We start from the raw sequence: 57,671 nt of genomic DNA on the forward strand, positions 1-57,671 counted from the left end.
GTTATTATCAGCAGAATTAATTGAATTAGAAGAAAAAACTTGTATTTTATCAATTATTAATGATATTACTGAGCAAGAATTAGCTCAACAAGATCGGCAGGAAGCTGAAGAAGCTTTAAGAAAAAGTGAAAAAAAATATCGCAATTTAGTTGAAACTTCTCAAGATATTATTTGGTCAGCTAATTTAAAGGGTTGTTATACCTTTGTGAATCCAGCCGTTAAAACGATTCTGGAATACGAACCCGAAGAAGTTATGGGTCGTCTTTTTTCCCATTTTGTTCCTCTGGCTCAAGTTTCTTATGTTCAAAAAGTCTTTCAACCGGTTTTAGCTGGTCAAGCGTTGATGCGACACCACTTAATTAATGTTTCTAAATCAGGAAAATGGGTACATTTGTTAGTGAATGCGTTTCCGGTTTATAACGCTCAAGGAGAGGTGATTGGGATAACGGGAACCGCATCGGATATTACAGAACAAAAAACAACGGAACGCGCTTTACAAATGATTGTGGAAGGAACTGCTTCCAAAACAGGTCAAGAGTTTTTTCGTTCCTGCGTTTACTATTTAGCAGAAGTTTTACAAGTTCGTTATGTGGGGGTTTTTAAACTTTTAAAGACTGCTCCCCCTCAACTTGTCAATTTAGCTTTTTGGGATGGGGAAAAATGGAGCGATCGCTTGCTTTATAACTTAATAGGAACCCCCTGTGAGCAGGTGATTAAAATGGCTCAGTCCTGTCATTTTAGCGAAAATGTACAGATTTTATTTCCTGATGATCGAGAATTGGCGGAATTACAAGCCCAAAGTTATTGGGGGATTCCTTTATTTGATTCTAATCATGATATTATTGGAATATTAATTGTTATAGATATTCAAAATAAACAACTGAATGTTAGTCAAGAATCTATTCTGAAAATTTTTGCTGATCGAGCCGGGGCGGAACTGGAACGACAATTAGCAGAAGAATTATTGGAATATCGATCCCGAATGGATCATCTCCTCAGCCATATTTCTCGGCTGTTTATTAATGAAACCCTAGAAAATACAATTCGTTCTACCCTACAAGAAGTTGCTCAATTTCTCCAGTGTGATTGGACATTTATTTTTAATTGTAATTCTCCCCATGCTCCCTGGAATATTACGGCTCAATGGTGGCTGAATGAACCCCAAAAAACCTATTCTAATCGGGTTTTATCGGTGCAAACGTTACCCTGGATTCATCAACAATTACAATCCAAACGAACCGAAATTTTAGCGATCGCCAATTTGGATGAATGTCCTGATTTATCCCCTCAAGATCTCAAAACCCTGCGTTGCATCGGTTGTCAATCCCTGATTTTTATTCCCTTAATTAAATCGGGAAAAACCAAAGGATTTATGGGAATTATTAATTTCCATTCCATAGAAAAGTGGACAATAGAAACCCAAAATTGGCTGAAACTGATTGGAGAATTAATTGCAATTCGTCAAACCACTCAAGAAACCCAACAAGCCTTAGAAAAAAGTAAAACTCGCTATCAAAATTTAGCCGACAATATACCTGGGGCGATTTATCAATTTATGCTGCATCCCGATGGTTCTATGAGTTTACCCTATATTAGTTCTGGGTGTTGGGATTTATATGGGATATCTCCGTCCCAAGCGATGATAGATGTACATCAATTATTTGCCAAAGTTCATCCTGAAGATTTACAAGGAGTCCTTAATTCCATCTGTGATTCTGCTGAATATTTAAGCCCTTGGACTTATACCTGGCGAATTATCCCGGCTCCCGGTCAGATGAAATGGTTACAGGGAAATGCCCGTCCTGAACCTCAAGGCGATGGTAGCATTTTATGGGATGGTTTAATTATTGATATTACTCAAAATAAACAAGCCGAAACCGTACTACGAGAAACAGCCCAACGTCAACAGACCCTAGCCCGAATGATTGGTCGAATGCGCCAAACGTTGGATGCAGATACGATTTTCAGCACCACCACTCAAGAATTACGGTATGAATTAAACAGTGATCGAGTCGGAATTTATCAATTTAATACTGATGGTCGGGGTCAATTTGTAGCAGAATCTTTTGCATCCGGTTGTCAATCTCTACTTTATCAATCGATTCATGATCCCGATTTTGATCCAACAATTTTGGAAACTGAAAATTGCGTTTTATTGAGTTTAAACCAAGAAGATCGGGTTCAAGATACTTATCTTCGAGATATTCAAGAGGGAGTGCATCGGGATGGTCTGAGCTATTTGTGTATTGATGATATTTATCAAGCTGGATTTCCCGATTGTTATTTGCAATTGTTAGAACGAATGCAGGTCAAATCCTATTTAATTGTTCCGATTTTCTGCCAAACTGTATCAACAGCGACTTCCTCCTTGGTTTCCTCTCGGCTAAAATTGTGGGGACTGTTGGCGGTGTATCAACATTTTAATTCCCGTCAATGGCAAGAATCGGAAATTAATTTAGTCGTACAAATTGGTGCCCAATTAGGAGTGGCGTTACAACAAGTGGCGTTATTGACTCATACCCAACAACAGTCGGAAGAACTGTGTCAAGCCAAAGAGGCGGCGGATGCAGCCAACCGAGCTAAAAGTGAATTTTTAGCGAATATGAGTCATGAATTACGCACGCCTCTGAATGCAATTTTAGGCTTTACTCAACTGATGAACCGAGATTCTAGCCTGAGTTATGAGCAACAAGAACAGATCAAGATTATTCATCGAAGTGGAAAACATTTATTAGCCTTAATTAACGATATTCTGGAAATGTCGAAGTTAGAAGCTGACCGAATTAGTCTGAATGCCACCCAGTTTAATTTATTTCAGGGGTTAGATTATGTCCAAGATTTACTGAGTACCAAAATTAAAGCGAAAGGCTTAAAATTTGAGGTGCAACGAGATCCAAATCTTCCCCAATGGATTATTGCCGATGAAAATAAATTGAGGCAAATTCTTTTAAATTGTTTAGGACATTTGATGACTTGGACAGAAGCGGGAACGTTATGCTTGCGCGTTAAAGCCCTATTGCCCAATTCGGAGATTCTCATGTCCCCTTCCCCATCGAATTCTCCGCCAGAAGCCATCAAACTTGAATTTGAAATTGAAACCACCGTGTTGAATCAAAATTCCCTAGAAATTAAAGATTTATTTAAACCTTTTACCTCCGTTCAAAGGAGTCTAGCCTTTCCAGAAGCAGAACATTTGAGCTTACCCATGAGTCAACAATTTTTACATCTGATGGAAGGAACAATGGTGATGGAACGTTCCTCCAATCAAGGCGTAAAATTAACCTTAGTGATTCCTGTGCAACTTGGAGAAGTTCAATCTCAAGATCCGGTTTCTGCTTCGGGGAAAATTATCGGTTTATCCCCCAATCAACCCAACTATCGTTTGTTGGTCGTGGAAGATCAAATTGCTTGGCGTTGTCATCTAACTCAGTTTCTTGAACAAATGGGGTTTCAAGTCCGCGAAGCAGAAAATGGTCAGGAAGGTTTAATCCTTCAGCGTGTTTGGAAACCCCACTTAATTGTGATGAAGATGTGGATGCCGATTATGAGTGGTTATGAAGCCATTCAAAGAATTCGCCCGGAAGAATGTCCCCTTGACGATTCACCTGAGTTCAGAAACTCTGAAACCGAATTTGAGGAAGGACTTCCCCATCAAACGATTATTCTAGCCATGATCCCATCAGGATCGGAGGAGGATAAACAGTTGGCTTTATCGGTGGGTTTTGATGATTTTTTGTGTATTCCGTTTCAAGAGGATGAACTTTTGGACAAAATAAGTGAATATTTAAAGGTGGAATATCAATATGCGCCCGAATTTTTGTCTCAACGGCTAGGATCACTTTCCCTATCCCCCCCTACTCTTTCTTCACCTTTGGTTATTTCCCCTGCATTAGAGATTATGCCGCCAGAATGGGTCGAACAACTCTATTATGCGGCGGCTCAATGTAGTGATCGTTTGTTACTTCAGCTAATTGGTCAAATTCCACCTGAACATGAAGCAATGGCTCAACATTTGAGTGATTTAGTGGATAACTTTCACTTTGATCAAGTCATGGAATGGGCGAAACAGCCTGAAGATTCAGTGCGGAAAAAACAATGATTCAGAAACAACCTGATATTTATAGCGGCAATATTCTTATCATTGATGATAATCCTGAAAACTTACGATTATTATCAAAGATGCTGATTCGGCGTGGGTATGACGTGCGCCAAGCTTTGAATGGCATCATCGCATTAAGAGCGATTGAAATTCAAGCGCCTGATTTAGTTTTATTAGATATTATGATGCCTCAAATGGATGGGTATGAGGTTTGTAAGTCGATTAAAGCGAATCCTAAAACTACTGAAATTCCGGTGATCTTTTTAAGTGCTTTAGATGAAGTTCAAAATAAACTCAAAGGGTTTGCTGTTGGGGCGGCAGATTATATTACCAAACCCTTTCAATTTGATGAAGTTTTAGTGCGAGTCCAAAATCAACTGTCGTTACAATTTGCTCGAAAAAAAATTGTAGAATTAAATACAGAATTAGAAAACCGGGTTAAGGAACGCACCCAACAACTGGAAGCGGTTCATGCTCAACTGCTCAAAAAAGCCTTGTATGATGAGTTGACGACCTTACCCAATCGAGTTTTATTTATTCAACGTTTAGAAGTCGCTCTGAATCAGTTACAAGCTGATCCGAATTGTCAATTTGCCGTTTTATTTTTAGATTGCGATCGCTTTAAAGTGATTAATGATTCTTTAGGGCATTCCGTTGGGGATCAATTATTAATTGCCATTGCCCAACGATTAGAATCAGCCTTTCCCGATGCGGATATTTTAGCTCGATTTGGGGGAGATGAATTTGCCATTTTATTAACCCATTTAACTGACCCTGAAACCGCGATTAAAATGGCAGAAACCATTATTGATATTTTAGCTCAACCGTTTTCTATTTTATCCTATCCTATTTATATTAATGCCAGTATTGGAGTTGCCTATAGTCAACCGGACTATACCCGACCAGAACAAATTTTACGCGATGTGGATACGGCCATGTATCGTGCAAAATACCGGGGAACTTCGTGTTATCAAGTCTTTGATCCTTCTATGTACCAAAATGCCTTATCTTTTTTACAGCTTGATACCGATTTACGCACGGCGATTAAAGAACAACAATTAGCCGTTAAGTATCAACCGATTATTGCCTTAAAAACAGGTAAAATTGTTGGATTTGAAGCCTTAGTTTGTTGGCATCATCCTCAACAAGGTTTAATTCCTCCGGCTAAGTTTCTTCCAGTGGCAGAAGAAACTGGTTTAATTATAGAAATTGGCAATTGGATTTTAAGACAAGCGACAGAACAAATCCATGATTTGCAACAACAATTTCAGGAAATTCCGTTAACTATTAGTATTAATCTCACCCCGCGACAATTTACCCAAAGTAATTTAATTAGTCAACTGGATGAAATTCTTCAAGAAACTCGTCTGAATTCTCGATCTTTAAAATTAGAAATTAAAGAAAGTGCCATTATGGATAATTTGAAAACAGCACAGATTATTTTAAATCAGTTACGACAACGAGAAATTCAACTAAGTTTAGATGATTTTGGAACCGGATATTCTTCCTTGAGTTACCTCCATTCTTTTCCTGTAGATACCTTAAAAATTGATCGATCCTTTATTCAAGGATTAGATGAAATCCCGCAAAAATTAGGCTTAGTTCCGGTGATTATTAATATTGCTCAAAAGATGGGAATGAATGTGATTGCGGAAGGTATCGAAACAGCCGAGCAATTAGCACAATTAAGACAGTTAAATTGTGATTTTGGTCAAGGGTATTTTTTCTCAGAAGCGTTAACACCTGAACAAGCGGTTAATTTACTGCAATCTTCCCCGAAATGGTAGTTAATCAGTTATCAAGTATCCGCATCATCAGTTATCAGTGGGTATGGTAAAATTAGAATTATTTTAACCCACAGGATAAGGACAGCAATCAATGTCTGTGATCGCCGTTATTGACTACGATATGGGGAATTTGCACTCCGTTTGCAAAGGCTTGGAAAAAGCGGGTGCAAACCCCCACGTCACTGACTCAGCAACAGAAATTAAAAACGCAGATGCAGTTGTCTTACCCGGAGTGGGTTCCTTTGACCCCGCCATGCAACATTTGCGATCGCGTCAGTTAGTAGAACCGATTCAAGATGTGATTGCTTCGGGTATTCCGTTTTTAGGGATTTGTTTAGGCTTACAAATTCTATTTGAATCTTCAGAAGAAGGTCAAGAACCAGGCTTGGGAATATTTTCTGGAACAGTGCGACGCTTCCAGTCAGAACCGGGATTAACCATTCCCCACATGGGTTGGAATCAACTGTGTTTAACTCAACCGAATTTACCGTTGTGGAAAACCATTGGTTCTGAACCTTGGGTTTATTTTGTACATTCTTATTATGTTGATCCCGCAAATCAAAATTTAACCGCCGCCACCATTCAACATGGGAGTCAAATCGTTACGGCGGCTATTGCTCAAAATAACGTGATGGCGGTACAATTTCACCCGGAAAAATCCTCGACTGCGGGACTTAAAATTTTAGATAATTTTGTTGAATTAGTTCAAGGTAAAACTCAACCTTTAGTGGGGAGTTCTACAACCCTTAAAATTTAAGTTTAAGGTTCTGGATCATCATACCTTTGCTGATAACGGTTCATCGGATCATAGCGTTCAATAGCGGAAGTTTTGGAGGAAGGAGGTGCTTTTTTCGGGGAACGACGGGACTGGAAACGGCGACTAATTTCTTGAAAAATATCTCGACGGACATAAGGATAGTCACTCACCCAAAGATTTTGGCTGGGAATATAGATATCAGAAACTTCATTAATTTCGCTTAAATCATCTAAATAAGACATGACAACCATTTGGGCAACTTGACCCCGACGCAACCGTTTGTGATTGCGATTTAAAGGCGCTTGAATTAAGGTTGTAAACCCGGATTCATCCCCGACTTCAACATTAATTCGGCGTTCTAAGTTTTCAATAATAATCAATTCTCCCCGTTTATTGACCGATTCCTGTTGTTCCGTCACGGCTTCACTAATATAAAAATCGAGAATTTCTCCCTGTAAAAATCCAGCATAGGGATATTTTCGATATTTAGCATTCCGCCAACTCGCTTCCCAAACAGGCATCCATAACCAAAATAAACAGGAGATAATTCCCGCAATGAACACTAAGATTTTCAGCGCATCACCTTCGACGGTATATTCCAGAAAAATCCAAACGGCTAAACAAACCGCAGAAACTAATAATCGTTTCAGAAAATCTCTGGGTTTTCCCCAACAATATTTATACTGTTCACCCGTCGCAGCGGCTGGAATTAAGTCTTCAAAAGTTTGACGAGTTATGGGAACAAGCATTTTTCAGTGATGAGTAATTGGTGGTTAATTATTGGGGTATTCAATACACCCCTACCCATTAATTAAATATTATAGAGCAGCCTCAGAACAGGAATTGACTCCTAGGGATGCTCAAATTCTTTCTATTCCCTATTCCCTATTCCCTATTCCCTATTCCCTATTCCCTGTTCCCTGTTCCCTGTTCCCTACTATAAAATTTTTTCTAGCCCATAAACAAAGGTTTTGAGTTCTACAACTTTGCGAATGGCTAAAAGAACTCCGGGCATATAACAAGAGCGATCGCTCGTATCATGACGCAAGGTATAAATTTGACCTGCCGCCCCAAAAATCACTTCTTGATGAGCAATTAACCCCGGTAAACGCACACTATGAATCCGAATTCCTTCTCCGGCTTCGGCTCCTCTGGCTCCGGTTAATTTTTCCGTTTCTTTAACTAAGGGAGCGTTATAGGTTTTTCCTAATTCTGCTAATAATTGCGCCGTTTGTACTGCTGTTCCACTGGGCGCATCGGCTTTTTGGTTATGATGTAATTCAATAATTTCAACGTGATCAAAATAGCGAGACGCTGAGATTGCTGCCTGTTGTAACAATACCATTCCAATAGAGAAATTGGGAATGAGTAAACAACCGGTACTGGCTTTATCGGCAAATTCCGCTAATTCCTGAATTTGGGTTGGACTTAACCCCGTTGTTCCCACAACCGGACGCACTCCATAGGCGATCGCAGCGCGAATATTGTCATACACTGAATCAGGATGGGTAAAATCAACCATGACCCCCAGTTGTTTTTCCTGGGCTGCCATGGCTAAGAGTCCTTCGCGATCATTCATAATCGGAACTTCCAAGGGATCAATCCCCGCTAAAGTTCCAGCATCTTGTTCAAGATAAGCAGGGTTATGATCAATCGCTCCCAACAAGGTCATATCAGGGGAAGCAGCCACCGCTTTAATCACCTCGCGGCCCATTTTTCCACCAGCACCATTAACAATTACAGGAATCGGAAGTGAATTAGTCATACCAGCACGGATTAGCCTTAAATACAACGACAAAATTGAGAAGTTGTTCCAAAGGAAATTAGAATAAGGGAATAAGGGTGTGAACTGTAAAAGATAAGCTTTGTTTAGAATACACCGAACCCAGAATTTCCAGTGATAGAAAAGATTTCCTGTAAATTATACCCAAAAGGGGAATTTACTTAAAATGGTTTCCTATTGTATTTTACCTTGAATTCATGTTTTCTCGAAAGCTCAGTTTTCTCGAATCTTGGGTTAAGATGTGCCATCAGGTGTCTGGGATGCTTAGGGACAAAGGCAATATCTTACCAACCTCAGTGCGGTTATCCCCCGCTTTATTAACCAGTTTAATTGTCACCTTGTTTGTGGTCGGATGTCAAAAATTAGGAGGGTTAGAATCCTTTGAATTAAGGATGTTTGATGCCTTCGTTTGTTTACGGCCGATTCCCGATTCCGACCCTAATTTATTAATCGTTGCAATTACGGAAGAGGATATTCAATCTCAAAAACAATGGCCACTGACAGATCGGATTTTAGCACAGGTTTTCGCCAAACTTCAGCAACATCAACCTAACGTTATTGGGTTAGATTTATATCGGGATTTACCGCAGGAACCAGGGGGTAAAGAGTTATTAAAGCAGTTAAAAGCGGATAATATAATTGTGATTACGAAAATCGGAAATCCCAAAAATCCGAGTGTTCCACCTCCCCCAGGAATTGAGCGAGAACGAATTGGATTTAATGATTTAGTTTTAGATTCTGATGGGGTGGTTCGTCGGCAGTTATTATTTGCCAGTGGTCAAGATAAGCAAACGGTTTTTGCTTTTTCTTTACAGATGGCTTTAACTTACTTAAAAAATCAGGGAATTGAACCTAAAAATAATAGCCGTTATCCTGAATATATGGAACTAGGAAAAACGACATTTTTTTCTTTGAAATCAGGAGATGGTGGTTATGGAAATATTGATGATCGAGGCTATCAAATCCTGCTCAATTATCGGGCTCCAGAAGTTGCCCGTATTGTGAGTATCAGTGAAGTTTTATCAAATCAAGTTAACCCGGATTGGATTAAAAATAAAGTCATTTTAATTGGAACAACAGCCCCTAGTATTCCCGATGCTTTTTTAACGCCTTATAGTATTAAAGCTGCGGAGAATTTTAAAATGCCTGGGGTATTAATTCATGGTCAAATGGTGAGCCAGATTATTAATGCTGCCTTGAATAATCCCTCTCAAAAAGCCCATTTAATTCTCGGTTCTCAAATTCTCGTTTTCCGTTCTAATTTATTTGTATTCTTACCTCAATATTTAGAAATAGTATGGATTGGAATTTGGGCAATGGTGGGAGGAATATCAATGTGGCGGATTCGTCATCCTCTCAATCAAGGATTAGCTTTAATGGGAGGAATTTTGAGTTTATTGGTAACCAGCTACGGACTGTTTTTATTAAATGCTTGGGTTCCTATTATTGCTCCTATTTTTTCCTTATTTTTAGCGGGAACTGGAATTATTGCCTATAAGCAAATTCACAATTCTTTGCATGATTCTTTAACGCAACTCCCCAACCGTACTTTATTTTTAGACCGAGTGGGATGGGCGATTTCAAAAACAAAACATTCTCAATCTCAATGTGCCGTTCTATTTTTAAATATTGATCGATTCAAGAGAATTAACGATAGTTTAGGATATGAAGCGGGAAATCAACTCTTAATTGAAATGGTGCAAAGGATGAAAACTTGTTTAAGAAATCAAGATATGATTGCTCGTTTAGGAGGAGATGAATTTGCCATTTTAATTGAACAGTTAAAACCCTATCAAAATGCAGTGTTTGTAGCCGAACGTATTCACAACGCCTTACTCTCTCCATTTCAATTAAATCATCATGATATCTTTATGAGTTTAAGTATTGGCATTGCCTTAAGTGAAACGGCTGAAAATAGGGCAGATTATTTATTAAGAAATGCCCATACCGCCATGTATCGTGCTAGAAGTTTAGGCAAAGGTATGATTCAAGTTTTTGAACAGACCATGCACGTTAATGGAATTGAACAGTTAAAATTAGAAACCAGTTTAAGATTAGCCTTAGAACGTCAAGAATTTGTTTTATATTATCAACCCGTTGTTTCATTAAATTTAGGGCAAATCGTTGGGTTTGAAGCTTTAATTCGTTGGCAACATCCCGAAGAAGGATTAATCACCCCAGAAGGGTTTATAGCGGTTGCAAAAGAGACAGGATTAATTGTCCCAATGGGGAAATGGGCAATTCAAGAAGCCTGTCATCAATTAAAACTATGGCAAGATCAATTTCATGGTCAACCTGAATTAATTGTCGGAGTCAATTTATCGGCTAGACAGTTTGTTCAACAAGATTTAATCGAACAAATTCAAGAGATTATTGAAATCTCAGAAATTAATCCCACTGGATTAAGATTAGAAATTACAGAAAGTGTGATTATGGATGATGTAGATGCTACCATTAATCTATTAAAAAAATTAAAATCTTTAGGATTAAAATTGAGTATTGATGATTTTGGAACCGGGTTTTCTTCCTTAAGTTATTTACCTCGATTTCCCATTGATACGATTAAAATTGATCGCTCTTTTGTCGGACAAATGGAAACGGATGATGGCGGAGAAAATTTAGCGATTGTTCGCACGATTATTCGGTTAGCTCATGCGTTAAATAAAGATGTGGTAGCTGAAGGAGTAGAAACCGCTTCTCAACTGGCACAATTACGTTCCCTCGGTTGTGAATATGCTCAAGGGTATTTCTTTCTTAAACCTGTTCCTGCCGATATTGTTACAGCTTTTGTAGAGTCTCATCCTCAATGGGATAGCAACCACCAAGACAGTTAGGACGCTAGACACGATCGCTCTATAACAGTTACCAAAATATGATCACATACTTTTTTGTGTTCTGATAATTTGGGTTTCTAATAACATTTTTATGCCTTGCATAAAAACCTGAAAACTTTTAGATTTATTATCGGTTAGAGATAGATAACGAGCGATTTTTTTCGAGTGAGTAGCTGGATAATATTCTGGGACTAAATTTTTGAGTTCCTGTTTAGCAGAGTTAAGTTGATCAGGGTTACGGTATTTTCTGTTATTTTGATGTTTACTCAAAGTATTACGTTTAAGATTATAGGCTTTTTCTACCGCCTCCAAATTGCCTAAAAACCATGATTCTAGTTCATGACAAATAATCCTAATTATTAGGTTATTTTGTCCAGCCGTTTGACAAATTTGTAATAATTCAGCCTTAAGTTTTTGGCAATCATGAGAATCTTGGTCATGAACGATAATAAATTGAGTATGGGGGCTAATGTTATTGAAAGCTCTAATTTTAATAGGAATAGATTTAGCTAAGTCTTGTTTACCTTGATGAGCAATACAAATAAAGGAAATTTGCTCAGGAATGATTTTTGGTAAGATTTCTTCTAAAACATTTTTCATCGAAGGTTCTTCTAATAAAAAAATTAAGTCATAACTCATGAAGGTGCAACTCCTTTAAACCAGCCTTGATTCCATAAATAGCCAGGTAAATCTCCTTCTGCCACTAATTTTCTGAGGATTTCGTCGTCTGAGGCTTTAGACATTTTAGTGATCCCTTTTTCTTTGATTAGCCAAAATATACTGTCTAAAGGAACCGCATTTAAAAAGTCAGGGGAATGGGTAGAAACAAAAACTTGTCCTCCTCTATTCGCATAACTCGCAAATTCTTCAGCAAGTTCGGTTAAAAGAGTTGGATATAATTGGTTTTCTGGTTCTTCAACGCAAAGTAAAGGGTGAGGTTTAGGATCAAAAAGTAAAATTAAATAGGCAAACATTTTCATTGTGCCATCAGATACATAACGATCAATAAATGGATCTTTAAATGCTTCATCTTGAAATTTTAAAATTAATCGCCCGTCTTCTGTATCTTTGGCTTCTACTGTAGAAATACCGGGGACTCTTTCTTTTATTCTAGTTAATATGGTTTGGAAAATCTCAGGATGTTCTCGATATAAATATTGTGCAACGATTGCTATATTATCCCCAGTAGGAGAAAGATGTTCAGCATAAAGTGCGTCTTTACTGCCCCATGATCTGCTAATATGAAAGTCGGAAACGTGCCAATTTTCGATCAGGGAACGAAAAGCACTAGCGGCTTGAAAACGTTGAAATTGCCCTAATCCTTTAATGGCTAAAATATCATTGGATTGTAGTTGTTGTTCTTCTCTTTGTAATTCTTCATCAGGTTGACTAAAATTTTCTTCATTGGTGATCGCATAACCTTTACCTTTAGTAAAATCAAGGAAGTGATAGGGAGAGCCATATTCACCGCGTTTATAACGCAATATTTCTCTTTTGATGATAGGTTTTCGATCTTCTTGTCCAATAATCAATAGATAAGTAACAAGTCGTTTTTTCCCTGAAAGCTCCATCTGAAATTGTAACTCTATTTCTATATCTTCTTTTTCTTTGCCTCTGGTAACAACTTCTCTATAACCCCCTCGAATTTGCAGAGCTTGACGAATGTTATTTTTTAAAGCATCTCGCAAAAAACTAAAAATATCAAACAAAGTTGATTTCCCGGTACCATTAGCACCGATTAACACACAAAAAGGGGGAATATTCTCTACTTCCAAATTCTCAAAAACTCGATAGTTTTTGATTTTGATACTGGTAATTTGCATAATTATATTTTACAAGTAACTTGACTCATAGTGATCTATTATATATTATTCCCCATTCCTGATCTTTACCAAATCGTTATCTGAGCGCTCTCATCCCGCCACATCGGATTCCTTGTTTGAATGTCAAAGGGTAAGCTTGCTATATTTATACGAATTATCAAAAAGTAGTTGCCTTTTTATCAAGCTCTATAAAAAGGCAATTACTAACTTTTTCTCAATCGTTGTTTTCTACAATTCTACATCGATATCCTGGGCGGGTAAGGTGGAGGGAAATTGTAAATCGCTAATATGAATCAATTGCTCAACTTCTGCAAATTTTGTAAAAGCTTGGCGATCGCTTTTTAGCAAAGAAACAATAATTCCTACGGCAAATGATAACGGAATGGTGATTAAACCGGGGTTTTTAAGCGGAAAAATGGCTTCTGTATGTTTGAGTAAATCGATTTGAATGGTGGGAGACAAATAAATCAAAAACAAAGAAGTCAGTGTTCCGGTAATCATACTCGCAACAGCACCATTTGTGGTAAATCGTCGCCATAAAATTGACATCAATAAAGCCGGGAAATTACCACTAGCTGCGATCGCAAAAGCTAAACCCACCATATAGGCAACATTTTGTCCTTTAAAAACGATTCCCAAAATAATTGCTAAAGCCCCTAAAAACATTGTGGCGCCACGAGCAACTTTTAATTGTTCTGTTTCATCCGCAGAACCGCCCCGCACCACATTCACCCATAAATCATGGGATAAAGCTGCCGCACCAGAAAGGGTTAATCCCGCCACAACCGCTAAAATGGTTGCAAAAGAAACCGCCGCAATAAACCCTAATAAAACGTTTCCTCCTAAAACTTCTGCTAACATCGGGGCTGCCATATTTCCCCCTTTATCAATGCTTTGAATTTGCTCTCGACCTAATAAGGTCATCGCCCCAAAGCCAAGGATAAACGTCAGCAGATAAAAGAAGCCAATAAACCAAGTCGCATACATGACAGATTTGCGGGCGGCTCTGGCGTCGGGTACAGTATAAAAACGCATTAAAATATGCGGTAATCCTGCTGTCCCAAACATTAAAGACATCCCTAAAGAAATGGCATCTAAAGGATTAGCAACTTGTTTCCCCGGAGCTAATACTTCCGGCCCATATTTTTGGGAAGCGGCGGCAAATAAATTAAGGGGATTAAAGCCAAATTTGGATAAGACCAAAATCGTTAATAATACCGCACCCCCTAATAACAAAAAAGCCTTGATAATTTGTACCCAGGTGGTTGCCATCATGCCCCCAAAAATGACATAGGCTAACATCACACCACCGACAATCATCACGGCTAATTCATATTCCATGCCGAACAGTAATTTAATTAAATTACCTGCCCCCACCATTTGGGCAATTAAGTAAAAACTAACCACTGCTAAAGTACCAATTGCTGATGCAATTCTCACCGGAGTTTGACGCATCCGATAGGCAACTACATCTGCAAAAGTATAGGTTCCTAAATTTCGCAGGGGTTCGGCAATTAAAAACATGACAATCGGCCACCCCACTAAAAAGCCGATGGAGTAAATTAAGCCATCAAAACCATTAAGGGCGACTAAACCTGCTATTCCTAAAAAACTCGCCGCACTCATAAAATCGCCAGCGAGAGCTAAACCATTTTGAAATCCACTAATTTGTCCGCCGGCAGTGTAAAACTGTGCTGCACTTTTGGTATGAGTAGAAGCCCAATAAGTAATCCCTAAAGAAGCAACAACAAACAGCAGGAAAAATGTAATAGCGACGGGGTTAAATTGTCCGAGAGTCGTTGACATGACTTAATCCTTAACAATGTCTTCAATTTTGCGATCGTAATAGTTATTCGTCCAACGCACATACAGGTAAATTAATACCCAGGCTGAAATAATCACTAAAGCACCTAACAAAATGCCCCAACTTAAACCGGGTATAATTAAAGAACCCATTAAGGACTTATTAAAGGCCACTAGCAAGATAAATCCAAAGTAAATGAACATCATGGCTAATGTTAATGCCAAAGAAACTCGCCATCGTTCTTCAGCGAGTTGAGTTAATATTTTGTCTCTATCGTCCATTTTTATGTCCCTGAACATGAGGGGAATTATATCGGAAGATGTACCTATTTTTGAATCAGGGATGAGAAAGAATTTGCTTTTCTTAATGAAGTTTTGTAAAATCCACTTTACATTTATTGATATTTGGATGGAAACCCGATTAATTTATGAAGATTAAACGAGCACTTGACTCAGTTTTAAATCCGTTAGGGGTTCTATCTAATCAATAAATTCTAAATACTGACGTTGAATGTTATCCAGAATGGTAAACTCAACTCCTAAACCTCTTAATTGTAAACTTTTACTATTCTAATCCTAATTACCCTCATGAATATTTCCAACAACTCTCGCCAGTATGCTCCAGCAACAGAACGGAATCAACAACCTATTTTAGAGGTTTTAAAACAGGTACTTCCTCCCACAGGAACAATTTTAGAAATTGCCAGTGGAACAGGACAACACGCTGTATTTTTTGCGCCTCAGTTGCAACCCCGCAAATGGCTACCTTCAGAAGTTAACCCTATTTTGCGAGAAAGTATTTTAGCTTGGCAAACTGATTGTCCTTCGGATAATTTATTCCCCCCTTTAGAATTAGATGTGCAGAAATCAACTTGGTTAGTTGAAGATCCCGATTTAAAATGCTTGGCAGAATTCCCCATTACTGCTATTGTTAATATTAATATGATTCATATTTCCCCTTGGTCGGCTTGCTTGGGATTAATGGCAGGTGCAAATCGAATTTTGCCATCCGGGGGAATTTTATATTTATATGGAGCTTATAAACAACAAGGAAAACACACTGCACCTAGTAACGAAGTCTTTGATACCTCGTTACGGTTATCTAACCCAGAATGGGGAGTGAGAGATTTAGAAGCGGTTATTGAAATAGCAACCTTAGAAAATTTACGGTTAGTAGGAATTATCTCCATGCCCGCTAATAATTTATCGGTGATTTTTGAGAAAATTTAGGGTAAAATTTAGAAGAACTAAGCGATCGCACCACCCATCATTTCAGGAGGAGAAAAATCAAACCCAATTTGAATCTGATTCTGGTCTGATTGCCTTCCTGGTATAGGAGTTGATGATTCTTGTCGATGGGATTGGGGCGATTTTTGTTCTAATAAATTCTGAATATCAGGGGGAAGGGTTACATCAGGAACACTTTGTTGAGATAACCAAGCAAAACCCCCCATAGAACCCGCTAAAATAGCAGCATAACCTAAATATAAATGCACTGAATTGAGATAAAATTCTGAATCAACATCGACTTTAGACCCATATTGTCCAACCTGTCCGCTAAATTCTAAACAGGGAAAAGACGCTGCTATTTTCCCACCTTCTAATCCTAAAGCATTCGCTACCCGACAAATAAACCCTCGAATATAAATATCTTCTGGTAAGCGCTCAAGTTCTCCCTGTTCCAAAGCTTCTAAATGATGCAGGGGAACTAAAGTAAAATAGTGCATTTGTTGTAAACTCAGGTGATAGGATTCTCTCGCTTTTCGCAATTCTTCCCCAATTTCTTGTAAATAAATTTTTTGCTTTTGATGAATTTTCTGATTAATTTCAGCTTGAGTCGGAGGTTGACGTTTAGATTGGACTTGTGGGGTATTATCCCAGGAAGAAATATCAGATGAAGTCGAGGTTTCTTCTGAGGATTCAGAGGTTGTATTCTGGGGTTGATATCCAGCAATAAAACCGAGGGGAGAAACAACCGAAATCTGAACTTCGGGAGGAGTAAATTTTGTTTTTTTGGGACTTTGTTTTACCGATGATGGGGAGGAATAATCTGAGGAAATGGCTGTAACAGAAATAGACTCATTCACCGAAGGAGATTCTGTTGTACAGATAATTGCTGTTTCTTGTTTCGCAATTTGTTTTAAAGCGAGTTGAATAGCTTCTCGTCCCACCGCTTTAATGACAATTTCGGCTTTACTAGCCGCTTGTCCTAACATTTTTTGTAAGCTTTTTAAAGCAATATTATAAACTTCACTACAATATAGTTCTGCTTCAATTTGACGCACCAGAGAGCGTAAACTGTCAGGAGACACCTCTGTTGTTGTCGGTGCTGTCACACCAAAACCTGTTACCGGATTTAGTTCCATACTTTCTACTCCGCCTCAGTACCACCTATCTGAGTTCTTTCTTCTATAGTTTGATTCTGATTCCGGATGCGGAGGAGAAAGTGTCTTGAAGGAACCGGATTTCTATTGAAAAGAATGCAGATGACGATTCATATTCTTTAGGTCGGTTTCCAACTGTTGATAATCTGATGGTGATAATAAGGGGTCTTTACGAGTTTTTAACACCTGTTCAATCGGAAGGACACGAAACTGATATTTTCCTCCTTGGCTATAGCGATGTACCCAAGTAGGTATCGCTTTAATCTCTTTAATTTCAGTGGTTTCATCAGGAAAATTTTTCAAAACCTTGACTTTACAAATTACCCCCAAATCTCGATATTTTTCCCGTTGATTAGAGATAAAATTTCCCATAGAATAAATAACAACTGCTTTTTTCGGTTTTTCTGATTTCCCAGTTTTTTCAATAATTTGATAAGGTTGAACAACATGAGGATGACTCCCTAAAATAATATCAGCACCTGCATTGACTAACTGTTTGACTAAGGCTTTTTGTTCACCATTAGGTTGACGCTGGTATTCTACGCCAAAATGTAAAATAACGGTAACAATATCAACCCCAGCTTGACGAGCTTTAGTAATATCTTGGGTGATTTTTTGAGGATTAATTAAAGAGACTAAATAATTCTTACCTTTGGGAATTGGAATACCATTTGTTCCATAGCTATAGCCTAAAATTGCCATAGAAATATTATTTTTTTCAACGATAGTGATTTTGGCTGATTCTTTCGCTGAGGTCGCTGTGCCGATGGGAATTAAACCCCGTTTTTTCACATTGTCTAAGGTTTTTAAAACTCCTTTTTCGCCTCGATCTAAGGAATGATTATTGATGGTAGAAATAATATTAAACCCAGCTTTTTTAATCGCATCAGCTAAGGGATCTGGAGCGTTAAATAACGGATATCCCGTATACCCCGTTTCTGGGCCTGATAAAGTTGTTTCTAAGTTACCAATAACCCAATCTCCAGAGGATAAAATTCCTTTAACTTCGGTAAAAAAGTTATCATAATTATAGGTTTTTGTAGTCGGGTCATAACCCGATTTAATTTGAGCACCGTGCATCATAATATCACCCACAGCTACTAATTCTGCTTCTTTTGTATAGGGTTTAGGAGGTTGAGTAGCCGTGACTTCAGCGACGGCTTCCGATTGTTTTGTTTGGGTTGTATTGCGATCGCACCCCCCTATCAAAACAAAAAAGCTGCTCGTTAATAGGAAAGTAATTAAGCGTTTTTTTAAGTATAAATTCATCAATATATCCTCATTTTTTTATTAGAATTCAATAATAATTGAATTCTATTTTGATTTTCAATGAATCGCAATTTTAACCAGCACAGGGTTAAAAACTATCGTTTCCAGTAAAAATATCTTCTGGGATTTTACCATATTTTTAATGACTAAGATGAATTTATCCCAATAAAAGGGCATCATCTGTTAAAGACTCATGTTGCTGTTCTTCAAATAAATGCAGTAAATCGGTAACGGTTAAACCCTGACGTTCTGAACCTGAAATATCAAAAATAATTTGACCTTCGTGTAACATTAATGTGCGATCGCCTAAATCCAAAGCTTGGCGCATACTATGAGTTACCATTAATGTAGTTAATCGGTTCTCCGAAACAATTTCACGGGTTAATTGTAGAATATAATTCGCCGTTTTTGGATCAAGGGCGGCGGTATGTTCATCGAGGAGTAAAACTTGATGGGGAGCTAAAGTTGACATTAATAAACTTACCGCTTGACGTTGACCGCCTGATAGTAATCCCATAAGATCGCCTAAACGATTTTCTAACCCTAAATTTAACCGTGCTAAACGGCAGCGAAATTCCTCTCGTAAGCGATGATTTAAAGCAGAACGAAACCCCCTAAAACATCCCCGACGATAGGCTAACGCTAAATTTTCTTCAACGGTTAAATTCGCACAGGAACCTGCTAAGGGATTTTGAAAAACTCTTGCCACAAATTTTGCTCGTTTTGAGGATGACCAAGTGGTTACTTCTTGATTATTAATCCAAACCTTACCCGCATTCGGAAGAATATCCCCTGTTAAAACATTCAATAAGGTTGATTTACCAGCCCCATTGCTCCCAATAACAGTAATAAACTGACCTTCAGGAATTATTAGATTAATATCCCTGAGTGCTTGTTTTTCTAAAGCCGTATTTCGATTAAAAGTAACATGAATAGATTGGGTTTTAATCATGGTTTATATTTAACAAAAGTTTTGATCTGCAATTTATCTATTATAATGAGGTAATGAACAGCTATTTTCGGCTGATAAGCGCAATGACTGTTGGTTTACCCGTTCTGGTTCCGCAGTTTAACATGACCTAGCCCTAGTAGCTAGATGACTGGATCGAGTCTGATGATCCCGTTAACAACACCGATTATTCCTTCCTAGCGGCTTTGCACCAAGCTCTCCGTTATCTTGCGATCATTTAAACCTCGCTGTGTTCAGGAATTGATTAGAATATTTATAGGTTAATTAATCTTGAACTCAGAGAGATAGATTTTTTCATCAGATAACCAGACTCAAATTTTGTTAACGCTTATTCTGATGTTGAAGACCCTAGAAATGAGATAAAAATTAAATCTAACCTTTGACAATAAAAGCCATCTATTCATATCATAAATGAGGTTTAAATTAAGATGACAGAGTTAGAGAGCAATATCTATCTATTACAAGCAGAAGGAACAAAACGATTTAAAATTGAAAGATCTTTGCAGGTATTAACCCGGAATCAAATCCTTAATGATCAAATTCCCTATGCGTTAAAAGTAATCGAAATTTTTAGCACTCCTGATCCTCAAAAAGATGAAACAAAATTACATGAAATTTTTGCCTATCGTCGCTTACAAAGTGATTGGTTTGAATTTGATTCTCCTGAATATGCAGCCCGGTTAATTCACGATTATTTTCGTCTACGTCAAGAAACCCATCACCAAATTAGTACCCTTTCCCAACAATTAAAATCGGCGACTCAAAAATTAAAAAATACAGAAGAAAAATTAAATCACCTAGAACAAGACTATCAAAAATTACAACAGGAACGAGATCACCTGTTTCAATTTAAAGTTGCAATTCAAAGAGATATGACCCGCATTTTATCTCGTTTAGAATCTCATGGATTAAATGGAAATAGTATTTATACTGAACAATCCTTAAGACATAGCGCCATGAGTCTAATTCGTTATCGCTTAGGAGTTGCCCAACAAAAACGTTGCTTACAGTTAGGTGATACTGTGATTATGGTGGGGTTTTCCTTGTTTGAATATGAAACTAAATTTGAGCAATTCAAAAGCTGTTTAGACAAATATTCTATTACCGCCGAGGATGAAAATACGGTAGATACCTCCTTATTAGAAGCAGGAGTTCCCTTGGGAATTTATTTTACAACGGATAAACCCTATGCTCGTTTAGAAATTGAAATACCTCGACGATATTGGGCTTTACCAGGGATGGTTCCTGAACTGTTTAAAGAATTAAAAGAATTTGGGTTTGAAGCCCGTTATTGTCGATTAGTTCATATTGGAGAAGACGGAGATACAGGAGAATTAGGGTTTATTCCTTGTGATAGTTTAGATGAAATTTGGCATCAAGTTTTAACTCAAATTAGACCATTAGGAACCCAAACCTTATTGCGTCAACAAGGAAGTTTAATTGAATTAAGCCCTGAAAGTACCCGTGTGGGTGTTACCAGTCGAACCTTACTGAAAATGATTCAAGATAAAATTCCTCATCTGGAATCTGCTTTTGAAGAAATATTAGGAATTCGCTTTTGTGTCAATGTTGAATTAATGAATGATTCTCCTTAAATTATATTCCCGGAAACCCTAATTAATTGAGAACTGTTGCGATCAAAAATAGGGAGTTATCTTATATTAGTAGGAATTATAGGTTAAGTTGAGGTGGGATAAAATGTTGATAGTAATTTGTGTTAAAGAGGGCGATCGCTTATTTCTTAAAGCCCTGGCTTTTCCAGGGGAAGGATCTCCACTAAGCTATTCTCTATTTCATTAACTTCAACCTCATTCACATTCAAAGTTGCAACTTCTTCAACATTAGGGACGGCAGAAATCGCCGGAGTCATAATTTTTAATCCTTTAGGAACACATTCTACTTCTATCGGTGTTGTGCCAATAATTTCCCCATCTAAAACTACTTTTTGAGGAGGATTAGTTGAAATTTTAAGGCGTTGAGTCCGAAAGGCAATCATATTATCTCGTTGAATTTCTGTTTTCAGTAAACCTGCCCCTAATAAACGCACCATCCCCGCCAAGGCTTGCATTTTATCGACAGGAGAGGTATACATTAAAACTTCTAACAATCCATCATCAGGAATCACCTGTCCTAATCCTTGGGCTAAAACGGAAGTAGCAGGAGCAACATTGGCAACTGTAATCGCGGCAGCTTCACATTGATTGATTTCACCATTAATTTCAATTTCCGTTTCAAAGTCTGTTTGTTCGTTTAATTGTTGCCATCCTGCCATAATATAAGCTAACGGCCCCCAGCGTTTTTTCGTTTCTCGATCTGCTTTACTCACCGTTTCGGCTTCAAACCCAATTCCAGCTAGTAAAATCATCGGTAAACCATTACAATTTGCCACATCAATCGTGCGGATTAATCCGGCAATAATGACTTCACAAGCCCCCTGAATATTCGTCGGAATTCCCAACGCCACCGAAAAGGCATTAGCCGTGCCTCTGGGGATAATTCCTAATGGAATATTGGTATTAATCACGGCTCCTGCTACAGCCGAAACCGTCCCATCTCCCCCCGATGCAATTACTAAGTCAACATTTTGTTCCACCGCTTCTTTTGCTAATTCCGTTGGATCAGTTTCAGGTGTTGTTAAGTGAACTTTTAAATGAAAATAGGGTTCTAATAATTGTCGAATTAATAATAAATCTTGATTAGCATTTCCCACCCCTGAAACGGGATTAAAAATTAAATACGCCGAACGAGTTCGGCGCAATTGAACAATAATTGCTTCTGCGGTTCCAATATTACTCGCAATCGGAATATTGTAGATATTGCAAACTCGGAGTAATGTTAAAAGCGGTAACTCAGAAAAAGTCGTTTGGGTGGGTTCTACTAAATAAATGACCGCAGCAATCTCTTCCCCTGCAATTATTTTTGAGGCGATGACCATATCCCCTCCTTGTCGCAGAGATAACATTGTCTCAATCCTTAACCATGTCCTCTGTTTTAAAGCACCTGCAAGATTGTCTAAACCCATGAGGCGGTAATGGGATAGGACATTCTCGTGTTGAGTTATAAAATTCACGAGCTTTTCTTGCTGAGTCTCATCAGCGAGTAGGGCAATGATCGCAGTCATAATTCAACTCTTATCTTAATTATGACTATGATATCGTGGATTGCCTTGAATCTGCCTCTACCCTGACAACTGTACAGCCTTAAAAAATTGTCCCCTAAAAAAGAAAAAAACTCCGTGAGTTCACAAAGGCGTGATTTCACGGACTTTTGTCCCCTGGTATAACAATCGGTGAATTTACTAATTATGTTTGCATATCCATCCGGGAAGAAGCGGAGTGATTCATCGATTTCATGGAATCTTTACAAAAAATCCCGCTTATTTGAATTTTTGATAAAATTAAAGTTCTCCGTTTAATCGTCTGAACCGATCCCATCACCTGAAAAAATCTTCAGCGTGTTTCGCTGTTGAGTCAATTCAAGCTTGTATGGTTTTTGATCAAACTTTTAAGATCAACAGAGGTCGTTCGTCTCAATCCCTCTTAATGAGCTTTTAATTTTAACCGATTTAGAGTTGATAGATTAAAAACTTAAGCAAAAATCTATAGCAATACTTGAACAGGGAACAGGGAACAGGGAACAGGGAACAGTAAGCAGTGAATCCTTTTCAGGATTTAGAAATGTCCTAACTGTAATGCGTAGCGTTATAGAATTAGTTCTGTTGTTCAAATAAATATACATTTCTTTAAAATTTAATATCAAAACCATAATCTGTATTGACAGAATTTAACCGTGCCGCAAACTCACCCCTTCAGCAGTTAGGATCAATATTGTATAACTTCAGATAGATGAAAATTGAGCTATTTAATTTCACGCTATTGAATTAGGAATGTATTTCTAGTTTCAGCAAATCATAATTCCGGGTTAATGTTTAGCAAACTGATCAAAAGGTGATTATGCAGCGTTTAATTTTGACCTTAAAGCAATTCAGTATAAAATGGGCGATCGCCGTTATTTTAGTGGGGTTGATATGGGTTGGGGCTGGAATTTTTAGCACTCCTGTTTTTGCTAAAGCACTCACTCCAGAAGCCGACTTTTATCATGTCAAAGGCGGAAATACTGAGAATTTAGATTTACCAAAAGCCTCTGATGCAGCTAAAGATGCGTCAGAAAAAGTATTTGATCAACTTGATACTACTAAAAATTTAGTCGGTAAAACCGAAAAAAGGAAAGCAGCCATTGAAGATGCTAGAAAAATCGCTCATAAAAAGTTAAATGAGCAAGCAGACCGAGCTAAAGTAGCAGAAAATAATGATGCTTCTTTAGCACCCAATGACAAGCTATTTTATAAAGGATTACAAGGAGAATTGTAAACTTTAACTTTAACGATTTTCAGGATGATCAAATCCTAAATGTTTCCAAGCCGCAGGTGTCGCCACACGACCCCGGTTTGTGCGTTGAATAAACCCAATTTGCATTAAATAAGGTTCATAAACTTCTTCAATGGTTTGGGTATCTTCCCCAGTAATTGCCGCCATTGTTTCTAATCCCACTGGCCCGCCTTTAAAGTTTTCAATCATCGCACTTAACATATTGCGATCTGTCCAATCTAATCCCATGGGATCAACATTAAAAACTTCTAAGGCAATATTGGCAATTTCCGCATTAATTTCTCCTGTACTTTTGACTTGAACATAATCTCGAACTCGACGTAATAACCGATTTGCAATTCGAGGCGTTCCCCTAGCACGTTGAGCAATTTCGATCGCTCCTTCTGGGGTAATGGGAGTATTTAATAATTTGGCAGTGCGTTGTACAATTAAACTTAATTCATCAATTTCATAAAAGCGTAATCGTTGAATAATTCCGAAGCGATCGCGCAATGGAGCCGTTAAGGAACCCACCCGTGTTGTCGCACCCACAATGGTAAAGGGTTTGAGAGGAATACTGCGAGTTTTTGCCGCTCGCCCTTGACCAATGGTAATATCTAATCGGCAATCTTCCATCGCCGGATATAAAATTTCTTCAGCAACTTTTGATAATCGATGAATTTCATCAATAAATAACACTTCTCCCGGCTTTAAACTCACTAATAATCCCGCAATATCACGGGGTTTTTCTAACGCTGGAGCCGTTGTAATTTTACACGTTACCCCCATTTCCGACGCTAAAATCAGCGACATGGTGGTTTTTCCCAACCCCGGAGGGCCATATAATAATAAATGATCTAACGGTTCCTGACGAGATTTGGCAGCCGCGATCGCAATGGATAAAACATCTTTTAAATCTTTTTGTCCAATATAATCTTCTAACCGATGGGGACGAATTTTTTCATCCTGTTGACGATTAATTTCTTCCTGGGGTGTTGCTTCTGCTTCTAATAAATAATCCAACTCATCAATCGGCTCCTGGGTCTTAGATTTTCTGGATTTTTTAGCTGCTGGAGTCGCCAACCCAGAGAAATTATCCGAGGGTTCAGGTTCAGGGGACTGCTTTTTGGAAGAAATAATCGCCATAATAGACTTACGCTATATAAGGGCTATAGGTTACAGGTTAGCAGGTTTGGGGATGAATGAGTTTTGATCCTCTCCTATTCTTCCCTTTCATATTTAACCATCAATTGTGAATAGATTTGAGGAGTTCATTCATGTCTTCCAATTACATCAGTGATCATGCTTTAGTCATGGGGAGGAGTATGGCCGGCTACCGAAGGGGGAAAGCCGAATGGGATAACAAAATTCTTGCACCAATATTTAGATCAGATTCTGACGTTAGGAGTCAAACATCCTAAAATTTATCAGTCTTTTGTAGAAGTCATGCACATGACAAAACCAGCCCATACATTATTTTATCCTGAATATATTTTAAGGGTATTAGGACAATGGATTGTTTCACAGGAGGCTCAAGAGGTTGCTGTTGAAGACCAACCGATCCCAAAACTGTTATCTGAATCTCGCAGATCAAGATAAAATCAAGATTAATCTAATGATTAAAGTTGACGGTTAATCGTTAACCCCGAACAAAAACTCCAGTCTGTCCTCTTGTTGCCTTTTCTCCCTAACTCCCCTTTTTTTCCGGCTTTCTCTGGTCTTACCCAATTTAATGACTAATTTCTACGATGTTGAAACACTGAAAAGACGGCTGCATCAGTTGAGTGATGAACAACTCAAACAAGACTATTTGCGAGGGGCATTAACCTTTGATTTTCTTGCAAAAGTGTTGAAAGAAGTTGAATCCGAAGACTTGATGCTACAGGTGGTGAGTTTGGCTTTAAAATTAAATGTTATTCAAGGAACGTTGTTAACAAAAACCGTTAAACCTGAATTTCAAAACAAAGCCTTTTCTCTGGTCATTCAATTAAATCTTCCCCTGGCTTTTAAAATTCGTTTATTAGCCCAAACCCGTTCACCTCTATTACTTCCTTGGTTTTTTAAAGGATTACATCATCCCAATGAACTTGTTAATGCTTGGTCAGCTTGGGCAATTACTCAAATCGGTCAAGCCGCCGAACCTTTATTATTAAAAGCATTAAAAGATCCCTTACAAAAAACTCGCCTTTGGGCAACTTGGGGATTAGGACAAATTGCCAGTGATCGAGCTATTCGGGGATTAATTGTTGCTCTTAATCATGAAGATAGCCAAGTTCGTTGGCGAGCAGCGACGGCATTAGGTAAAATAAAAAATCGTTTAGCGATAACAAAATTAAGAGAAATTTTAGCTTCCGATCCTGATCATTATGTTCGAGGTCGAGCCGCAACGGCTTTAGGATTTTTAGGAGGAGTATCGGCAATTACAGGGTTAAAAAATGCCCTTGATGATTCAGAATTTTATGTTTATACCAATGCCGTTTATGGATTGGAAATGATTAATGATTCCTTTGCTATTAAGGTACTTTTACAAGCCCTTAATCATAATAATGCCGATGTCAGAACTCGGGTTGTTGAAGTGTTGGGACGCATTGGCAATGAATTTGTAATTAATAAACTGCTCAAGAAAATTCATGATCCCGATCCTTTTGTGCGGGCAAAAGTGGTTGAAACTATTCAATCGATGAATACCCCTTCAACAATTAATGGATTAAAAACTGCTTTAAATGATGCGGATGTTTATGTGCGATCTTGGGCAGAAACAGCTTTAGATAAATTAGATTCTTCAGAATCAAAAACATTTTTAACAACCTTATTTAATCCTAATATTGTTTCGCCTTATTCCCATTTACCTAAACTTTGGATTTCCTCTAGAGCCGAAGCTAAAAACTATATTTTAGAACACTTTCAAGGAGCCAAAATTGGCTATTTAATTTCTATTGGTAGTCCCGGTAGTGAACTTCCTGAAGGGTTTGATCAAGTTCCGAGTCGATGGCGATTAGAATTTGATGATATTGATACGCCTTATCATGATCCTGAATATATTTTACCGAGTCTTAAACATATTTTAGAAGCGCTGCATTTTATGAAATCGGTTCAAGCCAATCAAGGAGATTTATTAATTCATTGTCAAGCGGGAATTAGTCGTTCTACTGCGATCGCATTTATCCTTTATGCCTATCGTTTAGGGATAGGAAAAGAAGAAGAAGCCCTCCACTATATCCTAACAATTCAACCTCAAGCAATGCCCAATCAATGGATTGTAGAATTAGCTGATATTGCTCTGAAACGAGGCGGGCGATTAATTCAAGCACTACGCAACTATCGCCGTTCTTTTTGAAATTCTTGAGAGAACAGGGAACAGGGAATAGGGAATAAAACGAAAAACAATTTATCATCTAGGTTTGGGCTATTAGGAATTAAAAATAAATAACTTGCACAATTAAACCCTAGAAACCTTGATCTACCGTAAACTATTGCTCAATTAGTCACCTTATTGGTTTTTCATTCCTTAGTTTCTAATATTTCATCCTTTAATATTTGCTACAAATAATTGCTAGGGTTGCTAATCACTTTTTTCTATCTCCTATTCCCTATTTTCTTTCCCCCCTGTTCCCAGTTCCCAGTTAAGCTGTTCCCTACTATAAAAAATCTGTGGAGACGCACACCGGGTACGTCTTCACAGACAGTTGAAACCCATGTTCAAACTTAGGACATGGCTTGAATGATAAAGTCAAAGTAGGGGGCTGCTTCTTTAGCATCTTCGTCATCGAGTAACGCCAGAGACGCTTCTTTGAGACAAACAATGGCTTCTACCATTCCGGGCATGGGAACGCCTAAAGAGTTATACATTTCTTTGACCCCCACCAAACCAATGCTTTCAATGGGATCTTTGTCACCGGACAGAATCCCATAGGTAATTAAGCGCAGATACCAGCCATAATCCCGCAAGCATAAAGACCGTTCCCGTGAACCTGACGCATTACCACCGGGGGCAATAAAGTCAGGGCGTTTTTTCCACAGTTGGTTACTGGCACGATCTACAATCTTTTTTTCATTATCAGCCAGTGTGGAAGCAATCCGCACGCGCTGTTCACCCGTTTTCAAAAAGTCATTGATGCTTTTGAGTTCACCAACACTCGGATAACGGAGTTCATCATCAGCTTTGAGAATAACTTGGCTAACTACTGTCATCTAAAACCTCAAGAGCTATTAAAGTTTTTCAAGATACCATTAAGTAGTTTAGCGACTCAGGGGGATCTGGGGAAGCAGTTAATTGTAAATCGAGAGAATCGGCTTAAATCGGGATGAACAATCCCCCCCAAATCGTTAACAATTCTTAATTTTTAATCCTTAATCATGATGTGGCAGCAAGGACAACAAGTAGAAATTGAAATTACAGATTTAACCGATGATGGCAATGGAGTGGGCCGTTACCAAGATCGAGTGGTATTTGTTCCAGATACGGTTCCGGGCGATCGCCTACGGGTGCGACTGGTGCGGGTCAAAAGTAAGTATGCTGAAGGGAAAGTGCAGCATATCTTAGAAGCATCTCCTGATCGGGTTTCCCCGCGATGTATTGTGGCGGATAAATGTGGGGGCTGTCAGTGGCAACATATTGATTATGAATTTCAATTACAAGCCAAACGGGATTTAGTCGTTAAAGCCTTAGAACGGATTGGGGGATTTACCCAGCCTCCGGTGGAGCCAGTATTAGCAGGAGAGTCGGCTTTAGGATATCGTAATAAAGTCACCTATCCCCTGGGACGTTCTGCAAGCGGTCAAGTCCAGGCGGGTTACTTTCAGAAACACAGTCATCGTTTAGTTAACTTAAATCAATGTCCGGTACAGGATCAACGTCTAAATCCTTTACTGGCGAATATTAAGCAAGATATTCAAAAGCGAGGGTGGTCAATTTATGACGAACCCCAACACCGAGGAAAACTTCGCCATCTGTCCCTGAGAATTGGACAACGCACCGGGGAAATGTTGTTAACTTTAATTGCAACCCAGGGGAGTTTACCCGGACTGCAAGAACAAGCGGAAACTTGGTTAGAACAATATCCTTCCTTAAAGGGGGTTTGTTTAAATATCAATGTGGATCAAACAAATGCTATTTTTGGTCAGGAAACACGCTGTTTAGTCGGTCAACCCTATTTAAAGGAAGAATTTGGGGGACTCCAGTTTTTGCTTAGACCCGATACGTTTTTTCAAATTAATACAGAAGTGGCAGAAGCGTTATTACAAATAATGCTACAAGAACTCAATTTACAAGGAACTGAACGGATTGTTGATGCCTATTGTGGAATTGGGACATTTACTTTACCTCTAGCAAAGGATTTACTGCAAAAACAAGCGGGTTCTAAGCAGTCGTTACAGTCCCCTCAAGTGATTGGTTTGGAAGTACAAGAAATGGCGATTGAGCAAGCTCGGCAGAATGCTATTTTAAATCAAATTGACACCGTTGAGTTTAAACTGGGAACAGTACAAAAGTTATTACCCCAGTTAGGGTATAAACCTGATATTGTTTTACTTGATCCGCCTCGAAAAGGATGCGATCGCAGGGTATTAGAAACCTTGCTAGATCTCCAACCTCAACAACTGATCTATATCAGTTGTAAACCCGCAACCTTAGCACGGGATCTAAAAGTTTTATGTGAAATGGGAGTCTATGAATTAATACGGGTACAACCTGCGGATTTTTTCCCGCAAACGTCCCATGTTGAATGTGCTGCTTTTTTAAGTCGTTCATCCCAGCAATGACATCAAACCCTGGATTCATGACCCCTTAAGGAAATTTCTGTTTCTATTTTTTGTGATCAAAATTTGTGAAACAGAAATCCCATTCATCTTATAATGGGTAAAACATTAACACTAAATTCTGGCTAAGGTCGTTCTCCTAGATCATTAAAAACTTCTTGGAATCAATTCCTAGGGAGTCATCTTTAAAAAACCGAACCAATTCCCCGGTTCTGTTGCTTGGATCTGTCCTTAGTCCCCCATGAGTGGTTTAACAATTGCCCCTTACAGATCAACATATAAAAGGTATGTTTAAGAAAATTCTTGCGCCTTTGGATCTGTCTTCCAACAGTCAGGCTGTGTTTGAGCAAGCTTTAGAACTGGCAGTATGCAATCAAGCGAATTTGATGTTACTGCACGTTTTGTGTACGGACGAAGAAAGCAGTCCTGATTTTGGCATCTTAGTCGGGTTAAGCTACTATCCAACGGCAAATCAAGAATTGCTCTATACCTATCAGCAGCAATGGCAAGAGTTTACCCAAAAAAGTTTAGATGCCCTTAAATCTTGGCACCAAATCGCAATAGATGCAGGGGTGGCGACGGAATATACACAAACCGTCGGTAAACCGGGTAAAACGATTTGTGAGGTTGCCAAACATTGGGAAGCGGATTTGATTTTGATGGGACGTCGGGGTTACTCGGCTTTAGGAGAATTGCTTTTAGGAAGTGTTAGTCAATATGTTGTTCATCATGGGCCTTGTTCGGTGTTAATCGTACAATCCCATCCGTCTTAAATTGATTTAAAATTTGCTACCCCTGCCATTTTTTCTGAAGAATGAAGTTTAGTGAACTGGTTGAAAAACTTAACAGTGGAATTACGGGCCATAGTTTGACAGATAACCCCTCCCTCGATCCCGATATTCATGGGGTGGCGGCGGTGGATAAAGCGACCTCTGGAACTCTTAGCTATATTGAAGGATTAAAATTTGCCTCCTTTGTGCAGCAGTCTGCTGCGAGTGCGCTGATTTTACCTGTAGATGAAGGGTTACAAACTCAAGCAACCGAACGGGGTTTAGCGTGGGTGGCGGGGGCAAATCCCAGGGCGATTTTTGCGGCGGCGATCGCATTATTTTATCAACCTTACCAACCCCAACCCTCGATTCATCCCAGTGCGGTGATTGATCCGAGTGCCCAAATTGGCTCAGAGGTTTATATTGGCCCCCATGTGGTGATTCAAGCGGGGGTGACGATTGGAAATCAGGTGTGTTTGCATCCAAATGTGGTGATTTATCCCCAGGTCACGATTGGCGATCGCACTATCTTACACGCCAATTGCACGATTCATGAACGCGCCCAAATCGGTTGTGATTGTGTGATTCATAGTGGGGCTGTCATCGGGGCTGAAGGCTTTGGTTTTGTTCCCACCGCTTCGGGTTGGATGAAAATGGAACAATCGGGAATTACCGTATTAGAAGACGGGGTAGAAGTGGGATGTAATAGTACGATTGATCGCCCCGCCGTGGGAGAAACCCGCATCGGAAAAGCTACGAAATTAGACAATTTAGTGCATATTGGTCACGGCTGTACCATCGGCGAGAATTGCGCCTTTGCCGCCCAAGTAGGATTAGCTGGGGGTGTCACCATTGGGAATGGGGTGTTATTAGCGGGTCAAGTTGGTATTTCCAATCAAGTCAAGGTGGGGGATGGGGTCATCGTTACGGCTCAATCTGGCGTTCATCATAATATTTCACGGGGAGAGATGGTCTCTGGTTCCCCGGCTCTTGCTAACAAGCTTTATTTAAAAACGGCGGCGGTTTATAGACGATTACCTGAACTGTACCAATCTTTAAAAGCGTTAGAACGTCGTTTTAGAGATTCTTAGGGGTTGACGGTTGAGGGTTAACTCTGTTTCCTAATTCCTAATGGCTTTCTGGGTGGGAAAGGGTCGGGAATCGGAAAGACGAGGGTGGGATTTTTTGAAGTCTAATCACGGATATATTGATCTGTCTTAACGGCAGATTTTTTTTAATGCCATGGCTCAAGGGAGTGGGATGATTTTTCTTCAGGGGAGATGGCGGGCTGAAAAAATTGCGCTCCTGACTCTAGGGGCGTAAAATAGGGCGGCTATCCAATTTTCAAGACAGAGCTAAGGGATGAGTTCTAGTACCATCGAATAAGTCTATATTCCCCTGCTCAATCTCAACGGGATTTTGAAGTCCCGTTTTTTTGCTCAGGGTAGAGATGGTGATTCCTGTATGGAAAGATTTGTAACTTAGAAAAAAAAATATTTGTCAAATTGATGAATTTAAGTATATATTATTTTTTATAACTCCAAAAAGTTGAATTGGATAAAAATTACCTACCTAGAGAAGTAAGGAGATTAAGAACAACATGAATAAACCTGCACCAACTCCCTTAACCGGAAAGGCTCTGCTTCAAAAAGTAAAAGAACTGTCTCATATGCCTCGGCGTGAAACAGCAAAGCTGTGCGGTTATTACAGCACGACAAAGGACAACCAAGTTCGCGTCAATCTCACAGATTTTTATGATGCAGTGCTGAAAGCACGGGGGATTCCGCTTAGTCCCGATGGTACAAAAGATGGTCGGGGTCGGGAAGCAACTTATATGGTGAGCGTTCACAAAAACGGTCAAATTGTAATAGGCTCAACCTATACCAAAGAAATGGGACTTAAACCGGGTGATGAGTTTGATATCAAGCTCGGATACAAGCATATTCACCTGATTCAAGTCGAAAATGGAAAAGATGCCAGCAGTGGCGATGAAGAAGAGTAAATTCGCTCACCTGAGCCATTAGAATGATATTTTCATGGCTTGCAAATGCGCCAACCCTGATTAAAATTGCTGTTTTTTTTGGGGTGTGGATGGGTTTATGGATGCCAATTGCTGTTGTCAGTGCATTCGCTCTCAATTGGCGTCCTTCTGAACCCCTAAATGAAACCCAAAAATTAACGTTGCTGGCGTCACTTTATGGAATTGCTCCCATAGTTTTGTGGAAAGTTAGCCAAGTTGAGGGTCGATCCTTCTTCGATTATGGTTTAGCTTGGAGATCGCAGTTTTTCATATCAATTGCCATTGGTTTCGGTCTGGCTGTTATCAGCCTGATCGCCTTATTTGGTTTTCAATTTATCCTGGGTTGGCTCAATTGGCGGCAACAACACTGGGAAAATACAGGTGAACAGTCCTCTTCCCTAAATTTTTTGCTTCACCCTATAAAGGGATGGATTAAATTATGGAAAAAAATATTAGTTTTTGGGCCAATTTTTCTGATAGCCCTGTGGATTAGTAGTAACGAGGAGTTAATCTTTCGAGGATTTTTACAAAAACAATTACAGCAAGAGTATTCAGCCTTTATCGCCGCCGTGATCGCCAGTGTGATTTTTGCCCTTTCCCATCTGTTGTGGGACGTTCGCAACACATTACCCCAATTACCCGGATTAGGATTAATGGGAATGGTGTTGACTTTCGCCTGTTTGGGTCAGGGGGGGTCTTTAGGTCTAGCCATTGGACTACACGCGGGTTGGATTTGGGGGATAGCCAGTTTGGATACCCTGGGAGGAGTTGAGGCTACCCAGAAAGTTCCTGAATGGGTAACAGGGTTAGGGGGAAAACCCTTAGCCGGAGTATTGGGAATAGTAATGTTGTTGCTGGTCGCGGGTTTATTAGAAATCGTTTACCCTTTAAGCTAAATCTTGATCTTGCGGTGGCATTTTGCTACCTTGAAAAATTATGACAACCGCAACAGTTTCTACTCCAGAATTTACCCCGGTGTATGGCCCTGTGTGGTCGTGGCGCTATGGAAAATCCTTGGGAATTGATCCCATCGGTGAGATTTCCACCTGTTCTTTTAATTGTGTTTATTGTCAACTCGGAGAAATTAAACTTAAAACCCAACAACGTCAAATTTATGTTCCCACCGATCAAATTTTACAAGCCTTAGCTGAGTTTGCGCCTTGGGATGTGGATGTGATTACCTTAAGTGGAAGTGGAGAACCCACCTTAGCCGCAAATTTAGGGGAAATTTTAATCGGAATTAAAACCCTCACACAGCGTCCAACTTTGGTGTTAACCAACGGGACAACATTATCAGATTCTCAAGTTCGAGAACAATTAGCTTTAGCCGATCGGGTGTCTGTAAAACTCGATGGTATTTCAACCGCCCAACTTCAAAGAGTGAATCAACCCGTCAGGGAAATTGATTTAACACAGCTACTCATAGATCTGCAAGAATTTCGTCGCATCTTCCCTGGAGAATTAGGAATCCAAACGATGATTTTATCGCCTTGGTCATTATCAGATCGCCAGGAATATCAACGTTGGATCAAAGCGATCGCACCGACCGAAATTCAACTGAATACTCCCACTCGTCCCAAACCGTTAAAACATGAATTAGCCGGACGAGAAAATCATCCCTCCCCTGAAAATCTCCCCTATCAAGCTCGGAAACTCAAATCAGTTGAGCCTTCAGTCTTACAAGATTTTGCTCAAGAAATTCAAGCGCAAACCGGAATTTCTGTCCGCTATCCTCCCCTATCTCATTGATCATCAAGTCCTAGTTGTTTTGGGAACAGCGAGCAGATTTTGATTAAAACTTCAATATATCAATTAATTTGATATGTCATGGAGATCAAAAAAGGCTTTTTTTTTAAATGATTCTTCAGGTTCCTAAAATGTATTGAAATGTTAACAATACCGAAAATTTTATAGAAGAAAATAAAATAAATATGATAAAATAAAATTTAGTTACACTTGGAGAATATTTATGGCAAAAACAATCACAGAAAAGCCTTCAACTACTCCCCTAACAGGTAAAGCCTTATTACAGAAAGTTAAAGCTTTGGGCAACTTACCTCGTCGGGAAGCGGCTCGCTTGTGTGGGTATTATACCCAGACAAAAGATAGCCAAACTCGCGCCAATATGACAGAATTTTACGATGCGTTACTGGCTGCAAAGGGCATCGCCTTAGACCCAGGACGCACGAAAGATGGACGGGGAAGGGAAGCAAGTTTTCGCGCTTGTGTTCATAAAAACGGTTCCCTGGTTATTGGTGCGAACTATACTGAATCTATGGGATTAGAAGCTGGAGATCAATTTGAAATTCGCTTAGGTTCAAAACACATTCACTTGATTCAAGTTGGGGAGAAATCTGAAGAAGATGTCCTCGATGAAGAATAACTGCTTAACTCTGATTTAAGGGGTCAAGGTTAGCTTGTCTAATTTTAAAAAACCCGCATCCACAAGCTACTGTAATTCCACATTTAATTAAACATAAAACGTTTAATCGACCCACAAGCTAACCTTCTCCCTTCAAGTCAGGAAAATCTTCTGTTTTTTTTAGGTTCATCTATGTCTATTATTTATCGTCTGATTGAAATTGAAACGGAAACCGGAATTGGAATCTATAATATTACGCCTCAGATTGTAGAACAGTTAAAATCAACAGAAATTCAAAATGGGCAAGTGTTAGTCTTCTCCCGACATACCACAACCGCACTGGCGATTAATGAATATGAAGAACGTCTGTTAGAGGATATTAAAGTTCATTGGCAAAAATTAGCTCCTGCTGATGCCAAATATCTTCATAATGACTTACATTTAAGAATTGTTCCTCCCGATGAACCCATGAATGCTCATTCCCATTTAATTGCGATGATGTTAAGTACCAGTGAAGTGATTCCTATTGTAAATGGAGAGTTAGCGTTAGGAACTTGGCAATCGGTTTTATTTTTTGAATTAGACGGCCCTAGAACCCGCACCGTTGCGATTCAATTCAGTGGAGAATAGAGAGAATGGAAACTTTTATCACACTCACTCCCGAAGAATATAACGCTCAAATTGAACGAGTGATTACGACGTTGAATCAGGATTTACCGATGTTATTTGAACGAGATATTTCCTATGATATTTATACCTCGGATATAGAGTTTATTGACCCCGTAAATCGGTTTAAAGGTAAGTTTAGTTATCGGATTATTTTTTGGACATTACGGTTTCACGGTCGGTTATTTTTTACAGAATTGTATTTTGATTTACATGATGTTCAACAAACTCAATCAGATATTATTACTGCTAACTGGACAGTGCGGGGAACTTTACGTTTACCCTGGAAACCTCAATTATTTTTTAATGGATATTCTACCTATAAGCTTACTTCTCAAGGCTTAATTTATTATCATCAAGATACTTGGGATAGACCACCTCAAGCTATTTTAAAACAATTCATAAGCTCGTAATTTTGATTAAGAGTCGAATAAGCCGTTCTCTAAGTTCGGTTTTACACACTATAACAAGTTGAAAAAGGTTAGTTACATTAAAAATAAGAACAGAAAGCAATAACAAGATTAAATTATTTGATAAGACTATGACAAACCCTGTATCTCATCGTCAACTCTCTGCAAATAATGTGTTGTGGCAATATGTTCAATCTATGGAACCCGAAACTATTGCCAAATTGTCTCAACCGGAACCCGAAGTTGCTCAAATTATGGAAAATAGCTTGATGCAAATGTTAGGTGGTTTACCCTCAGAGCATTTTGATGTTACGATTACCACAAACCGTGAGGATTTAGGCCGTCTTTTAGCATCAGCAATGATGAATGGTTATTTCCTCTACAATGCCAAACAACGCCTGGAGTTTGAAAAATCTTTATCTCCTTCTCAAGAGGCTTGATTTTCGCAGAAAAGTTGCTACAGTCAAAAATAGTTGCACTGCAACACATTGAACAATTCCAATGATTCGGCTTTATTCCTTCCATACCGATTGGTGTGGGAGGAAACCTCTATTACAACTTAGTTTTATTTATATTTTACAGTGAACAATTCCACTCAATCTGAATCCCTAACGGTTTCAAGGGAACCTTCTCTCTCCCTGTGTCCTGAATTTGTTTTACCCATTCAGAAAAAACAGGCTTTTCAGCAAGTTTTAGAACGTCATTCGGGAGAACATCAATTAATTATTATACAAGACTTTCCCGATCCTGATGCGTTATCTTCGGCTTGGGCTTATCAGTTAATTGCTAAACAATATAATATTGACTGTGATATTGTCTATGCTGGAACCCTCAGCCATCAAGAAAATATTGCCTTAGTGAAATTAACAGGATTACCTGTCCATCGCTGGCCATTAGAAATGGCAAAAACCAAAGATTTATCAATTTATTCCGGTTGTGTTTTAATTGATAATCAAGGAACAACCAGTCAACTAACCCCTTTAATTCACTCGGCTAAACTGCCAATTACGGTATTAATTGATCATCATAGTTTACAAAAGGATTTACATCCCGAATTTTGTGATATTCGTCCTCAAATTAAAGCGACGGCTACAATTTTAACTCAATATTTACAATCGGGATTTTTAGAACTCGATGATAGTGAAATTGATCATATTAATTGTACAACGGCGTTAATGCACGGGTTACGTTCGGATACGAATCAACTTCGACAAGCCACCCGTGAAGACTTCTTAGCCGCAGCTTATCTCAGTAATTATTATGATGCGAGTTTATTAGATTCTGTGTTGCGTTCTTCTCGGTCTAAACGGGTGATGGATGTCATAGAACGAGGATTATCAAATCGTCAAGTTTTAGATAATGTCTCAATTTCAGGGGTCGGTTTTTTACGCGCTTCTGACCGAGATGCTATTCCGCAAGCGGCCGATTTTCTATTAACTGAAGAAAACGTTCATACGGCGGTGGTTTATGGATTAGTTCATGATGATTTTAATGAACTGGAGATTATTGTGGGTTCCTTGAGAACGAATAAAATCACCCTTGACCCGGATGAATTTATTAAGGAAGCCTTTGGAACGGATGCTACGGGTAAGTTTTTTGGAGGGGGAAGAAGTCAAGCAGGAGGGTTTGAAATTCCGTTAGGGTTTCTATCGGGTTTTAATGAAAATAAAGATTATGCAGAGATGAAATGGAAGGTATTTGATGCTCAAGTGAAGCAAAAATTATTGCGTTTAGTGAATCCTGATTAAAAGGTTTAATCTGTTTCAGGCTCTTCCTCAGCATTCAACTGAATGGATAATTTGATATTTTTTAAGACACTTAGGCTAAGGGGTTGACATTTCCTAAAATTCTATACTATAGTTAATATAGTGTGGCTTATCTTATAAAAAACAGGATTATTATTGATTGTCAAAAGGAACGCCAATGAAAAACACATTATTAAGGTGTTTTCTAAAACAAGAAAATAATCAATGGGTCGCTGTTTGCATCGATCTAAATTTAGCATCTCAAGCAGATACCTGTAACGAAGCTAAATTAAAATTAGAAGAGATGATCAATTCCTATGTTCAAGAAGCTTTGACAGTAGATAGTGACTATGCAGAGCAATTATTATCTCGTAAAGCTCCTTTCACTCTCATTTTAGAATACTATTTTGCAGTTTTGCTTGAAAACTTGCCTGCTTTTAACCCTGCTCATTTTCAGATTTTTTCTGGCGTTTCACAGTCTCAAGTGGTTTAGGAGAAGATCTTGGGATTTTTTACAAAGTTTGCGCCGCCAACCTGTAAGCAAGTTAAAACAGCCCTTAAAAATATGGGTTTTGAACCCCAGAAACAAGATGGAACTTCCCATGAACAGTGGAAAAAAATTGTTAATGGGAAATTATACAAAGTTACTGTTGACTGTCCCAAAGCTCCATTTAGCAAAACCCTAGTTAAGTCCATGGCCGCCCAGGCTGGAGTATCCAAAAAAGTCTTTCTTGAATACTGTTTTGATAAAAAATTAAAAGATGATCCTCATCAGTAAAAAACTATCTTTTGTCTTCTCTTTATCCCAAAGGCAGTTGGGGAATTTTTTTTGAGAATTTTCCTGAACAGAATCATCGATAGAGGAATAAACAGGAGTAGATGCACCCTGATGGTTTTCCTTCAACTTCGGTTGAGGGATTTTTTTTGAGAATTTTCCTGAACAGAATCATAGATAGAGGAATAAACAGGAGTAGATGCACCCTGATGGTTTTCCTTCAACTTCGGTTGAGGGATTTTTTTTGAGAATTTTCCTGAACAGAATCATAGATAGAGGAATAAACAGGAGTAGATGCACCCTGATAGTTCCCCCTCAACTTCGGTTGGGGGAATTTTTTTTTGAGAATTTTCCTGAATAGAATCATAGATAAAGGAATAAACAAATGTAGATGCACCCTGATAGTTCCCCCTCAACTTCGGTTGGGGGGTTTTTGCTTGGGAAGGCTTCCTACGTCAGTTCTATTAATGGTGTTCAAAAATACCTTGAAATTGTAATAAATCTAAAGTGACTATTACAGGTAAACAGGAAAAACATTGTTGGGCGAGTTCTAAACGGTCTTCTCGTTCTAACATCGACACTAACTTTTTCTGAACACTTAATAAATAGCGAACATCATTAGCGGCATAGTTTAATTGCTCTTCGGACAGGTTACTCGCATTTCCCCAGTCAGAACTTTGGGAGGTTTTATCGAGTTCAACTTTTTCTAATTCTTGGACTAATTCTTTCAGTCCGTGTTTTCCGGTATAGGTTCGGACTAATTTACTGGCTATTTTAGTACAGAATATCGGGTTAACTTCTATTCCTAAGTAATAGCGAATAGTGGCAATATCAAATCGAGCAAAATGGAAGACTTTGAGAATATGAGGTGCTTCTAAGAGTTGTTTTAAGTTCGGTGCTTCTGTTTGACCTTTGGCAATTCTAATGGCGGTGACTTGACCTTTGAGGTCGCAAATTTGAATTAAGCAAAGGCGGTCTCGCCAAGGTAATAACCCCATTGTTTCGGTATCAACGGCTAACGCATCGGCGGTTAGGTATTCAGATAATAACGTTTCAGAAATATCCCCATCACAAACTTGAAAATTAAACATAGGATTATTGACGGTTGACGGTTGACTGTTAGCTTTGTTAGTTTTTAATAAAACTATTCCCAATTCGTAATTCGTAATTCGTAATTCGTAATTCGTAATTCGTAATTCGTAATTCCCTATTCTACATTTAAAGCCATGCTTTTCTTACAAAAATCTGAGTAAAATAATACTCGCCTTTGGCATTTCTGACAATCCCAACTCCGGTTAATTCATAATTTCCCACCATATTGCGTTGATGACCTGGACTTTCTATCCATCCTTTAACGGCTTGTTTTCCAGGGTCAACATAACCGGAATTAAAGGCAACATTTTCGGCAATTTCTTGCCAACGGACAAATTGACGAATTTTTTGAAATCGAGCTTTTGAACCGCTATGACCAAAGGGAACTTGACCATTAGCCATTAACTGACTATGAATACGACATTGTTCACTAATTTGCGGGTCTAATTTCAAAGGAGGCAAATTTTTAGAAGCCCGATAATCATTGACTTGTTGATGTACGGATAATTCCAATTGCGCCAGATTAGAATTATTGGGGGTAACAATGGGTGTCACTTGCGGTAGAGGCTTTACAATCGAGTTGATTTCTGACAAAAATGTACACCCTCCCAATAATAAGACTATTCCGATGAATGGTAATTTAAACATAGTTGATTTTAGCAATAGTGTTGATGCGGTACAGTTGCGATAGGTTTGGGAAATTGCGATCGCTTTTTTTAGCTTACTGCATAAATTGTGATTTTTGTCAATACCCCTAGTTGTGGCTTACCGTTTTTGTCCAAAAATTCGTGTATCGTAAAGTCGTAAATTCGTTAAAAAACATTGATCTTATACGAAAGAATGAGGGTTTTAGCTGCCATTTTTGTCTTTAGACACAATAAACCCTTGAGCGGTGTTATCCTCAGTGTACCAGAACCTCTATAATCTCGTCAACTATTTGAGAACTATTTTCAATAAAATATCAAAACTTCCTGACAAACTTTTAAATAAAAAAATTATACGCTTATATAAATTAGAAAAATTAATATTAACTCTGCAATTAGGACTGATAACCGTAGGGGGTAACATCTAAACTGAAACTAATAACTTTCTAGTACAGTATCGTCATTTAATTCGAGAAAAGCTAAAGGAATTATAGGCTCAAATTTAGGCAAATAATAATCTTTGCTGAGAACCCTAATAAGCTTTTTAAGGAGTAAACTTGATTAAAATTTTCGGTCGGTTCAATGCTTGAATTTCGGTACTGAACACGACCGAGATGAGAATGCTTCAAAAAATCTAAATCAAGTCGGGATAGGGCAATGCCACGACTCTAAACGGACACTCCAGACAGAGTAAGACTACCCTCGGTAGCGTCGTCAGTTAGTGAACTGTCAAGAATCACCGCATCGTCACTGTTGCTGAGTATGTCAATACAGAATAGGTATTCTAGAAGGTGATCAGTATGATCGCCATTCATAGTCACCACCACACCAGTCAGAAGTATCAACACCAGAAATAACTCTGTAGTTGTTTGTATACCACTCCAGTTCTCTGATGTTTGGAGTGTCCTTGGCATAAACGATGTGTCCATATTGCGGATACCTTTGCCCATCGGAATCTGGGACGAAAAAGAAATTCAGCATAGATCCCCAAGGTATACCACAGCGATTTTGGAACTCTTTTCTCGTGTTTAAGGCTGCATCATAAGAGTCATCAGCCGCATACCAAGTAGGCCATTTTTCCTTAATGATGATAGGCTTGTATCCTTTGCGGTCTACTCCTTGCTCATTGTAACCGTACTCATTAAATCCGTCTGCTCCGTAATTATCCCACGCTTTAGTCCCAACTTGATAGGCTGGATAACGGCTCATTTTTCCTCTCCAATTTAATACTGAATAAATACAACTTTGGGTGCATGAGTAATTTGTTAAAATTAAGACACAAATCCACTCACGATATCAACGTTGAACAACGATGTACTTGATCAACCCTGACTGCTATCATCAGCTTGGTAGTTCAAAGCATGATTTGTGCAGTAATCTACAAATATTGCCTCTTCATCAAGTCCTTGAACCTTCTCCCAAATTTCTCTGATTTCATGAATCATCTCCTCCACTTCTATACCGTCAGCCTGCTCTAATACAAGGTGAATTAGTTCATCTAAGCTAATTTTAGTATGATTGACGAGCGACTTAGCAAACAGGCAACAAAAAACGTTTTTGTGATTTCCAATTACACCTTCTTCGCTGAAGCCATACTTCCAATATTTTGCATCAACCCTTACAATTGCACCGTTTTCTGGAATCACATAAAGGGCTTGCACCTGTTTTCCCCCAACTGACGCATCATCGAGAATGCTTTTCAGACTTTGAGTGATTAATCCTTGAAATACATTTTTAGCAGTGTCTGAAGCACCTGGGAAAAAATCATTAATTACTTCATATATTTTATCATCGGTCTCTTCTGTGATATCTACCATGTACTCCGAATGATATCTGAGGACACGATTTCCAAGAATCTTAACTTTTCCGACTGCTTCTAGATCGTGAAGCATATCGTGAAGTTTCTCTTTATATAAACGTAGTCGAGTTGTTGCAGCACTTCTAAGAAACTCAAGCTGTTCTTTCTCCTTTGCTGATAAAGTGGCATCTTCAAGTCTTGCCATTAATTTTGTCATCATGAATCCCTCGGATTTTTTCATGAACGTATAATAAACTGAACTATGCAAGCAATTGATAATTGTTACATAATTTTAATCAACCATAACCAAACTTAATAAATGGTTTTGCTTTTAGTGCTGAATTTAACTGTTAGGATGATTCAAGAATTTTTGTACCGTTTGTACATCTTTATCTCCCCGTCCTGAACAATTTAAAATAATCCGAGGACTGCCTTCTAATTGCGGACAAAGCATTTCTAAATAAGCGATCGCATGGGCCGTTTCTAAAGCAGGAATAATTCCTTCTAAACGAGATAACTGTTGAAACGCATCCAACGCTTGTTGGTCAGTCACACTATAATATTCCGCCCGACCCAAATCTTTTAAATAGCTGTGTTCTGGCCCGACACCGGGATAATCTAACCCAGCACTAATGGAATGGGCTTCCATCACTTGACCATCATCATCTTGTAATAGATAACTCATCGCCCCGTGTAAAACGCCCACTTGACCATGAGTTAAGGTAGCGGCGTGTTTTCCGGTTTCTACCCCTGAACCTGCGGCTTCTACCCCAATTAAACGCACAGAAGATTCATTCACAAACTCATTAAATAGCCCCATGGCGTTTGAACCGCCACCGACGCAAGCTAATAAAATATCCGGTAAACCGCCCCATTTTTCTAAACATTGGTTGCGAGTTTCGATACCAATTACATTATGAAAATCCCGTACAATCATCGGATAGGGATGGGGGCCAGCAACGGAACCGAGAATATAATGGGTCGTTTCCACGTTCGTTACCCAGTCGCGGATGGCTTCAGACGTCGCATCTTTTAACGTTCCAGTTCCCGCTTCCACTGGTCGAACTTCCGCCCCTAACAACCGCATTCTAAACACATTCAGGGCTTGACGTTCCATGTCGTGAATGCCCATATAAATTACACAGTCTAGGCCATAGCGGGCGCAAACCGTCGCCGTCGCCACCCCATGTTGACCCGCCCCGGTTTCTGCAATAATGCGTTGTTTCCCCATTTTTTTCGCTAACAACGCTTGGGCGAGAGCATTATTAATTTTATGAGCCCCCGTATGGTTGAGGTCTTCCCGTTTCAGATAAATTTGCGGGCCTGTACCGTCGGGTTTAGCATAATATTGGGTGAGGCGTTCGGCGAAATACAGAGGGCTAGGCCGTCCCACATAGTCTTTAAGCAGGCTTTGGAGTTCCGTTTGAAATTCAGGATCTTGACGATAATGGTGATAGGCCGTTTCCAGTTCAGCTAAGGCAGGCATTAAGGTTTCAGGAACGTATTTGCCGCCAAATTGTCCGAAGCGTCCCAGGGGGTCAGGGCGTTGTGTTGCGGTGAGTTGGGGGTTGGGAGGTAAGGGAGTGGTAGTCACGGCGCAGGAAAATTATCAATATTGAACAATCTTTTTATTATATAGCGAGTCTCAATCAAAAGGTTAGGAATCTAACCAACTCAGTTGTTGGGAGTTAGGGAACAGAAGCCGCTTTTTGGAAATGAAATGACATTGATGGGGAAAAATGCTATGAATCAAAATTCTAATTCTTCGGTGGTTCCAGACGTAAATTTAAGCCAAAATCAATTGGATTTCCAAGCTCAAGGGTTCAATCAAAGATTAACACAAACATTAACGATTACTAATTCTGTTCCTAAAACACTGTTACAAGGAAAATGGAATATTATTCCCCATCCCAGTGATCCAATTATAGAGGATGGTAAACATCCTTGGATTGAGATTAAACCTCAAAGATTTCAAAAAAATCAAGTGGTTTGTTCTATAACGGTAGAAACAAATTTATTAAAAGCGAATCAAGTCTATGAACGTCAACTGAATTTAAAGACAAATTCTAATCCGCAAAATTATCAAATTCCTTTAACTGTTAAAACGGCGTTGCTTCCTGTTCTTCTTGGCAAAAAATTCTATATCCTGTTAGGGATAACTTTTTTAATCTTGATAGTCGCTTTAACTCCGGCTTATACTTATTTAAGTTTTGCCACAACCTTCTCAACTCCCCAATTTCGACATCATCCGGGTTTTTCTCAAATTTTAGTCGATTTATTTTGGAAAGGATTAAGTTTATTAACGGCGATAATCTGGCTTTATCTAGGAATTAGAATTGGATTATCTCGTCGTGGCGGACTCTGGGTCATTCCTTCAGCGTTCCTCTCTTATTTTCTGTTAATTTTGATGGTACAATTAATTGGGATGTTATCAGCAATAGTCATTCCTAGTGGTTCTGATTCAGCTTTAAATTTCTTGTTTCAAGATGGCGGGAAATGCGGACGAATTTTGAGTCGAATGTTAATTTCTGTTTTGGGTGGGGGAAGTGTTTTAAATATGGGGGTCGTTTGGGGATGGTTAACCCAACGGTATCAAAAAATTGGCTTTGAACCAAAAGAGTCTAATATTTTAGCGTTTCTGATAATTCTATCGAGTTTTAGTTGGGGAGTTGTATTTTTTATAAAATGGCTTTTACCCGTGATGATATTAACGGGAATTTTGAGCTTAGTCGGAATTTTTAAATTAATTCAAACTAGCGTTAAGAAACGCCAAACAGTAATTCAGGCTTATTTTAACTCAGAATCTCAAAGAATTTCTGAATAAGCAATTGAGTATTAAGGTATTATAATTGTACTAATTAAGATTTTTTACGGGGACATAGGTTGAATATAACGTTGATTCGCCCGAACATAACAAGGGTTATTTTCAGGATATCTCCGAACAGGCATCCAAGGTAATTGTTGACTATCTTTGGCATTGATTAAGACTTCATCAGAACCGCCTCGATAGACTTTTGCTTGTAAAATATCTCCTTGTTTAAATTGTTGAATAATGGGAGAATTAATGTTCGGTGTTTGACGACAATTTAATGTTGTTGTAACAACTTTCCATAGGGAACCTGCCATCAAACGGGGAGAAGCTTGACCTTTAACTGGTGCTTCATTAGAGTAATAATTTCCCTGACTATCGGGGATAGGAATAGGCAGTTGACTCAATAAAACCATTGTAAGGTTTAAAGCTGCTAATGGTATTTTCATAAATATCAATAATAGTAAGCTTTTCTAAATGAGGAAATCGGTGTAATTGTGATAATATAGAATTAACTCTTATTCTACCTCAATCACACCAGTCCTGAACCATGAGTCAATGCCTTAACCCAGATTGCCTCCAACCCAACTCTAAAACCACAAATTTTTGTCAAAAGTGTGGCTCAAAATTGCTATTAACAGATCGATATCGAGCTTTAAAAATATTAGGACAAGGAGGATTTGGTCGAACATTTCTAGCGGTTGATGAGCATAAACCGTCTCAACCCTATTGTGTGATTAAACAATTTTTACCCCAAGCTCAAGGTACGAATAATCAACAAAAAGCCGAGGAACTATTTAAACAGGAAGCGATACAATTAGAACAGTTAGGCAAACATCAACAAATTCCTGAATTATTCGCCTATTTTATCCAAGATCACCGTCAATACCTTGTTCAAGAATATATTGTAGGAGAAAACTTAGCTCAAGAATTAGCTCAAAGTGGAGCTTTTTCAGAAACTAAAATTGTTAATTTGTTAGGAGATTTATTACCTGTTTTAGTGTTTATTCACCAAAAGCCATTAATTCACCGAGATATTAAACCAGAAAATATTATTAGAAGAAAGAGCGATAATAAATTTGTTTTAGTGGATTTTGGAGCAGCCAAAGCAGCCACGAGAACGGCGTTAGCAGTTACAGGAACAGTGATTGGTTCTGCTGGATATGTCGCACCAGAACAAGCGTTAGGAAAACCGACTTTTGCCAGTGATTTATATAGTTTAGGGGTGACTTGTATTCATTTATTAACGAATAAGGAACCCTTTGATTTATTTGATGTTAGTGAAGGAGACTGGGTTTGGCGAGATTATTTAACAGTTAAAATTAATAATACTTTGGGTCAAGTCTTAGATAAACTCTTACAACAGGGAACAAAAAAACGTTTTCAAACGGCTCAAGAAGTATTAGAAGCATTACAATTAACGGCAAAACCGATATCACCACCAACACCCCAACCTGATATAGAATTAAAGTCAGCTAAAGGTGTTGATTATCATCAATTAGAACAACTTTTGAAAGATGGAAACTGGAAAGAAGCTAATGAAGAAACGGCAAAAAAAATGTTAGAAGTAGCCGGAAGAACAAAGGAGGGATGGTTAAGGACTGAAGATATTGATAATTTTCCCTGTGAGGATTTACGAACGATTGACGAACTTTGGGTAAAATATAGCAATGGACGCTTCGGCTTTTCGGTACAGAAGCGCATCTATCAAAGTTTGGGAGGAACCCAGAGTTATAATCAGAAAGTCTGGAAAGCGTTTGGTGATCAGGTGGGTTGGCGTGTTGGAGGTAGCTGGTTGGAATACGAAGATCTAAAATTCAATCAGACATCAAAAGAAGGCCACCTCCCTCTAACCGTTGGTCGTCTAAGGTGGCGTTTCCTACGTGGGGGCTTCTTAGGAGGTTGGCGATCTCTTCTCTCGCGTCCAGACTTGTAGACTGTAACAGATAAGGCTCACAGATTTTCGTAAATTTATGACATCAACATTTTCCTCGAAGTCATGAGGGTTGCGGGTTTCCGATAGGGTCAGAAACCGGGTTTCTTAATTGAGCTTTTTGTTAGTAGCAAAAGTTAAGGCAGAAACCCGGTTTCTTGGAGGTGTGGGTGGGGGTCAGAAACCGGGTTTCTTAATTGAGCTTTTTGTTAATAGCAAAGGTTAAGGTAGAAACCCGGTTTCTTGAAGGTGTCGGAGCCATTGAGTGACATCAAAGGTCGTTCCTGTTAACTTAATGATCTGGCCAGAATGATCAAAAACAGGGCCGCCTCGGGCGTTGATGTAGCGAATTTCTCCATCATTAGCGCGAATGATGCGTAAGTTGGCTTCAAACGCCTCCCTTCTGAGTGCCCGATACTGAATGGCTTCCTGATGAAGTTGGCGATCATCAGGGTGAATTAAAGCTAAAATTTCTTCAGCAGAAGGAGCAGGCTGATTCGGGTCAAGACCATGAATGAGAAAAAGCTCCTCCGTCCAATAAATTTCACGAGTTATGACATCGAACTCCCAACACCCGACTTGAGCCACTCGTTGGGCATTTCGCAACATCATTTCTGAGCGTCGTAGTTGGGCTTCAATGTGTTTGCGCTGCTCAATTTCCTCGTGTAGACGGGCATTCGCCGCCATCAATTCTTGCCAGATATTGGCGGTAATTGAATCAACTATCCCTTCTAGGAGATAAGGATCTCGGTTAAGCGACTGATTTTCCTTGTTATAAACCGGATCGAGACAGTACCCCAGACCATAGTGGGTTTGAATAAAATCTTGAAGACCCGCCTGTTCAAGCTTGCGGCGAATACTGCGAATATGGCTCTTGAGGGTGGCATCGCTGGGTAACTCATCGTCCAATGTCCACAGGCGATCGCCTATCTCGCTGCGAGAAAACATTTGTCGGGGATAAGTAAGAAATAGCTTCAGAATTTGGTATTCCTTGCGGTTGACCTTCAAAATTTGACCGTGACAGGTGATTTGCTGGGCGGTAGGATTGAGAGACAATGGCCCCCAGGTGAGCAGAGGGCTGGCCCGACGAAGGCCCCGCCGCGCCAAAGCACGCAGTTGAGCCAGGAGTTCAGGAAACTGAATCGGTTTCACTAAACAGGCATCCGCCCCACTATCTAAGCCATCGACACAAGTGTTGGCATCCGCAGGCTCCAGCATCAGCAAAATCAAGACGGGGTTGCCAACCTCGCGCAAGCGACAACACAAAGTCACTCCATCCATATCAGGCAATACCGCCTCCAGCAAAACCCCATCGTACATGAACGCCTGAAGCAATTCCCAGGCTTCCTCGCCATTGGTTGCAATATCAACAATAAAGCTATGGCGCGATAAAACCTGATGTATGACCCTACACAATGTTGGGTCTGGGGAAACCAGCAGAATTCTCATGGTTTAGCGGTTCAGCTTTCACAAGGGCTATCCCTCCAGAATTACACAAACTTTTCACCTTTTTCTGTCATACTTTCTCCAAGTTTTTTAGTCCAGACCAAATTCTGAAAGGGTTGCTCTATATGGTTCCCGCCTCCCATCACGTCTATGATTTCATTCAAAAGAATGCCTTGATCAGTGGTGTGATCAATGGTGTCATCAACGGTGTGATTGGCTGGTTTATGTTTCGCGCAAAAGAGGCTCTACCCCTTACCGTTGATACCATATCAGCCCATGAAAAAACGGTTTTCTCAACGGGGGTGATGACGGCGTTTATGCTGTCGCTGATCTTGGGGACAATCGCCTTTTTTACCTTCAGCAAAAAAGCCAAAACTTTCCCCGTGCCATTTCCAGAGCTTTTGGATCGGCCTTTTTTCTTTTTTGGGGTGAGAACAATTCTGTTTTATTCTCTGTTTGCCTTTGGTACAGCGGCATTGGTTGCCCTATTTTTGCAAAAGTTTTTAGGAACAATTCTAGTCACGCCTTTGATCGGTGCAATTCTTTTAGGGATAATCGCCGGGATAGCGTCCTGGTTTATTAATGCGGCGGTCATGAAAGCGATGTTGCGACCTGAGTAAGTTTTTGAGTGATGGCGTTTGATTTGGACTTTGTTGAGAACTCCGATAACAAAGGGTTCTAAGTCTTTAACATTATGGAGATTATGTCGATATGACCGTTTTGGACGCATTCAAGCTCGATGGCCAGGTCGCCATTGTGACCGGAGGTGGGGCAGGCATTGGCCGGGGCATTGCTGAATTGTTTGCCCAGGCTGGGGCTGCTGTAGTTGTCAGTGACTTGAAGGAAGACACTGCTGCTGCGGTCGTTAAGGGCATTCAGGAAAAGGGAGGTAAAGCCCTTGCTGTAGCCTGCGATGTCACCAATGACCAGGCTCTTGAAAATCTCGTCAACGCGACCTTGGAGGTCTTTGGCAAAATCACCCTCTTGATCAACAACGCTGGGGGCGGTGGGCCAAAACCCTTTGATATGCCGATGGACACCTTTATTTGGGCCTACAAACTCAATGTATTTTCAGTGTTTCATCTGTGCCAACTGTGTGCTCCCCATATCGAGGCAGCCGGGGGGGGAGCCATTTTGAATATTTCCTCAATGTCGGCAGAGAATAAAAACGTCAAGATGGCGTCTTATAGCTCCTCCAAGGCTGCGGTTAGCCACCTGACTCGGAATATTGCCTTTGATTTGGGGCCAAAGGGCATTCGGGTAAATGCGATCGCTCCGGGTGCAATTAAAACCGATGCCTTAGCGACGGTGCTGACGCCCGAAGTTGAAAAAGTCATGCTTAAGCATACCCCCCTAGCTCGGTTGGGAGAACCCAGTGATATTGCCTATGCTGCCTTATTCCTGTGTTCTCCGGCCGCCAGTTGGGTGAGTGGACAGGTGCTCACCGTCAGTGGGGGCGGTGTGCAGGAATTAGATTAAGTGTCCATAAGTCTTTCACCGTATTCAACCTTAAAGGAAACCACTATGAGCAACTTTGATGCCTTTGCTGACTTTCGGATGGATGGTCATGTGGCCATCGTTACGGGCGGCGCCCAAAATATCGGGGAAGCCATTGCTAAAACCTTTTCGGGCGCAGGAGCCAAGGTAATGATTGCTGACCTCAATGGGGAGAAGGCCCAGGCAACGGCGGCAGCGCTCCAGGCTGAAACGGGTAATGAAGTGTTGGGGATTGGCTGCAACGTCACCATTGAAGAAGATATTCAACAATGTGTCGCCAAAACTGTCGAAGCCTTTGGCGGTATTTCAACTTTAGTTAATAACGTTGGCTGGGGCAAATCCTACGACGACCCCCTGGATGTTCCTTTGGAAGAGATGATCGAGAGTTATAAGCTGAATACCCTATCGGCTATGCGAATGACGGCCGCTTGTCGTCCCTATTTACTCGAAGCTGAAAATGCCACCATTACTAACTCCGGTTCTCTGGTGGGGGTGTTACCTGCTTTTGACTTCATCGCCTACTCGGCCGCCAAGGCAGCCCTTAACCACATGATGCTGGGTCTAGCTCACTATTTTGCCAAGCAAGTTCGCATCAATACCGTGTTGATTGGTACGGTGATTACCGAGGGCTATGCCGCAGCAGGTTTGGATGAAAAAGCCCAGTATGCCTTAGCCCACCCGGACAATTTGACCGGACGTGCTGGAAAACCGCAAGATATTGCTAATGCCTTCCTCTGGCTTGCATCTCCGGCTGGGTCTTGGGTCAGTGGTCAAACCTTGCAAGTCTCTGGTGGGGGCAAGCGTGTGCGCCTCAAACCCGAATAAATCCCGCGCAAGGGAACACCGAACACCGAACAGGGAAGGATCTCTACTGCGTTATCGAGAAAAGTAGAGATTCTTCACGGAGTTTACCCTCGAAGGAAGTGAAAGGTTCAGAATGACGAATGATTTTCAATTATTATTAAAATCCTCAAAATCCTTTTTTGTTATAATAACATTAGACCCCATTAGAGGCTAGAAACTCATGATGGTGCAAACTGCTCCTAAAACCTATAGTTTTGACGATTATCTTAATTATAGAGATGATAGCGATTTTAAATATGAACTGTTTAATGGAAAATTAATTCAGATGCCTCCTGCTAGTGGTTTACACGCTGAGATTTTACGTTTAATTTATGATATTTTAAAAGCCGAAATTCAACGATTACAATTAGATAGGGTTGTACAACCGGGAACAGTTGGAGTGAGAACTGGAATCAGAAAATCCCGAATTCCTGATATTTTAGTTATGACAGAAACTCAGCGTCAACTGTTGAGGACATTACCTTCAGCTATTTTAGAAGAACCACCTGTATTAGTGGTAGAAATTGTTAGTCCGAATAATCCAGAAGATGATTATCGTTATAAACGTTCAGAATATGCTGCATTAGGAATTCCTGAATATTGGATTATTGATACGCAAGAATTGAAAATCTCGATTTTAACGTTAGCTTCTGGATTTTATGATATCGTAGAATATAGAGGAGAAGATATAATTAATTCTGCCAGTTTTCCCGAACTTCAATTGACAGCCGAACAAATTTTAAATGCTTTATAAATTCAAGGTAAAACCTGGAGAAACCGGGTTTCTAATGGGTGTTGAAAAACCCGGTTTTGGGAACGTTGAATCAGTTTGGGGGTAATAACGGCCAAACCTTTAACGTATCATCAAAACTCCCCGTAATTAACGTATGATTTTGAGGGTTAAATACCACATTGACCCAAGCTTGATGTCCTTTAAAGGTTCCGACGAGTCCTCCATTTTCCACATTCCAAAGTTTAACCCCTCCCCCAAAATCACCACTGGCTAAGGTTTGACCATCGGGGCTAAATGCCACCGATTGAACCTTTTCTTGATGACCGAGAAGAATGTGCTCTGGAGTATTATTAAAATATTGAGATTCTAATTGTTGTAAATCCCACAATTTAACGGCATGATCCCAACTTCCCGTTGCTAACCGTTGACCATCGGGACTTATTGCTACTGACCAAATCGCCTCAGTATGAGCTTTAAACGTTCTTAATAATTCTCCGGTATGCCAATTCCAAATATCAACAATTCCGTTATTTCCCCCACTCACTAAGGTTTGATTATCCCCACTAAAAGCGAGAGATTGTACCTCAATTCCATATCCGTTTAACGTCCTTAACGTTCGTCCGGTGTAAATATCCCACAGACGAATGGTTTGGTCACGGCTAACACTCGCTACCGTTTCCCCATCGGGACTAATCGCCACCGCATAAACCCATCCTTGATGACCGTAGAGCATTTTTTTCTGACGACCACTCCACAAATCCCAAACTAAAATGGTTTGGTCACCGCTTCCACTTACTAACGTCCGGCCATCCCGACTCATCGCCAAGGTTCCCACAGGTTGGGAATGTCCTAACAAGGTGTTAATTAATCCTCCGGTATTGGCATCAATGATATTAATTGACCCATCCGTATTGCCATAAACTACAAATTGACCATCGGGACTCACCGCCACCGACCACACTGGGCCCGTATTTTTGGATAAAGTTCGGACTGTCCCAGGGTTTTGAAGAATGGGGGGGGCAAAATTCTCAATTTGGGGTACAGGAATTTGGATATCAGGAACTTGATAAATGGGTTCTGGAGGTTGGGAAGAAATTTGAGGGACAATAGAGGGTAGGCGAGAACTCATGAATAAGGAAAATAACGCTAAAGCTGCACCCCCCCAAGCCGTTAAAATCCATTTACGTTGGACAACTTTTGTTAAGTGAACCGGAATGGGCCCTGATTTTAAATCCTGCATCACCGCCGTCGCTGAGGGATAACGTTTGCTAGGGTTGCGTTCAATTAATTGAGTTAAAATTCGGGTTAAACGCTGACTAATGGGTCTTTTCAAATAATCCCGCCAAACCCAAGTATTCGTTTTAATGTTAAATAAATCAAAGGGAGACATCTGGGTTAACAGATGTAGACAAGTTATCCCTAAACTATAGAGATCGGTTTTAGCATTAATTTCCCCTTGAAGTTGTTCCGGTGCGGCATATTCTGGGGAACCTTGAAGGGTTGTTGGAAAATTTTGTTGCGGATAAATTCCAGCAAAATCAACTAAAATTAACGGTTTTGTAGGAGGAATAAAAGCTGAACGACGGATAATATTTTCAGGTTTAATATCCCCATGTATCATTCCCTTTTCATGAATGAATTGAAGCAAGGGTAGAATTTCACTGAGGATATACCAAATTTGCAATTCCTGAAACACGCCTTCTTGTTTAACTTCTTCAGCTAAATTTCGCCCTGAGATATAGTCTTGTACAATATAACCACAATCTTTTTCTTCGAAGGACGCTAACAAGTCTGGGAGGGCGGGATGTTGGCTGATGGGGTCTAATTTTCGGGTATAAACACGGAACTCGACACGGGCGTCTGGTTGGGATGGCGGATAAAGACACTGCTTAATGACGCATCGAGGTTGAGACGGTTTATCTTCATCAACGGCTAAAAACGTTCGGTTCCATTGACTTTGACCTAAAATTCGGATAGCACGATAGCGGTCTTTGAGGCGCAATTGCGAGCCACAACTCTGACACAAAAGGGCGTGAGTCGGGTTTTGAGGCTTCTGACATTGGGGGTTGATGCAGTAACTCATAACCAGAATTTTTTAGTATATTTTTTCTATGATACGTCTTTCCTAAACTTTAGTCTGATTCAGGGAAGGCGATCACTAATTCTTAAATAAACGCAACATCTTTGAGGGAATTTTCTATCATTGGGGGGATGACGACATCAAATGTTAAACTGTTTAGCATTTAAACGTCACGATAGTTTTGTGACATTCGGTATGGGGAACAGACCTCTGACCTCTTAACCGAGATGGGAGAAAAAGATCACCCAAATCTCAACGCCTGAAATTCAGATTATCCGTTCAAATCCGTGATTTTTTCTGGATTTTTTTTCTAAAATTAACTGAATTAATCCTAACCGATTTTAACCTATGGCTTTCATTCGTATTGTTCCCAGTTGGCAACTCTCTGAACATCAAATTACACCAGAGTCCGTATTTCTCAATCGTCGTCGCTTTATGAAAAGCTTAATTGGGGCGGGATTAACAGCAACTATTTTACCGTTAACCGGATGTCAATCTTCCTCGACGGGTAAAAATCAGGATAATTTTTCAACCCAAGTGATCTCAAATTTTACCCCAAATCCGAATTTTGCTGATGTCAATCGTCCGGTTACGGCTGAAGATTTAGCCACAAAATATAATAACTTTTATGAGTATGGCGGTTCCAAATCGATTTGGCAAGCAGCCCAAGCATTACCGTTAGAAGATTGGAAAATAGAGGTTTCAGGATTAGTCAAAAATCCAACTACATACACTTTAGATGATCTTCAGAAAAAATTCCCCTTGGAAGAACGAATTTATCGCTTTCGCTGTGTAGAAGCTTGGGCGATGGTAGTTCCTTGGTTAGGGTTTCCCATGAACAAATTAATGGCGGCGGTTGAACCCACTTCTGAGGCAAAATTTGTGCGGTTTACGTCTTTTTATGATCCTAAAATTACCACTGGCCCCGGATTTTGGGCAAATGGTTATCCTTGGCCCTATACCGAAGGATTAAGAATTGAAGAAATGGCAAATGAATTAGCGTTTTTTGCCATTGGAATGTATGGAAAAACCCTACCGAAACAAAATGGTGCACCGTTACGGATGGTGACTCCTTGGAAATATGGATTTAAGGGAGCCAAATCGATTGTTAAAATTGAATTTGTCAAGGAAAAACCTGCCACATTTTGGAATACCTTAGTTCCTGATGAATATGGTTTTGAAGCCAATGTGAACCCGACCAAACCCCATCCTCGATGGTCACAAGCTACAGAACGAATTGTAAGTAATAGCCCTAGTTTTTCTTGGGAGAAACAGCCAACTTTACTGTATAATGGGTATGAGGAATATGTTGGTAATCTTTATTCTTAAATTCACGGTTTGAGGGTATCTACAGGATAAACAAGTAGGGTGTTGGGTTTTAAGGTTCTCCATTTTAACTTAATATTGTAGATTGCCCCAAATGTAGCTTTAAAAAGTGAATCTACTATGAATAATATCACGATTCAAAACTTTGACGATGACCTGAAAAATCGCCTGCAAAAGCGAGCCGAATATTATGGACGCTCTCTGGAAGAAGAAGCTAAAGAAATTCTCCGCGCTGTCTTAACAGAAAACACTCTCGAACCCTTAAATCTTGCCTTTGTTATCGAGCGACGTTTTGCCCATTTTGGCGATTTTGAACTTCCGACTATCCCTAGAGAACCTTTACGAGAACCCCCTAATTTTGAAGATTTATAATGATTGTACTTGATACCAACAGTGCTATGCACTATAGGGAGCGAGGACGCTCCCACTATCAGAATGTCACGATTTCCCATTATCTATTGAGATGCGCGGGCAGCTTAGTTTCTCGTTGGCGTTACAGCCCAACAATATCACAAGCTAAAAGTTGAGAAATTCTTAATTTTGTTTTAAATGTCCGCAATATTGTTTTAAACAGCTTTGTAACAATTGAGCATCAAAAATAATCGGTAGAAAGTGAATACTTTTGACTTCTCGAAAATAAAATAAAATCGGTACAGGAGTCCAAAAAATTTCCCAGTTAGTCCAATCTTGATAGGGAAACCGACGGATAAGTTTACCCGAACGATAAACATCTAAATCCGTTGGGGTAAATTGTAGACGAATGAGGGCGGTTTGAATAAAAAGAAATAGGGCAAAAAAAGCAAGTGCTAAACTTCCCCATCTTTGAATTAAAAATAGGGGAAATGCAGTAATCATCAGCACGATGGGAATAATATAATTAGGAGGTAATTCAACAATATTAGAGCTTTGGGTGGTGGGTGTTGTGGTCATGGGGTAAACCTAATTTAGAAAACTTTAAATTAATATTACCAAACTTATACCAGGAAAGAGGGAATTGGGGTTGATACAATCATCCATATTCTTTCCCATTGCCCATTCCGCCCTGATAACTGATAACTGATAACTGATAACTGAATTAACCGATAACGGCACTTCCCATGCCTTGAAACATAATCCAAGACAGGAAAAAATCAAGGATAAATATAGATAATAAAGCCGTAACAACGGCCGTTGTGGTGGATTGACCGACTCCTTTTGCTCCCCCGGTTGTGGTTAATCCCCAACTCGTCCCAATCACAGCAATAGTCGCCCCAAACACTAACCCTTTGACTAACCCACTACAAACATCCCAAACTTGAATAAAATTTCGGACTGAATCTAAAAAAGCCGTTGGAGAAATATTGTACATACTATTAGCAATTAATAACCCTCCTGCTAATCCCGTAATTAAGCAAATAATGGTTAAAATCGGTAACATTGAACAACAAGCAATCACACGGGGAATGACTAAATAATCTACCGGGTCAGTTTTCAACATATAGAGCGCATCAATTTGTTCTGTAACCCGCATCGTGCCAATTTCTGCTGCAAAAGCTGAACAAACCCGTCCCGCAACAATCACGGCCGTTAACACAGGGCTGAGTTCCCGCGCTAAGGACAGAGCTAGAACTCCCCCGACAATATTAACAGCACCTAACGCGACGAATTCTCGCGCAACTTGAATGGTGAACACCATCCCCACAAAACTCGCTGTTAACAGGGCAATCATTAAAGATTCTGGGCCAACAGCGACCATTTGTTCCAAAGTGTTACGACGGTGAATTTTACCCTGAAGTAAATGCACCACCACTTGTCCGGCCAATAACAGGGCGGAAATAAATCGTTGTAGCCAAAGTTCAAAGCTGGAACGAGTGTTAGAATTGCTCAAGGGAATAACAACTGTATAAAGTTCAATCAATAACTAAAAATATACAAATCTTCAACAAGATTTATAAAGCAGAAAGTTTAATTTTTTTGACTTTATATTTAAGATTTCTCACAGATTAGATTAAAACGAGCGATCGCTCCTATCGTAGAAATTAGCAAGTTAGATTGACAGTGATACCCAATCCAACAAAGGTCAATGACACTAGCATCCCAATATAAAGATAGAAAATCCTCCTAAAGATAGATTTATGAGTATTTTGCCTCATTTGATTCGTTCTTTGCTACTGGCGATCACCTTTAGTTTCATTACTCCCTTATTATTGATCGCTATGGGATTAATCACGTTTGCCCTTATGAGTCACCTGCCTTTGATTCAAAGCTCAGGGGAGTTTGGCTGTAACCAAATACTCAAATTTCTTGCCACCTTTGGAAATGGACATCCTTTGCAAGGGTGTTTAGTCATTGCCTTAACCTGTAGTTTGGTCGGCGGGTTATTTGATACTTATGCTTGTTGCCAAAACTTACGGAGCAATTAAATTATAAGCTTATAATCAATCAAGGTCAGCCACTAAAATTAAAATGCTTGAGAAGGGAACATCAGGGATTGATTCTGAATCATTCAATCAATAATTAAGAGATGTAACTTATTTTTACAATTTGCTGTAAAAAGGAGTTTTTTTATGTTAAACGAGCAAGATTTAACCCTGATTTCACCTGGGAAAGCCGAACTGGTTAAAGATATTTTTCCAGACTCACCCGGCTTTTATACTTATCAGTTAATGAATTTTAATATACTCTTTATGATGACCAATTCAAATCCATTAATAACACCCTTTATTTTCCATTAACTGATCCAAATTATGGCACAGAATTATGGATGAGTAATGGTACAGAAACAGGTACAATCATGGTAGCTGATATTAACCCTGGAAAAAGAAGCTCTAATCCTTCCCTTCCGTTTGATGTTAATGGAACCCTTTATTTAGCTGCTAATGATGGCATCCATGGAAAGGAATTATGGAAATTAACCCCTACTGGGAGTAACTCAATTTCACAAGAGGGATTAAGAAATAATGCTAAGGCGTTGGCGATGAGTCATCTGAAGTCAATGTCTGAATTAATCAGCAGTGCTTATCCAGTCACAACTTTTTCTAATGTTTTTGAAACCCCCTCTAACTTAGGGTTGATTTAAACAGACTTGTTCATGGCAATTCGTTCTCATT

Annotated in this window: 55 protein-coding genes (1 of these 55 only partly in view); 33 read left to right on the top strand and 22 right to left on the bottom strand. The window is 39.5% G+C overall.

Annotated elements, in window-relative coordinates; translation table 11 throughout:
• The 3 genes from PL9214_RS01760 to hisH form a co-directional block, all read left to right on the top strand.
• On the top strand, positions 1 to 4,099 hold the 3' portion of the coding sequence (locus PL9214_RS01760) for a PAS domain S-box protein (protein ID WP_072717124.1). 722 nt of this gene lie to the left of the window's left edge; the window shows 4,099 of its 4,821 coding nt (coding positions 723-4,821); its start codon lies off the left edge, out of view; the stop codon is at positions 4,097 to 4,099.
• On the top strand, positions 4,096 to 5,886 hold the full coding sequence (locus PL9214_RS01765) for a two-component system response regulator (RefSeq protein WP_072717125.1): 1,791 nt from the start codon (positions 4,096 to 4,098) through the stop codon (positions 5,884 to 5,886). Before PL9214_RS01760 ends, PL9214_RS01765 begins: the two co-directional genes overlap by 4 nt.
• 91 nt (positions 5,887 to 5,977) lie before the next feature.
• Positions 5,978 to 6,643, top strand: coding sequence for an imidazole glycerol phosphate synthase subunit HisH (gene hisH, locus PL9214_RS01770; protein WP_072717126.1), 666 nt, complete (start codon positions 5,978 to 5,980; stop codon positions 6,641 to 6,643).
• Positions 6,644 to 6,645: 2 nt separating this feature from the next.
• Here hisH and PL9214_RS01775 read toward each other — a convergent pair whose 3' ends face one another.
• Positions 6,646 to 7,392 (bottom strand): DUF8619 family protein, encoded by a 747-nt coding sequence (locus PL9214_RS01775; protein WP_072717127.1) that lies wholly within the window; start codon positions 7,390 to 7,392, stop codon positions 6,646 to 6,648.
• A gap of 188 nt (positions 7,393 to 7,580) precedes the next feature.
• A complete protein-coding gene (dapB, locus tag PL9214_RS01780) occupies positions 7,581 to 8,408 on the bottom strand; it encodes a 4-hydroxy-tetrahydrodipicolinate reductase (protein ID WP_072717128.1) in 828 nt (275 codons plus the stop codon).
• Positions 8,409 to 8,686: 278 nt separating this feature from the next.
• Between dapB and PL9214_RS01785 the strand changes: the two genes are divergently transcribed.
• Positions 8,687 to 11,260 carry an EAL domain-containing protein gene (locus PL9214_RS01785; protein WP_245824146.1) on the top strand — a complete coding sequence of 858 codons (2,574 nt, stop codon included), beginning with the start codon at positions 8,687 to 8,689 and terminating at the stop codon, positions 11,258 to 11,260.
• A gap of 42 nt (positions 11,261 to 11,302) precedes the next feature.
• On the opposite strand, the gene PL9214_RS01790 is transcribed toward PL9214_RS01785, so the two are convergent.
• The 4 genes from PL9214_RS01790 to PL9214_RS01805 form a co-directional block, all read right to left on the bottom strand.
• Positions 11,303 to 11,899, bottom strand: a complete 597-nt coding sequence (locus tag PL9214_RS01790; RefSeq protein ID WP_072717129.1) for a DUF4276 family protein — start codon at positions 11,897 to 11,899, stop codon at positions 11,303 to 11,305.
• Positions 11,896 to 13,083: an AAA family ATPase gene (locus tag PL9214_RS01795; protein WP_072717130.1), complete on the bottom strand. Its 1,188-nt coding sequence runs from the start codon at positions 13,081 to 13,083 to the stop codon at positions 11,896 to 11,898. The genes PL9214_RS01790 and PL9214_RS01795 overlap by 4 nt, the downstream gene beginning before the upstream one ends.
• A gap of 228 nt (positions 13,084 to 13,311) precedes the next feature.
• The gene (locus PL9214_RS01800; protein WP_072717131.1) at positions 13,312 to 14,889 is read right to left on the bottom strand and encodes a sodium:solute symporter family transporter; all 1,578 of its coding nucleotides are present in this window, start codon (positions 14,887 to 14,889) and stop codon (positions 13,312 to 13,314) included.
• A 3-nt stretch (positions 14,890 to 14,892) separates the two neighbouring features.
• The gene (locus PL9214_RS01805; RefSeq protein WP_072717132.1) at positions 14,893 to 15,168 is read right to left on the bottom strand and encodes a DUF485 domain-containing protein; all 276 of its coding nucleotides are present in this window, start codon (positions 15,166 to 15,168) and stop codon (positions 14,893 to 14,895) included.
• A 306-nt stretch (positions 15,169 to 15,474) separates the two neighbouring features.
• Between PL9214_RS01805 and PL9214_RS01810 the strand changes: the two genes are divergently transcribed.
• Positions 15,475 to 16,116 (top strand): DUF938 domain-containing protein, encoded by a 642-nt coding sequence (locus tag PL9214_RS01810; protein ID WP_072717133.1) that lies wholly within the window; start codon positions 15,475 to 15,477, stop codon positions 16,114 to 16,116.
• Positions 16,117 to 16,133: 17 nt separating this feature from the next.
• Here the strand turns inward: PL9214_RS01810 and PL9214_RS01815 are convergent, their stop codons facing one another.
• The 3 genes from PL9214_RS01815 to PL9214_RS01825 all read right to left on the bottom strand — a co-directional run bounded on the left by PL9214_RS01815 (position 16,134) and on the right by PL9214_RS01825 (position 19,491).
• Entirely contained in the window at positions 16,134 to 17,252 is a 1,119-nt protein-coding gene (locus PL9214_RS01815; protein WP_072717134.1) for a helix-turn-helix domain-containing protein, read from the bottom strand.
• 102 nt (positions 17,253 to 17,354) lie between these two features.
• The gene (locus PL9214_RS01820; RefSeq protein WP_072717135.1) at positions 17,355 to 18,539 is read right to left on the bottom strand and encodes a CapA family protein; all 1,185 of its coding nucleotides are present in this window, start codon (positions 18,537 to 18,539) and stop codon (positions 17,355 to 17,357) included.
• A 157-nt stretch (positions 18,540 to 18,696) separates the two neighbouring features.
• Complete coding sequence (locus tag PL9214_RS01825; RefSeq protein WP_072717136.1) at positions 18,697 to 19,491, bottom strand: ABC transporter ATP-binding protein; 795 nt, start codon at positions 19,489 to 19,491, stop codon at positions 18,697 to 18,699.
• A 446-nt stretch (positions 19,492 to 19,937) separates the two neighbouring features.
• Here PL9214_RS01825 and PL9214_RS01830 point away from each other — a divergent pair, with 446 nt between their 5' ends.
• Positions 19,938 to 21,104 carry a GIY-YIG nuclease family protein gene (locus PL9214_RS01830; protein ID WP_072717137.1) on the top strand — a complete coding sequence of 389 codons (1,167 nt, stop codon included), beginning with the start codon at positions 19,938 to 19,940 and terminating at the stop codon, positions 21,102 to 21,104.
• Positions 21,105 to 21,250: 146 nt separating this feature from the next.
• On the opposite strand, the gene PL9214_RS01835 is transcribed toward PL9214_RS01830, so the two are convergent.
• On the bottom strand, positions 21,251 to 22,630 hold the full coding sequence (locus PL9214_RS01835) for a YegS/Rv2252/BmrU family lipid kinase (protein WP_083579849.1): 1,380 nt from the start codon (positions 22,628 to 22,630) through the stop codon (positions 21,251 to 21,253).
• An 832-nt stretch (positions 22,631 to 23,462) separates the two neighbouring features.
• Between PL9214_RS01835 and PL9214_RS01840 the strand changes: the two genes are divergently transcribed.
• On the top strand, positions 23,463 to 23,879 hold the full coding sequence (locus tag PL9214_RS01840; protein ID WP_072717139.1) for a hypothetical protein: 417 nt from the start codon (positions 23,463 to 23,465) through the stop codon (positions 23,877 to 23,879).
• A 9-nt stretch (positions 23,880 to 23,888) separates the two neighbouring features.
• Here the strand turns inward: PL9214_RS01840 and ruvB are convergent, their stop codons facing one another.
• Positions 23,889 to 25,022: a Holliday junction branch migration DNA helicase RuvB gene (ruvB, locus tag PL9214_RS01845; protein WP_072717140.1), complete on the bottom strand. Its 1,134-nt coding sequence runs from the start codon at positions 25,020 to 25,022 to the stop codon at positions 23,889 to 23,891.
• A gap of 225 nt (positions 25,023 to 25,247) precedes the next feature.
• Between ruvB and PL9214_RS01850 the strand changes: the two genes are divergently transcribed.
• Together PL9214_RS01850 and PL9214_RS01855 are read left to right on the top strand one after the other, a co-directional pair.
• Complete coding sequence (locus PL9214_RS01850; RefSeq protein WP_072717141.1) at positions 25,248 to 25,475, top strand: hypothetical protein; 228 nt, start codon at positions 25,248 to 25,250, stop codon at positions 25,473 to 25,475.
• 133 nt (positions 25,476 to 25,608) lie between these two features.
• A complete protein-coding gene (locus PL9214_RS01855; protein ID WP_072717142.1) occupies positions 25,609 to 27,213 on the top strand; it encodes a HEAT repeat domain-containing protein in 1,605 nt (534 codons plus the stop codon).
• Positions 27,214 to 27,581: 368 nt separating this feature from the next.
• On the opposite strand, the gene PL9214_RS01860 is transcribed toward PL9214_RS01855, so the two are convergent.
• Positions 27,582 to 28,067, bottom strand: a complete 486-nt coding sequence (locus PL9214_RS01860; RefSeq protein WP_072717143.1) for an allophycocyanin subunit alpha-B — start codon at positions 28,065 to 28,067, stop codon at positions 27,582 to 27,584.
• 165 nt (positions 28,068 to 28,232) lie between these two features.
• Between PL9214_RS01860 and rlmD the strand changes: the two genes are divergently transcribed.
• The 13 genes from rlmD to PL9214_RS01925 all read left to right on the top strand — a co-directional run bounded on the left by rlmD (position 28,233) and on the right by PL9214_RS01925 (position 38,384).
• The gene (gene rlmD, locus PL9214_RS01865; RefSeq protein ID WP_072717144.1) at positions 28,233 to 29,636 is read left to right on the top strand and encodes a 23S rRNA (uracil(1939)-C(5))-methyltransferase RlmD; all 1,404 of its coding nucleotides are present in this window, start codon (positions 28,233 to 28,235) and stop codon (positions 29,634 to 29,636) included.
• 284 nt (positions 29,637 to 29,920) lie between these two features.
• Complete coding sequence (locus PL9214_RS01870; protein ID WP_072717145.1) at positions 29,921 to 30,406, top strand: universal stress protein; 486 nt, start codon at positions 29,921 to 29,923, stop codon at positions 30,404 to 30,406.
• Between the two features lie 41 nt (positions 30,407 to 30,447).
• A complete protein-coding gene (lpxD, locus tag PL9214_RS01875; protein ID WP_072717146.1) occupies positions 30,448 to 31,494 on the top strand; it encodes a UDP-3-O-(3-hydroxymyristoyl)glucosamine N-acyltransferase in 1,047 nt (348 codons plus the stop codon).
• Positions 31,495 to 32,003: 509 nt separating this feature from the next.
• Positions 32,004 to 32,405 carry an AbrB family transcriptional regulator gene (locus tag PL9214_RS01880; RefSeq protein ID WP_072717147.1) on the top strand — a complete coding sequence of 134 codons (402 nt, stop codon included), beginning with the start codon at positions 32,004 to 32,006 and terminating at the stop codon, positions 32,403 to 32,405.
• A gap of 23 nt (positions 32,406 to 32,428) precedes the next feature.
• Positions 32,429 to 33,319, top strand: a complete 891-nt coding sequence (locus tag PL9214_RS01885) for a CPBP family intramembrane glutamic endopeptidase (protein ID WP_072717148.1) — start codon at positions 32,429 to 32,431, stop codon at positions 33,317 to 33,319.
• A gap of 40 nt (positions 33,320 to 33,359) precedes the next feature.
• Complete coding sequence (locus tag PL9214_RS01890; protein WP_072717149.1) at positions 33,360 to 34,172, top strand: radical SAM protein; 813 nt, start codon at positions 33,360 to 33,362, stop codon at positions 34,170 to 34,172.
• 220 nt (positions 34,173 to 34,392) lie between these two features.
• On the top strand, positions 34,393 to 34,806 hold the full coding sequence (locus PL9214_RS01895) for an AbrB family transcriptional regulator (protein WP_072717150.1): 414 nt from the start codon (positions 34,393 to 34,395) through the stop codon (positions 34,804 to 34,806).
• Positions 34,807 to 34,977: 171 nt separating this feature from the next.
• Positions 34,978 to 35,415, top strand: a complete 438-nt coding sequence (locus tag PL9214_RS01900; RefSeq protein ID WP_072717151.1) for a secondary thiamine-phosphate synthase enzyme YjbQ — start codon at positions 34,978 to 34,980, stop codon at positions 35,413 to 35,415.
• 5 nt (positions 35,416 to 35,420) lie between these two features.
• Complete coding sequence (locus tag PL9214_RS01905; protein WP_072717152.1) at positions 35,421 to 35,864, top strand: C6orf136 family protein; 444 nt, start codon at positions 35,421 to 35,423, stop codon at positions 35,862 to 35,864.
• 128 nt (positions 35,865 to 35,992) lie between these two features.
• A complete protein-coding gene (locus tag PL9214_RS01910) occupies positions 35,993 to 36,301 on the top strand; it encodes a DUF760 domain-containing protein (protein WP_072717153.1) in 309 nt (102 codons plus the stop codon).
• 141 nt (positions 36,302 to 36,442) lie between these two features.
• Positions 36,443 to 37,609, top strand: coding sequence for a DHH family phosphoesterase (locus PL9214_RS01915; RefSeq protein WP_072717154.1), 1,167 nt, complete (start codon positions 36,443 to 36,445; stop codon positions 37,607 to 37,609).
• A 175-nt stretch (positions 37,610 to 37,784) separates the two neighbouring features.
• The gene (locus PL9214_RS01920; protein ID WP_072717155.1) at positions 37,785 to 38,099 is read left to right on the top strand and encodes a hypothetical protein; all 315 of its coding nucleotides are present in this window, start codon (positions 37,785 to 37,787) and stop codon (positions 38,097 to 38,099) included.
• A 9-nt stretch (positions 38,100 to 38,108) separates the two neighbouring features.
• Entirely contained in the window at positions 38,109 to 38,384 is a 276-nt protein-coding gene (locus PL9214_RS01925) for a type II toxin-antitoxin system HicA family toxin (protein WP_072717156.1), read from the top strand.
• 461 nt (positions 38,385 to 38,845) lie between these two features.
• On the opposite strand, the gene PL9214_RS01930 is transcribed toward PL9214_RS01925, so the two are convergent.
• From PL9214_RS01930 to trpB, 5 genes are all read right to left on the bottom strand, one after another.
• On the bottom strand, positions 38,846 to 39,472 hold the full coding sequence (locus PL9214_RS01930) for a ribonuclease D (protein ID WP_072717157.1): 627 nt from the start codon (positions 39,470 to 39,472) through the stop codon (positions 38,846 to 38,848).
• Positions 39,473 to 39,599: 127 nt separating this feature from the next.
• Positions 39,600 to 40,121, bottom strand: a complete 522-nt coding sequence (locus PL9214_RS01935) for a CAP domain-containing protein (RefSeq protein WP_072717158.1) — start codon at positions 40,119 to 40,121, stop codon at positions 39,600 to 39,602.
• 791 nt (positions 40,122 to 40,912) lie between these two features.
• Positions 40,913 to 41,326, bottom strand: coding sequence for a hypothetical protein (locus PL9214_RS01940; RefSeq protein ID WP_072717159.1), 414 nt, complete (start codon positions 41,324 to 41,326; stop codon positions 40,913 to 40,915).
• Positions 41,327 to 41,439: 113 nt separating this feature from the next.
• A complete protein-coding gene (locus tag PL9214_RS01945) occupies positions 41,440 to 42,135 on the bottom strand; it encodes a hypothetical protein (RefSeq protein ID WP_139294931.1) in 696 nt (231 codons plus the stop codon).
• A gap of 123 nt (positions 42,136 to 42,258) precedes the next feature.
• Positions 42,259 to 43,509, bottom strand: coding sequence for a tryptophan synthase subunit beta (trpB, locus tag PL9214_RS01950; RefSeq protein ID WP_072717161.1), 1,251 nt, complete (start codon positions 43,507 to 43,509; stop codon positions 42,259 to 42,261).
• A gap of 150 nt (positions 43,510 to 43,659) precedes the next feature.
• On the opposite strand from trpB, the gene PL9214_RS01955 reads away from it, so the two are divergent.
• Positions 43,660 to 44,739 (top strand): hypothetical protein, encoded by a 1,080-nt coding sequence (locus PL9214_RS01955; protein ID WP_139294932.1) that lies wholly within the window; start codon positions 43,660 to 43,662, stop codon positions 44,737 to 44,739.
• A 44-nt stretch (positions 44,740 to 44,783) separates the two neighbouring features.
• Here the strand turns inward: PL9214_RS01955 and PL9214_RS01960 are convergent, their stop codons facing one another.
• On the bottom strand, positions 44,784 to 45,173 hold the full coding sequence (locus PL9214_RS01960) for a hypothetical protein (protein WP_072717163.1): 390 nt from the start codon (positions 45,171 to 45,173) through the stop codon (positions 44,784 to 44,786).
• 101 nt (positions 45,174 to 45,274) lie between these two features.
• Here PL9214_RS01960 and PL9214_RS01965 point away from each other — a divergent pair, with 101 nt between their 5' ends.
• Positions 45,275 to 46,660 carry a serine/threonine-protein kinase gene (locus tag PL9214_RS01965; protein WP_139294933.1) on the top strand — a complete coding sequence of 462 codons (1,386 nt, stop codon included), beginning with the start codon at positions 45,275 to 45,277 and terminating at the stop codon, positions 46,658 to 46,660.
• A gap of 219 nt (positions 46,661 to 46,879) precedes the next feature.
• Here the strand turns inward: PL9214_RS01965 and PL9214_RS01970 are convergent, their stop codons facing one another.
• A complete protein-coding gene (locus tag PL9214_RS01970) occupies positions 46,880 to 48,106 on the bottom strand; it encodes a response regulator transcription factor (protein WP_072717164.1) in 1,227 nt (408 codons plus the stop codon).
• Between the two features lie 122 nt (positions 48,107 to 48,228).
• Between PL9214_RS01970 and PL9214_RS01975 the strand changes: the two genes are divergently transcribed.
• The 4 genes from PL9214_RS01975 to PL9214_RS01990 all read left to right on the top strand — a co-directional run bounded on the left by PL9214_RS01975 (position 48,229) and on the right by PL9214_RS01990 (position 51,197).
• Complete coding sequence (locus PL9214_RS01975; protein WP_072717165.1) at positions 48,229 to 48,723, top strand: permease; 495 nt, start codon at positions 48,229 to 48,231, stop codon at positions 48,721 to 48,723.
• A 91-nt stretch (positions 48,724 to 48,814) separates the two neighbouring features.
• Positions 48,815 to 49,582, top strand: a complete 768-nt coding sequence (gene hdhA / locus PL9214_RS01980; RefSeq protein ID WP_072717166.1) for a 7-alpha-hydroxysteroid dehydrogenase — start codon at positions 48,815 to 48,817, stop codon at positions 49,580 to 49,582.
• A 45-nt stretch (positions 49,583 to 49,627) separates the two neighbouring features.
• Complete coding sequence (locus tag PL9214_RS01985) at positions 49,628 to 50,425, top strand: SDR family oxidoreductase (protein WP_072717167.1); 798 nt, start codon at positions 49,628 to 49,630, stop codon at positions 50,423 to 50,425.
• Between the two features lie 199 nt (positions 50,426 to 50,624).
• A complete protein-coding gene (locus PL9214_RS01990) occupies positions 50,625 to 51,197 on the top strand; it encodes a Uma2 family endonuclease (protein WP_245824147.1) in 573 nt (190 codons plus the stop codon).
• A gap of 70 nt (positions 51,198 to 51,267) precedes the next feature.
• Here PL9214_RS01990 and PL9214_RS01995 read toward each other — a convergent pair whose 3' ends face one another.
• Entirely contained in the window at positions 51,268 to 53,259 is a 1,992-nt protein-coding gene (locus PL9214_RS01995) for a serine/threonine-protein kinase (RefSeq protein WP_072717168.1), read from the bottom strand.
• Between the two features lie 345 nt (positions 53,260 to 53,604).
• On the opposite strand from PL9214_RS01995, the gene msrP reads away from it, so the two are divergent.
• Both msrP and PL9214_RS02005 read left to right on the top strand, forming a co-directional pair.
• Positions 53,605 to 54,585: a protein-methionine-sulfoxide reductase catalytic subunit MsrP gene (gene msrP, locus PL9214_RS02000; RefSeq protein ID WP_072717169.1), complete on the top strand. Its 981-nt coding sequence runs from the start codon at positions 53,605 to 53,607 to the stop codon at positions 54,583 to 54,585.
• A gap of 117 nt (positions 54,586 to 54,702) precedes the next feature.
• A complete protein-coding gene (locus tag PL9214_RS02005) occupies positions 54,703 to 54,954 on the top strand; it encodes a FitA-like ribbon-helix-helix domain-containing protein (RefSeq protein ID WP_072717170.1) in 252 nt (83 codons plus the stop codon).
• 162 nt (positions 54,955 to 55,116) lie between these two features.
• Here the strand turns inward: PL9214_RS02005 and PL9214_RS02010 are convergent, their stop codons facing one another.
• The gene (locus tag PL9214_RS02010) at positions 55,117 to 55,512 is read right to left on the bottom strand and encodes a DUF3119 family protein (RefSeq protein ID WP_072717171.1); all 396 of its coding nucleotides are present in this window, start codon (positions 55,510 to 55,512) and stop codon (positions 55,117 to 55,119) included.
• A 145-nt stretch (positions 55,513 to 55,657) separates the two neighbouring features.
• Positions 55,658 to 56,449, bottom strand: a complete 792-nt coding sequence (locus PL9214_RS02015) for an MlaE family lipid ABC transporter permease subunit (protein ID WP_072717302.1) — start codon at positions 56,447 to 56,449, stop codon at positions 55,658 to 55,660.
• A gap of 247 nt (positions 56,450 to 56,696) precedes the next feature.
• Here PL9214_RS02015 and PL9214_RS02020 point away from each other — a divergent pair, with 247 nt between their 5' ends.
• The 3 genes from PL9214_RS02020 to PL9214_RS02025 all read left to right on the top strand — a co-directional run bounded on the left by PL9214_RS02020 (position 56,697) and on the right by PL9214_RS02025 (position 57,640).
• On the top strand, positions 56,697 to 56,984 hold the full coding sequence (locus PL9214_RS02020; RefSeq protein WP_072717172.1) for a hypothetical protein: 288 nt from the start codon (positions 56,697 to 56,699) through the stop codon (positions 56,982 to 56,984).
• 144 nt (positions 56,985 to 57,128) lie between these two features.
• Positions 57,129 to 57,296, top strand: a complete 168-nt coding sequence (locus PL9214_RS31940) for a hypothetical protein (protein ID WP_222425191.1) — start codon at positions 57,129 to 57,131, stop codon at positions 57,294 to 57,296.
• A 29-nt stretch (positions 57,297 to 57,325) separates the two neighbouring features.
• Positions 57,326 to 57,640, top strand: coding sequence for a hypothetical protein (locus PL9214_RS02025; RefSeq protein ID WP_072717173.1), 315 nt, complete (start codon positions 57,326 to 57,328; stop codon positions 57,638 to 57,640).
• Positions 57,641 to 57,671 lie beyond the last annotated feature (31 nt).

The sequence above is a fragment of the Planktothrix tepida PCC 9214 genome, assembly GCF_900009145.1.
Classification (GTDB): Bacteria; Cyanobacteriota; Cyanobacteriia; order Cyanobacteriales; family Microcoleaceae; genus Planktothrix; species Planktothrix tepida.

Bases quoted from the DNA above. Each gene is read 5' to 3' on its own strand.
- PL9214_RS01765 (WP_072717125.1), top strand. From the start codon at position 4,096: ATGATTCAGAAACAACCTGATATTTATAGCGGCAATATTCTTATCATT.
- PL9214_RS01870 (WP_072717145.1), top strand. From the start codon at position 29,921: ATGTTTAAGAAAATTCTTGCGCCTTTGGATCTGTCTTCCAACAGTCAG.
- PL9214_RS01790 (WP_072717129.1), bottom strand. From the start codon at position 11,899: ATGAGTTATGACTTAATTTTTTTATTAGAAGAACCTTCGATGAAAAAT.
- PL9214_RS01830 (WP_072717137.1), top strand. From the start codon at position 19,938: ATGACAGAGTTAGAGAGCAATATCTATCTATTACAAGCAGAAGGAACA.
- PL9214_RS01825 (WP_072717136.1), bottom strand. From the start codon at position 19,491: ATGATTAAAACCCAATCTATTCATGTTACTTTTAATCGAAATACGGCT.
- hisH (WP_072717126.1), top strand. From the start codon at position 5,978: ATGTCTGTGATCGCCGTTATTGACTACGATATGGGGAATTTGCACTCC.
- lpxD (WP_072717146.1), top strand. From the start codon at position 30,448: ATGAAGTTTAGTGAACTGGTTGAAAAACTTAACAGTGGAATTACGGGC.
- rlmD (WP_072717144.1), top strand. From the start codon at position 28,233: ATGATGTGGCAGCAAGGACAACAAGTAGAAATTGAAATTACAGATTTA.
- PL9214_RS01800 (WP_072717131.1), bottom strand. From the start codon at position 14,889: ATGTCAACGACTCTCGGACAATTTAACCCCGTCGCTATTACATTTTTC.
- PL9214_RS01895 (WP_072717150.1), top strand. From the start codon at position 34,393: ATGGCAAAAACAATCACAGAAAAGCCTTCAACTACTCCCCTAACAGGT.
- PL9214_RS01960 (WP_072717163.1), bottom strand. From the start codon at position 45,173: ATGAAAATACCATTAGCAGCTTTAAACCTTACAATGGTTTTATTGAGT.
- PL9214_RS01860 (WP_072717143.1), bottom strand. From the start codon at position 28,067: ATGACAGTAGTTAGCCAAGTTATTCTCAAAGCTGATGATGAACTCCGT.
- PL9214_RS02010 (WP_072717171.1), bottom strand. From the start codon at position 55,512: ATGACCACAACACCCACCACCCAAAGCTCTAATATTGTTGAATTACCT.
- PL9214_RS01975 (WP_072717165.1), top strand. From the start codon at position 48,229: ATGGTTCCCGCCTCCCATCACGTCTATGATTTCATTCAAAAGAATGCC.
- PL9214_RS01805 (WP_072717132.1), bottom strand. From the start codon at position 15,168: ATGGACGATAGAGACAAAATATTAACTCAACTCGCTGAAGAACGATGG.
- PL9214_RS01935 (WP_072717158.1), bottom strand. From the start codon at position 40,121: ATGTTTAAATTACCATTCATCGGAATAGTCTTATTATTGGGAGGGTGT.
- PL9214_RS01990 (WP_245824147.1), top strand. From the start codon at position 50,625: ATGATGGTGCAAACTGCTCCTAAAACCTATAGTTTTGACGATTATCTT.
- msrP (WP_072717169.1), top strand. From the start codon at position 53,605: ATGGCTTTCATTCGTATTGTTCCCAGTTGGCAACTCTCTGAACATCAA.
- PL9214_RS01995 (WP_072717168.1), bottom strand. From the start codon at position 53,259: ATGAGTTACTGCATCAACCCCCAATGTCAGAAGCCTCAAAACCCGACT.
- PL9214_RS01920 (WP_072717155.1), top strand. From the start codon at position 37,785: ATGAAAAACACATTATTAAGGTGTTTTCTAAAACAAGAAAATAATCAA.
- PL9214_RS02005 (WP_072717170.1), top strand. From the start codon at position 54,703: ATGAATAATATCACGATTCAAAACTTTGACGATGACCTGAAAAATCGC.
- PL9214_RS01945 (WP_139294931.1), bottom strand. From the start codon at position 42,135: ATGATGACAAAATTAATGGCAAGACTTGAAGATGCCACTTTATCAGCA.
- PL9214_RS01785 (WP_245824146.1), top strand. From the start codon at position 8,687: ATGCTTAGGGACAAAGGCAATATCTTACCAACCTCAGTGCGGTTATCC.
- PL9214_RS01880 (WP_072717147.1), top strand. From the start codon at position 32,004: ATGAATAAACCTGCACCAACTCCCTTAACCGGAAAGGCTCTGCTTCAA.
- PL9214_RS31940 (WP_222425191.1), top strand. From the start codon at position 57,129: ATGTTAAACGAGCAAGATTTAACCCTGATTTCACCTGGGAAAGCCGAA.
- PL9214_RS01795 (WP_072717130.1), bottom strand. From the start codon at position 13,083: ATGCAAATTACCAGTATCAAAATCAAAAACTATCGAGTTTTTGAGAAT.
- PL9214_RS01910 (WP_072717153.1), top strand. From the start codon at position 35,993: ATGACAAACCCTGTATCTCATCGTCAACTCTCTGCAAATAATGTGTTG.
- PL9214_RS01930 (WP_072717157.1), bottom strand. From the start codon at position 39,472: ATGTTTAATTTTCAAGTTTGTGATGGGGATATTTCTGAAACGTTATTA.
- PL9214_RS01940 (WP_072717159.1), bottom strand. From the start codon at position 41,326: ATGAGCCGTTATCCAGCCTATCAAGTTGGGACTAAAGCGTGGGATAAT.
- PL9214_RS01835 (WP_083579849.1), bottom strand. From the start codon at position 22,630: ATGACTGCGATCATTGCCCTACTCGCTGATGAGACTCAGCAAGAAAAG.
- PL9214_RS02025 (WP_072717173.1), top strand. From the start codon at position 57,326: ATGAGTAATGGTACAGAAACAGGTACAATCATGGTAGCTGATATTAAC.
- PL9214_RS01775 (WP_072717127.1), bottom strand. From the start codon at position 7,392: ATGCTTGTTCCCATAACTCGTCAAACTTTTGAAGACTTAATTCCAGCC.
- PL9214_RS01900 (WP_072717151.1), top strand. From the start codon at position 34,978: ATGTCTATTATTTATCGTCTGATTGAAATTGAAACGGAAACCGGAATT.
- PL9214_RS01885 (WP_072717148.1), top strand. From the start codon at position 32,429: ATGATATTTTCATGGCTTGCAAATGCGCCAACCCTGATTAAAATTGCT.
- PL9214_RS01955 (WP_139294932.1), top strand. From the start codon at position 43,660: ATGAATCAAAATTCTAATTCTTCGGTGGTTCCAGACGTAAATTTAAGC.
- hdhA (WP_072717166.1), top strand. From the start codon at position 48,815: ATGACCGTTTTGGACGCATTCAAGCTCGATGGCCAGGTCGCCATTGTG.
- PL9214_RS01810 (WP_072717133.1), top strand. From the start codon at position 15,475: ATGAATATTTCCAACAACTCTCGCCAGTATGCTCCAGCAACAGAACGG.
- PL9214_RS01890 (WP_072717149.1), top strand. From the start codon at position 33,360: ATGACAACCGCAACAGTTTCTACTCCAGAATTTACCCCGGTGTATGGC.
- ruvB (WP_072717140.1), bottom strand. From the start codon at position 25,022: ATGGCGATTATTTCTTCCAAAAAGCAGTCCCCTGAACCTGAACCCTCG.
- PL9214_RS01985 (WP_072717167.1), top strand. From the start codon at position 49,628: ATGAGCAACTTTGATGCCTTTGCTGACTTTCGGATGGATGGTCATGTG.
- PL9214_RS01815 (WP_072717134.1), bottom strand. From the start codon at position 17,252: ATGGAACTAAATCCGGTAACAGGTTTTGGTGTGACAGCACCGACAACA.
- PL9214_RS01820 (WP_072717135.1), bottom strand. From the start codon at position 18,539: ATGAATTTATACTTAAAAAAACGCTTAATTACTTTCCTATTAACGAGC.
- PL9214_RS01855 (WP_072717142.1), top strand. From the start codon at position 25,609: ATGACTAATTTCTACGATGTTGAAACACTGAAAAGACGGCTGCATCAG.
- PL9214_RS02020 (WP_072717172.1), top strand. From the start codon at position 56,697: ATGAGTATTTTGCCTCATTTGATTCGTTCTTTGCTACTGGCGATCACC.
- PL9214_RS01905 (WP_072717152.1), top strand. From the start codon at position 35,421: ATGGAAACTTTTATCACACTCACTCCCGAAGAATATAACGCTCAAATT.
- PL9214_RS01965 (WP_139294933.1), top strand. From the start codon at position 45,275: ATGAGTCAATGCCTTAACCCAGATTGCCTCCAACCCAACTCTAAAACC.
- PL9214_RS01840 (WP_072717139.1), top strand. From the start codon at position 23,463: ATGCAGCGTTTAATTTTGACCTTAAAGCAATTCAGTATAAAATGGGCG.
- PL9214_RS01970 (WP_072717164.1), bottom strand. From the start codon at position 48,106: ATGAGAATTCTGCTGGTTTCCCCAGACCCAACATTGTGTAGGGTCATA.
- dapB (WP_072717128.1), bottom strand. From the start codon at position 8,408: ATGACTAATTCACTTCCGATTCCTGTAATTGTTAATGGTGCTGGTGGA.